General features: G+C 43.6%; 44 protein-coding genes and 6 pseudogenes. 5 read left to right on the top strand and 45 right to left on the bottom strand.

Features of this window, described 5'->3' with window-relative positions; genetic code table 11:
- The 16 genes and pseudogenes from AB5642_RS03945 to AB5642_RS03870 form a co-directional block, all read right to left on the bottom strand.
- On the bottom strand, positions 1-3,501 hold a 3,501-nt coding region (locus AB5642_RS03945; RefSeq protein WP_368371472.1), incomplete at its 3' end, for an FtsX-like permease family protein.
- Between the two features lie 7 nt (positions 3,502-3,508).
- Entirely contained in the window at positions 3,509-4,225 is a 717-nt protein-coding gene (locus AB5642_RS03940) for an ABC transporter ATP-binding protein (RefSeq protein ID WP_118583251.1), read from the bottom strand.
- A gap of 253 nt (positions 4,226-4,478) precedes the next feature.
- Positions 4,479-5,450, bottom strand: a complete 972-nt coding sequence (locus AB5642_RS03935; RefSeq protein WP_226815465.1) for a hypothetical protein — start codon at positions 5,448-5,450, stop codon at positions 4,479-4,481.
- 141 nt (positions 5,451-5,591) lie between these two features.
- The gene (locus tag AB5642_RS03930; RefSeq protein ID WP_308768394.1) at positions 5,592-5,813 is read right to left on the bottom strand and encodes a CotH kinase family protein; all 222 of its coding nucleotides are present in this window, start codon (positions 5,811-5,813) and stop codon (positions 5,592-5,594) included.
- Positions 5,814-6,026: 213 nt separating this feature from the next.
- Positions 6,027-7,709, bottom strand: coding sequence for a GGDEF and EAL domain-containing protein (locus AB5642_RS03925; protein WP_195391900.1), 1,683 nt, complete (start codon positions 7,707-7,709; stop codon positions 6,027-6,029).
- Positions 7,710-7,775: 66 nt separating this feature from the next.
- Positions 7,776-7,934 (bottom strand): annotated as a pseudogene (locus AB5642_RS03920) (DUF6783 domain-containing protein); the annotation flags it as partial.
- A gap of 95 nt (positions 7,935-8,029) precedes the next feature.
- On the bottom strand, positions 8,030-9,334 hold the full coding sequence (locus tag AB5642_RS03915; protein WP_118583257.1) for an O-acetylhomoserine aminocarboxypropyltransferase/cysteine synthase family protein: 1,305 nt from the start codon (positions 9,332-9,334) through the stop codon (positions 8,030-8,032).
- A gap of 173 nt (positions 9,335-9,507) precedes the next feature.
- Positions 9,508-10,107, bottom strand: a complete 600-nt coding sequence (gene pdxT, locus AB5642_RS03910; RefSeq protein WP_148461249.1) for a pyridoxal 5'-phosphate synthase glutaminase subunit PdxT — start codon at positions 10,105-10,107, stop codon at positions 9,508-9,510.
- Position 10,108: 1 nt separating this feature from the next.
- A complete protein-coding gene (gene pdxS, locus AB5642_RS03905) occupies positions 10,109-10,984 on the bottom strand; it encodes a pyridoxal 5'-phosphate synthase lyase subunit PdxS (protein WP_148461248.1) in 876 nt (291 codons plus the stop codon).
- A 381-nt stretch (positions 10,985-11,365) separates the two neighbouring features.
- Positions 11,366-11,554, bottom strand: a complete 189-nt coding sequence (locus tag AB5642_RS03900) for a small, acid-soluble spore protein, alpha/beta type (RefSeq protein WP_118583262.1) — start codon at positions 11,552-11,554, stop codon at positions 11,366-11,368.
- A gap of 207 nt (positions 11,555-11,761) precedes the next feature.
- Entirely contained in the window at positions 11,762-11,947 is a 186-nt protein-coding gene (locus AB5642_RS03895; RefSeq protein ID WP_021924744.1) for a PspC domain-containing protein, read from the bottom strand.
- A 93-nt stretch (positions 11,948-12,040) separates the two neighbouring features.
- Positions 12,041-12,907, bottom strand: a complete 867-nt coding sequence (locus AB5642_RS03890; protein WP_148461247.1) for a DUF4097 family beta strand repeat-containing protein — start codon at positions 12,905-12,907, stop codon at positions 12,041-12,043.
- Positions 12,904-13,629 carry a DUF1700 domain-containing protein gene (locus AB5642_RS03885; protein WP_148461246.1) on the bottom strand — a complete coding sequence of 242 codons (726 nt, stop codon included), beginning with the start codon at positions 13,627-13,629 and terminating at the stop codon, positions 12,904-12,906. Before AB5642_RS03885 ends, AB5642_RS03890 begins: the two co-directional genes overlap by 4 nt.
- A 5-nt stretch (positions 13,630-13,634) precedes the next feature.
- The gene (locus AB5642_RS03880; RefSeq protein WP_148461245.1) at positions 13,635-13,988 is read right to left on the bottom strand and encodes a PadR family transcriptional regulator; all 354 of its coding nucleotides are present in this window, start codon (positions 13,986-13,988) and stop codon (positions 13,635-13,637) included.
- Positions 13,989-14,325: 337 nt separating this feature from the next.
- The gene (locus tag AB5642_RS03875; RefSeq protein ID WP_148461244.1) at positions 14,326-14,838 is read right to left on the bottom strand and encodes an HD domain-containing protein; all 513 of its coding nucleotides are present in this window, start codon (positions 14,836-14,838) and stop codon (positions 14,326-14,328) included.
- Positions 14,835-15,137, bottom strand: a pseudogene (locus AB5642_RS03870) (DUF6783 domain-containing protein); the annotation flags it as partial. The pseudogene AB5642_RS03870 and the gene AB5642_RS03875, both read right to left, overlap by 4 nt.
- Between AB5642_RS03870 and AB5642_RS03865 the strand changes: the two are divergent.
- Positions 15,075-15,251: pseudogene (locus AB5642_RS03865) on the top strand (DUF6783 domain-containing protein). The pseudogenes AB5642_RS03870 and AB5642_RS03865 sit on opposite strands and share 63 nt — an antisense overlap.
- A 9-nt stretch (positions 15,252-15,260) precedes the next feature.
- On the opposite strand, the pseudogene AB5642_RS03860 reads toward AB5642_RS03865, so the two are convergent.
- The 4 genes and pseudogenes from AB5642_RS03860 to AB5642_RS03845 all read right to left on the bottom strand — a co-directional run.
- Positions 15,261-16,070 (bottom strand): annotated as a pseudogene (locus AB5642_RS03860) (pseudouridine synthase); the annotation flags it as partial.
- 201 nt (positions 16,071-16,271) lie between these two features.
- Positions 16,272-16,334, bottom strand: a complete 63-nt coding sequence (locus AB5642_RS03855) for a hypothetical protein (RefSeq protein ID WP_368072586.1) — start codon at positions 16,332-16,334, stop codon at positions 16,272-16,274.
- Between the two features lie 68 nt (positions 16,335-16,402).
- Positions 16,403-17,896, bottom strand: a complete 1,494-nt coding sequence (locus tag AB5642_RS03850; RefSeq protein ID WP_148461243.1) for a hypothetical protein — start codon at positions 17,894-17,896, stop codon at positions 16,403-16,405.
- 75 nt (positions 17,897-17,971) lie between these two features.
- Positions 17,972-20,473 (bottom strand): LuxR C-terminal-related transcriptional regulator, encoded by a 2,502-nt coding sequence (locus tag AB5642_RS03845; RefSeq protein WP_173718778.1) that lies wholly within the window; start codon positions 20,471-20,473, stop codon positions 17,972-17,974.
- 306 nt (positions 20,474-20,779) lie between these two features.
- On the opposite strand from AB5642_RS03845, the gene AB5642_RS03840 reads away from it, so the two are divergent.
- Complete coding sequence (locus AB5642_RS03840) at positions 20,780-22,189, top strand: RsmF rRNA methyltransferase first C-terminal domain-containing protein (protein WP_173718777.1); 1,410 nt, start codon at positions 20,780-20,782, stop codon at positions 22,187-22,189.
- Positions 22,190-22,461: 272 nt separating this feature from the next.
- Here the strand turns inward: AB5642_RS03840 and addA are convergent, their stop codons facing one another.
- On the bottom strand, positions 22,462-26,217 hold the full coding sequence (addA, locus tag AB5642_RS03835) for a helicase-exonuclease AddAB subunit AddA (RefSeq protein WP_173718776.1): 3,756 nt from the start codon (positions 26,215-26,217) through the stop codon (positions 22,462-22,464).
- A complete protein-coding gene (addB, locus tag AB5642_RS03830; RefSeq protein WP_173718775.1) occupies positions 26,217-29,549 on the bottom strand; it encodes a helicase-exonuclease AddAB subunit AddB in 3,333 nt (1,110 codons plus the stop codon). Before addB ends, addA begins: the two co-directional genes overlap by 1 nt.
- Before the next feature lie 184 nt (positions 29,550-29,733).
- Between addB and AB5642_RS03825 the strand changes: the two genes are divergently transcribed.
- Positions 29,734-30,189, top strand: coding sequence for a hypothetical protein (locus AB5642_RS03825; protein WP_148461238.1), 456 nt, complete (start codon positions 29,734-29,736; stop codon positions 30,187-30,189).
- A 93-nt stretch (positions 30,190-30,282) separates the two neighbouring features.
- Here AB5642_RS03825 and AB5642_RS03820 read toward each other — a convergent pair whose 3' ends face one another.
- The gene (locus AB5642_RS03820; RefSeq protein WP_173718774.1) at positions 30,283-32,199 is read right to left on the bottom strand and encodes an NAD(+) synthase; all 1,917 of its coding nucleotides are present in this window, start codon (positions 32,197-32,199) and stop codon (positions 30,283-30,285) included.
- A complete protein-coding gene (locus AB5642_RS03815; RefSeq protein ID WP_334285850.1) occupies positions 32,180-32,302 on the bottom strand; it encodes a DUF6783 domain-containing protein in 123 nt (40 codons plus the stop codon). Before AB5642_RS03815 ends, AB5642_RS03820 begins: the two co-directional genes overlap by 20 nt.
- Between AB5642_RS03815 and AB5642_RS03810 the strand changes: the two genes are divergently transcribed.
- Positions 32,267-32,398 (top strand): DUF6783 domain-containing protein, encoded by a 132-nt coding sequence (locus AB5642_RS03810; RefSeq protein WP_334285848.1) that lies wholly within the window; start codon positions 32,267-32,269, stop codon positions 32,396-32,398. The genes AB5642_RS03815 and AB5642_RS03810 overlap by 36 nt on opposite strands.
- A gap of 20 nt (positions 32,399-32,418) precedes the next feature.
- On the opposite strand, the gene hslO is transcribed toward AB5642_RS03810, so the two are convergent.
- The 8 genes and pseudogenes from hslO to AB5642_RS03770 form a co-directional block, all read right to left on the bottom strand.
- Positions 32,419-33,297 (bottom strand): Hsp33 family molecular chaperone HslO, encoded by an 879-nt coding sequence (gene hslO, locus AB5642_RS03805; RefSeq protein WP_173717446.1) that lies wholly within the window; start codon positions 33,295-33,297, stop codon positions 32,419-32,421.
- A gap of 71 nt (positions 33,298-33,368) precedes the next feature.
- Positions 33,369-34,130 carry a class I SAM-dependent methyltransferase gene (locus AB5642_RS03800; RefSeq protein ID WP_173718773.1) on the bottom strand — a complete coding sequence of 254 codons (762 nt, stop codon included), beginning with the start codon at positions 34,128-34,130 and terminating at the stop codon, positions 33,369-33,371.
- A 77-nt stretch (positions 34,131-34,207) separates the two neighbouring features.
- Positions 34,208-35,221 carry a hypothetical protein gene (locus AB5642_RS03795; RefSeq protein WP_173717445.1) on the bottom strand — a complete coding sequence of 338 codons (1,014 nt, stop codon included), beginning with the start codon at positions 35,219-35,221 and terminating at the stop codon, positions 34,208-34,210.
- Positions 35,222-35,690: 469 nt separating this feature from the next.
- Positions 35,691-37,766, bottom strand: a complete 2,076-nt coding sequence (locus AB5642_RS03790) for a UvrD-helicase domain-containing protein (protein ID WP_173718772.1) — start codon at positions 37,764-37,766, stop codon at positions 35,691-35,693.
- Between the two features lie 277 nt (positions 37,767-38,043).
- Positions 38,044-39,891: an ABC transporter ATP-binding protein gene (locus tag AB5642_RS03785; RefSeq protein ID WP_173718771.1), complete on the bottom strand. Its 1,848-nt coding sequence runs from the start codon at positions 39,889-39,891 to the stop codon at positions 38,044-38,046.
- Positions 39,888-42,050: an ABC transporter ATP-binding protein gene (locus tag AB5642_RS03780; RefSeq protein ID WP_173718770.1), complete on the bottom strand. Its 2,163-nt coding sequence runs from the start codon at positions 42,048-42,050 to the stop codon at positions 39,888-39,890. The genes AB5642_RS03785 and AB5642_RS03780 overlap by 4 nt, the downstream gene beginning before the upstream one ends.
- Positions 42,051-42,126: 76 nt before the next feature.
- Complete coding sequence (locus AB5642_RS03775) at positions 42,127-42,618, bottom strand: MarR family winged helix-turn-helix transcriptional regulator (protein WP_237925857.1); 492 nt, start codon at positions 42,616-42,618, stop codon at positions 42,127-42,129.
- Between the two features lie 4 nt (positions 42,619-42,622).
- Positions 42,623-42,739: pseudogene (locus AB5642_RS03770) on the bottom strand (DUF6783 domain-containing protein); the annotation flags it as partial.
- Between AB5642_RS03770 and AB5642_RS03765 the strand changes: the two are divergent.
- Positions 42,689-42,874 carry a DUF6783 domain-containing protein gene (locus AB5642_RS03765; protein ID WP_334285849.1) on the top strand — a complete coding sequence of 62 codons (186 nt, stop codon included), beginning with the start codon at positions 42,689-42,691 and terminating at the stop codon, positions 42,872-42,874. The pseudogene AB5642_RS03770 and the gene AB5642_RS03765 sit on opposite strands and share 51 nt — an antisense overlap.
- Before the next feature lie 294 nt (positions 42,875-43,168).
- On the opposite strand, the gene AB5642_RS03760 is transcribed toward AB5642_RS03765, so the two are convergent.
- The 13 genes and pseudogenes from AB5642_RS03760 to AB5642_RS03700 all read right to left on the bottom strand — a co-directional run.
- A complete protein-coding gene (locus AB5642_RS03760) occupies positions 43,169-43,342 on the bottom strand; it encodes a DUF4250 domain-containing protein (protein WP_118582984.1) in 174 nt (57 codons plus the stop codon).
- 26 nt (positions 43,343-43,368) lie between these two features.
- A complete protein-coding gene (gene clpB / locus AB5642_RS03755; RefSeq protein ID WP_173718769.1) occupies positions 43,369-45,951 on the bottom strand; it encodes an ATP-dependent chaperone ClpB in 2,583 nt (860 codons plus the stop codon).
- Between the two features lie 305 nt (positions 45,952-46,256).
- Positions 46,257-47,477 carry a tyrosine-type recombinase/integrase gene (locus AB5642_RS03750; protein WP_055168668.1) on the bottom strand — a complete coding sequence of 407 codons (1,221 nt, stop codon included), beginning with the start codon at positions 47,475-47,477 and terminating at the stop codon, positions 46,257-46,259.
- A 104-nt stretch (positions 47,478-47,581) separates the two neighbouring features.
- Positions 47,582-47,776 (bottom strand): hypothetical protein, encoded by a 195-nt coding sequence (locus tag AB5642_RS03745; protein ID WP_055168632.1) that lies wholly within the window; start codon positions 47,774-47,776, stop codon positions 47,582-47,584.
- 434 nt (positions 47,777-48,210) lie between these two features.
- Positions 48,211-48,459: a helix-turn-helix domain-containing protein gene (locus tag AB5642_RS03740; protein WP_004613734.1), complete on the bottom strand. Its 249-nt coding sequence runs from the start codon at positions 48,457-48,459 to the stop codon at positions 48,211-48,213.
- A 1-nt stretch (position 48,460) separates the two neighbouring features.
- Positions 48,461-48,676, bottom strand: a pseudogene (locus AB5642_RS03735) (sigma-70 family RNA polymerase sigma factor); the annotation flags it as partial.
- The gene (locus AB5642_RS03730; protein WP_368371473.1) at positions 48,663-49,277 is read right to left on the bottom strand and encodes an FtsX-like permease family protein; all 615 of its coding nucleotides are present in this window, start codon (positions 49,275-49,277) and stop codon (positions 48,663-48,665) included. The pseudogene AB5642_RS03735 and the gene AB5642_RS03730, both read right to left, overlap by 14 nt.
- 136 nt (positions 49,278-49,413) lie before the next feature.
- Positions 49,414-50,184 (bottom strand): ABC transporter ATP-binding protein, encoded by a 771-nt coding sequence (locus AB5642_RS03725; RefSeq protein ID WP_003061398.1) that lies wholly within the window; start codon positions 50,182-50,184, stop codon positions 49,414-49,416.
- A 166-nt stretch (positions 50,185-50,350) separates the two neighbouring features.
- Positions 50,351-50,581, bottom strand: coding sequence for a hypothetical protein (locus AB5642_RS03720; protein WP_003060191.1), 231 nt, complete (start codon positions 50,579-50,581; stop codon positions 50,351-50,353).
- A gap of 15 nt (positions 50,582-50,596) precedes the next feature.
- On the bottom strand, positions 50,597-50,926 hold the full coding sequence (locus tag AB5642_RS03715; protein ID WP_009243023.1) for a DUF3784 domain-containing protein: 330 nt from the start codon (positions 50,924-50,926) through the stop codon (positions 50,597-50,599).
- 14 nt (positions 50,927-50,940) lie between these two features.
- A complete protein-coding gene (locus AB5642_RS03710) occupies positions 50,941-51,150 on the bottom strand; it encodes a helix-turn-helix transcriptional regulator (protein ID WP_005342572.1) in 210 nt (69 codons plus the stop codon).
- Position 51,151: 1 nt separating this feature from the next.
- Positions 51,152-51,466 (bottom strand): DUF6442 family protein, encoded by a 315-nt coding sequence (locus tag AB5642_RS03705; RefSeq protein WP_009243022.1) that lies wholly within the window; start codon positions 51,464-51,466, stop codon positions 51,152-51,154.
- 144 nt (positions 51,467-51,610) lie between these two features.
- A partial coding sequence (locus tag AB5642_RS03700; protein ID WP_368371471.1) for a conjugal transfer protein occupies positions 51,611-52,161 on the bottom strand: 551 nt, incomplete at its 5' end.

The raw sequence follows: 52,161 nt of genomic DNA, 5'->3' as shown, positions 1-52,161 counted from the left end.
CTCATAAACCCTGGGCGTCATATAAAGGTAATGGCTCATATAATTCTCTGTGATCACAGCCACCCTCACCTTATATTCCTTATCTCCCTTTTTTAGGGGAATCATATCTCCCACCTTTAATCCCAGCAGGGATGCTGTTTTCTCGGAAATAGCAGCACCTTCGTCGGTAAGCTCATATGTTTCCCCGGTAATACGGTTCTTTAAGGTTACATCCTTTGCAAACTCACTCAGGCTCTCTGGCACAAACAGATAAATACTGATGTTGGAGCTGCCTTTCGGAGCACTGATCTTCGTCATCTGTACCCGATTGCAATGGGCGATTTGCTCATTTTCCTTCATGTATTCAAACAGCTCTGCATGTTCTTCCTCTGTAGCATCGCTGTCCTCAATCACCATTCCGTCATAATGCTGAAGCTCCCGGTACTGAATAGCGGCAATATCACTGATGGAATCCTGAATCCCAAAGCCAACCAGCATCAGTCCCATGCTTCCTGCAATTCCAAAGACCGTCATGATCAGGCGCTTCTTGTAACGGAAAAGATTTCGAATTGTGGACTTCCAGGAAAAGCTTAAATGCTTCCATATAAATGTGAGCCGCTCCAGCAATACCCGCTTGCCCTCTTTCGGAGCCGGTGGGCGCATAAGAGAGGCCGGTGTCTCCTGCAGCTCCTTTCCACTTGCAAAAAGAGTCGCTCCAACTGTACATACAACAGAGGCTGCGGAAGCGATCAGTGCGAAGCCAGGCTGATAATCAATGGAAATGGTATTTGCCACGTTATGATACATAATTCCATAAGCAGTTATAATAATGTATGGAATGATTTTCTCTCCGATCAGCATTCCCAGCACACTGCCAAGAAGAGTTGCAAAAAATGCATAACAGATATATTTTGCTGCAATAGCAGACTTCTTATATCCCAATGCCTTCAAGGTACCGATCTGGGTTCGCTGCTCCTCCACCATACGAGTCATAGTGGTAAGACTGATCAATGCCGCTACCAGGAAAAAGATGACCGGGAAAACCTGACCGATGTTTCGAAGACGGTCTGCATTATCACCGTAATCCGTATATTCCGGAAGATCCTCCCTATCTGTGACCATCCACTCCGGCATTTCCAGATCTTCCAGTTCCTTTTTCGCATCATTCAGCTTTTGCTGATTCTCGGCAATCTCATCCTCCGCATCTTTTTTGGCGTCTTCGTACTCTTTCTTTCCATCTGCAAGGTCTTTCTCACCTTTTTTCAAGTCTTTAGCCGCATCCTGAAGCTTTTTCTCATTGTCTGTAATCTCTTTTTCACCGTCTGCAAGCTTCTTCTCATTGTCTGCAATTTCTTTCTCACCATCGGCAAGTTTTGCCTCATTTTCTGCAATCTCCTGTTCACCGGAAGTAAGCTTTGCCTCATTTTCCGCAATTTGCCGGGCACCGGAATTATACTGTTCCAGGCCGGAAGCATACTGCGCTTCGCTGTCATTCAGCTTTGCCACATTGGCATCCAGTTCCGCCTGTCCTGCTGCCAGAGTCTCTGCATTGGAATCAATTTCTTTCTGGGCTTTATTCAGTTTTTTCTTTGCTGCCTTTAACTGCTTCTGACCTTTTTCCAGTTCCTGTTCCCCTGCCTCTATCTCAGCTTTCGAAGCAGCAAGAGTATTCTCCTGTTCCTGAATCTGAATCCATCCGGCGTCAATCTCTGCCTGACCTGCTGTTATCTGTTCCCGTCCAGCATTCAGCTCGCTTTCTTTCTGAGAAAGCTGGGAAAGTCCATTCTCGACTGCTGCAAGCCCGCTTTCCAACTCACTTCTGGTCGCTGCAAGCTGCTGCCGCTGACTCTCAATCTGCGCTTCACTTGCCTGAATCTGCTGGCTTACCGCCGCCTCCTGTTCTTCCAGTGCAGACACCTGAGCTGCCAGAATATCTATTTCCTCCTGGGAAGCATCCGGATTTTCCAGTGCTGCGTTGTAACTTGCGCGTACTATCTCAAGCTGACTCTGCAGCTCCGTCAGCTGAGCTTTTGCACTTTCCAAAGCACTTATTCCATCCTGAAGCTGTGCTTCTCCTGCTGATACCTGGGAAAGTCCATCTGTAATCTGCTGCTTCTGGGCATTTAACTGGGTTCTGGTACTTTCGATCTGCTGCTGTCCGGCAATGATCTCCGCTTTTGACTGATCCAGTTCACTTTGCTTTGTTGTCAAAGTCTGCTTTGCGGCTTCTAACTGCTGCTCGCCTGCCTCAATCTGGGCTTTTCCATCTGCAAGTTTCGCTTTATTTTCATCTAAAGTCTTCTGATTTTCCTCTAATTCTGCCAGACCACTGGTTACCTGCTTCTGCGCGGAATCAAGCTGAGCCTGTCCGTCAGCAAGCTGGGCTTTTGCTGCATTTACCTGACTCCATCCATCATCCAGCTGGCTTCTGGCAGTGTCAAGCTGGCTTTTGCTGGAGGAAAGCTGACTCCTGGCAGATTCCAGCTGACTTTTTCCATCAGCAAGCTGCGCTTTTGCATCTTCTAACTGGTTTTTCCCATCAGTAAGCTCTGTCTTCGCATCTTCCAGCTGTTTTTTTCCATCGGCAAGCTCTGTTTTTGCGTCTTCTAACTGGGATTTTCCATCTTCATACTCTTTCCTGCCGTCTTCTAAATCCTTTTCACCTTTATCCAGCTCTTCTTTTGCGTCAGCAAGCTTTTCATCTGCCTCTTTTTTCCCATCGTCCAACTTCTTCTGGGCATCATTGATTTCCTCCTGTGCATCCGCCTTCACAGCTGCAAGGCGGATCTGACAGCGATCATCTGCTATGTTTTCAACACGGTCTTTGATCTTGGCGATCAGATTCTCATAACCGTCTGTATAACTTGTAAGACCCTTTGCCCCATGAACGGTCACATAAATCTGCGTATAAATTTCCTGGTCAAAATCTTCTGGGAGCACATATCCAAATCCATTGACTTCACCAGTTCCAAGGGTGGTATTTCCTCTATTAAAGGAAATATAAAGAGGACTTCTTCCAGTTCCCACTACCGTATATTCTGTGGTCACAAGAACGGGGGAATCTCCTTCTTCACGCAAAGCCACCTTATCTCCTACCTTATATTCATTGGAAGAAGCAAATGTGCTATCCAGAAAAATCTCTCCACTTTTTTCCGGAAGGCGTCCCTCCTGCACATCCAGTTTATTCACTGTGTCATTTATGGATTCAATGTGAAGAACCTTCTGCTTCTGGCCTTCCCCGCACATCACATCGGTAGACCAGGCACCTTCTGCGGACTCGATGCTATCTATACTTTCTATGGAAGAAACATCATCAGATGTCAGGCCCATTGTGCCCACAACCTTGATATCCATCAGGCTGCTTTCGTCATAATAGGCATCTCCGGAATAGCGCATATCCGGCGAGGAAGCCTGAATACCGGAAAAGAAGGCCACTCCAAGAGCCACGATCAGAAGAATGGAGATAAACCTGGATTTGCTTTTTCGGATCTCCATCCAGAATTCTTTTCTTAATGCTTTCATCTCTCACCTACCACTCAATTTCTTCTACCGGGGTTGGGTGGGCATTCAAAGTCATCTGTGCCACCTTGCCGTTTTTTATTTTAATCACGCGATCTGCCATAGGCGTCAATGCAGAGTTATGAGTGATAACCACTACTGTCATCCCCTTCTGGCGGCACATATCCTGTAAAAGCTTGAGAATCGCCTTACCAGTCTGGTAATCCAGAGCGCCTGTTGGCTCATCGCAAAGGAGCATCTTCGGATTCTTGGCAAGAGCTCTTGCAATGGAAACTCTCTGCTGTTCACCGCCTGATAACTGGGCAGGAAAATTTCCAAGTCTGTCTTTCAGCCCCACCTCTTCCAAAACAGTTTTCGGATCCATGGGGTTCTTACAGATCTGTCCTGCCAGTTCTACGTTTTCCAAGGCTGTCAGATTGGGAACCAGATTATAAAACTGAAAAACAAATCCAATATCATCCCTGCGGTAGCTGGTGAGCTGGCGGTTATTGTATTTCGCTATATTCCTTCCATCTACCCAGATCTGACCGCTGGTGGCAGTATCCATTCCGCCCAGAATATTCAGAACCGTAGTCTTGCCAGCACCACTGGGCCCTACGATCACGGCAAACTCGCCTTTAGCTATGTTAAAGCTGATCTCATCTACTGCGATTATTTTTACTTCTTTCGTTCCATAAATCTTAGAAACCTTTTCAAGGTGAATATAGTTTTCTGTGGTACCCTGCAATTTATCACACTCCTGTTTTTCAAATATATTTTAATTTTAGTATAGCATTGCAGGTTTTTTTGTTCAATCAGAGAAAGTATGAAATTTCTATAAAGATAACTATACGTTACTGGTCACGGAGTAAACAGTAACAACTATACCAATCGCGTAGGATATGAATTCAAGTGTGCAGTTATAAAAATTATAGTTATTTCAAAAACAGCCTCTGACTTTCCCAGTAAAAAAGTCAGAGGCTGTTTTTCTTTCCTGCTCATCAATTGCAGAATATATAATTACAATCTGCATATCCGTATTTCATAAGGCGTGGAGAATATACATACCAGTATTTATCTGAACTGGAATCAATTACTACCACAGTATCACCGGTATTCAGTTCACCAATCTCATTTGCCGCATCATATCCCATAGCGGATCGAAGAGCCAGATATCCGGTAGGCACTTTTACATACAAGGTAGCATATGCATTTCCACCCACCAGATAATCTTTGTTTACAAATCCATTGGTATCATATTTCGGGGAATACACATACCAGTACTGGGAATCACTTGTGTCCAGAAGCTGTACGGTATCGCCGGAATATAATTCCCCGATTTCATTGGAAGCATCATATGCCTTCATATTGCGAAGTGCCAGATAGCCCTTGGCTACACTGACCGTTCTTACTTCGCCAAAATAGCTGGAATCTGTATCCAGTCCCTCTTCTCTGTACAGGTACTCCTGGTTCACATATCCATAGCCGTCCAGTTTCGGGGAATACACATACCAGTACTGAGAATTGCTACTGTCGGAAACCCAGACGGTATCTCCCGAATAGAGCTCACCGATTTCATTAGATGCATCATATTCCGGTGCATTGCGAAGAGCCAGATATCCGGTGGAAACGCTTACGGTCCACATTGTATTATAGGAAGATACGGAAGATGTCACAGAATCCAGATAATCATTATTCACATATCCGAAATCGTCATACTTAGGAGAGTATACATACCAGTAACCAGTGGCGCCAGTATAATCCAGTACCTCCACCAGATCACCACTGTAAAGTTCTCCGATCTCATTACCGCTATTATAGGATGTATCTGTCCGCAGAGCCAGATATCCAGTAACAACATTCACACGGTAAGTATTACAGGAAGCCTCTGCCTCCTGCGTAGTTCCGGGAACTGAAAATGCAAGGGCTGCAGCTGCAAGAACAGGTATGCAAATCTTCTTCATTTTCGTCATAGAAAAATCCCCCTTCATATAGTCGTTGCTGTCCACCCCATGACCAGCAACATACAATTTTCTGAAAAAACACTTTTTTCATGTATTTATATATGAAAATTATAACGGATTAACCATGGCTTTTCAACTCCGTTTTTCTTATTATACACCACCTGACTCTGTTTTTTGTAATGCTTCATTTCCATCTTCTGTGCCATAATTGCGCAGCATAAAACTGTCCTCTACAGCTTCTTTCATATTGGTAGCGTCTGCATAATTATTATTCAGGATTAGCTTATCTAAACCATAGCAGGTCTGCCCTTTAATGTAATGATCAAATTCCAGTTTAAAGCTATACCGATCTGTATCGGGGTCACTTGCAATAGACGAAAGACTAGTACATCGCTTCGTAAATAACTATACCAATCACGTAGGATGTGGATTCGAGTGTGCAGGTATAAAAACGTAGGCGTAGCGGGCTACGCCGAGGCTTTTATACCTGTGCAATCGGATTCACAGACAAGTGAGTGGTATAGTTATTTCGAAAACGATGTACTAGTATTTCCCTTAGAGCGTATAAAAAAGCACTTATCAGAATTATTTTTTCAGACAACCGTAGCTGCCTGTCTTATGTTTCCCATTGAAATATTTCTTTGAAAATTCCTCCGCCGAACAGGGTCTGGAATAATAGTATCCCTGAAGCAATTCCGGCTTATAAGTCTGGACAACGGAAAGGATTTCCTCATTCTCCACACCTTCCACACAAACCTTTATTCTGGTCTGCTTACTCAGATTCATAATATATTCCAGAATCGCCTGATCCATCTCATCATCCTGAATGGAACTGACAAAAGTATGATCAATCTTGATCCACTGCGGTTTCAGCTTGCGAAGCAATGCAATGGAAGAGTACTCCGTGCCGAAATCATCCAGTGCCATATTGATCCCCATATTTTTAAAATATTCAAAATCATCCCGAAGACCGTTGGGATCCGATACCTTACAGCTCTCTGTAAGCTCCAGGATCAGCTGCTTCTCCGGTGTGCCGGATTTTTCCACGATCCGTGTCACCATTTCTCTGAAGCCTTCCTGAAGTATCTGGATATAAGAAACATTCACGGAAATTACAAAATCAGGATTCTCCATGCGCCACAGTGCCGCCTGGGCAAGTGCCTTATTCAAAAGCCACTCTCCCACCTGTCGGATGGTTCCGTCTTCCTCCAGGATCGGAATAAATTCCATTGGGGAAACCAGGGTTCCATCCGGCAGATAAAAACGCATCAGAGTCTCAGCACCATAAACATCCTGAGTCTCTCCGTTCACCAGAGGCTGATATACCAGTGCAAACCCTCTGCAATTATTGGCAACAGACTCACGGAGCACTTCCTGCAGTCGGAATTTCTCCACCGTTTTTCTGTGCATTTGTCCGGAAAACTGCGCAATGCTGCCACGTCCCACTTTCTTTGCCTGCTCAAGGGCGTATTCCACATTTGCATGCAAAGTCTCGAAATCCTCTGCATCCTGTGGAAAAAAGGCCACTCCGCAGGAAATTGTCAACTGGATCTCCAGATTCATCTCCCTGGGGACTTCCACTGAAAACTTCTGCATTTCCTTGTAGATCCGGTCAAGTGCATTCTCGGATTTCTCAGTGGTAATACAATAGAATTTACCTCCTGGTCCTCGATAAGAAATAACGCCCTCCAGGCTCTGACATTTCTGTCCCAGACGTTGCAGAACCTCATCTCCTACCAGATACCCAAGAATATCATTGATTCTCTGAAGTCTGTCCACATCAAAAAGAAGAACAGCACCTTCCATTCCATGACTGATAAATGCCGGAAGCTGCTTCTTCAGCTCATGAAACGTATATAAACCAGTGGGCTGGTCAAACTTGGCATTCACACCAAGATTCATCATCGTGCCAACAAAAAGGCCAAGGCTTCCATCCGCATTCCGCTCCACAATTCCCTGGCACCTTACCCATACATATTTCCCATATTTATTTAAAGCCCGGTATTCACAATTATGCCGGTTGCTTTTCCCCTCAAAAATACGGCCGATATCCTCCAGAAAAATATGCTGGTCTGCAGGATGAATATGCTGTACCCATTCCTTCGACGTATTCTCTATAAATTCTCCTGGCAGATTGAAGTAATCCACACTTGGCTTAGACCATCTGGAAAAATCGCGTTCCAGGTCTGCTATATAAATGTACATATTATCTGAAGTCTGAGACAGAGCATCAAATATATGGCTGTCAAGATTAGAGATATCTATCACACAAAATCACTGCCTTCCCTTTTCCCCTAATACGTCAATATTTTACCATATTTTGCACAATTCTGTCTACAGATTTTGACAATTCTGCACATAAAATGTTAATAAAGTATAAAAAGAAGAATAAATAATACAAACATTTTTATGATAATCTGTAATCATTCCGCAGGCGCCAGAGCCTGTCTGAAAAATCATTCCCGCAATCTGCACGCCCCACTTTGCAATATATTTTGCCGAATTCGACTGTTGTAGCCTAAAAAAGGTACCATATCTCCCATTTCAGGAAATACAGTACCTTTTACAGAAATGAATTTATTTTTTAATTACTTTACTGCCTCGAATGCTGCGTCCAGAGCCGCGATCAGGTCTTCCACTTTCTCAATACCGATGGAAAGACGGATTGTGTTTGGTTTGATTCCCTGGTCAAGAAGCTCTTCCTCTGTGCACTGGCTGTGTGTGGTTGTTGCAGGATGGATCACAAGGGATTTTACATCTGCAACATTTGCAAGCAGTGAGAAGATTGCAAGGTTATCAATAAATTTCTGAGCGGTCTGTGCATCCCCCTTGATTTCAAATGTAAAGATGGAACCGCCGCCGTTTGGAAGGTATTTCTTATAAAGATAATGGCTTGGCTCACTCTCCAGTGACGGATGATGAACAGCTTCTACCTGTGGATGTTTAGACAGGTAATCTACGATTTTCAGGGCGTTGCTTACGTGACGCTCCACTCTTAAGGAAAGAGTTTCCAGTCCCTGTAAGAACAAAAATGCATGGAATGGAGAAAGGGTAGCTCCTGTATCACGAAGGATAATTGCACGAATGTAAGTTACAAATGCTGCCGGAGCGGTTGCCTCTGCAAAGGAAATTCCATGATAGCTTGGGTTCGGCTCAGAAATCCATGGAAATTTGCCAGATGCCTTCCAGTCAAAGTTACCGCTGTCTACGATTACTCCACCGATTGCAGTTCCATGGCCTCCGATGAATTTGGTTGCGGAATGAACGACGATATCTGCACCATACTCAATCGGGCGAACCAGGTAAGGAGTTGCAAATGTAGAATCAACTACAAGAGGAATGTTATGTTTGTGCGCAATTTTTGCAACTTCTTCAATATCAATCAGGTTGGAGTTCGGATTTCCAAGGGTCTCAATAAAGATTGCTTTTGTGTTTTCCTGGATTGCAGCTTCGAAAGAGCCTTCTGCATCCGGATCTACAAATGTTGCGGTGATGCCGCTGGTCTGCGGAAGAGTATGTGCCAGAAGGTTGTATGTTCCGCCGTAGATGGTCTTGGAAGCTACAATGTGCTCACCTGTTTTTGCAAGTGCCTGGAATGTATAATTGATAGCTGCTGCACCGGAAGCAACTGCAAGCGCTGCAACTCCGCCTTCAAGAGCAGCAATTCTCTGCTCGAAAACATCCTCTGTAGGGTTGGTAAGTCTTCCATAAATATTTCCGGCATCGCGAAGTCCGAAACGGTCAGCTGCATGCTGTGAGTTATGGAATACATAAGATGTAGAAGCGTAGATTGGAACAGCTCTTGCATCTGTTACTGGATCTGCTTTCTCCTGTCCAATGTGTAACTGTTTTGTTTCAAATCCCCAGTTTTTAGAATCTCTGATATCTGCCATTTTTCTTTCCTCCGTATGTTTACTATTTTTCATCATTTTTTGTTAATGTTAGTTTTGTTATTGTTTTTGATGTTTTTCTTTGCTGTTGCTTTGTTTTTGTTGATGAATGCATAGTAACATACTGGGGATTATCTGTCTAATATGTAAAAATAATATCTGGTTATAGGTTCATTCTATAGCCAGGTATTTGGGGAATTTTTCTTTGCATATTTCTTTACACTATTCAGAAACGCCTCATGTATCCTGTCATCCTCATCCAGTTCCGGATGAAATGCCAGTCCATACTGCTCTTTATACTTTACAGCTACAATATTTCCATCCACCTCAGCCAGTACTTCTGCGCCTTCTCCGCATTTCTCAATATAAGGGGCACGAATGAATGTCATGGGAACCTGACCGATTCCTTTCATTTCCCTGATGGTGTGAAAACTGCCAAGCTGTCTGCCGTAGGCATTTCTTTTTACTGTCACAGGCATGGTTCCGAAATACACATGCCCGTCATTAGAGAGGTGGTCAGCCAGAAGGATCACCCCCGCACAAGTGGCAAGCACTGGCATTCCAGCCTGGATTTTCTCTTTCAAAGGCTCAAACATTTCCAGCTCCCGAAGGAGTTTTCCCTGTACCGTACTCTCACCGCCTGGCAAAACCAGTCCGTCAAAACCTCCATCCAGGTCTTCTTTTTTCCGCAACTCCACGCACCGAGCACCCAGTTTTTCCAGTTTGCTCTTATGTTCTGCAAAAGCTCCCTGCACAGCAAGGATTCCGATTTTCATCTTATTTGCCCCTCTCTGCCATCAGAAGCTGGATTTCCTGCTCATTGATTCCGACCATAGCTTCACCAAGGTCTTCGGAAAGCTCTGCAAGCGTTTTGGAATCCTGATAGTTGGTGACCGCTTTTACAATAGCTGCTGCACGCTTCTTCGGATCACCGGATTTGAAAATACCAGAGCCCACAAACACACCTTCTGCGCCAAGCTGCATCATAAGGGCCGCATCTGCAGGAGTCGCAACACCGCCTGCTGCAAAGTTTACCACTGGAAGTCTTCCGTTTTTGTGTACATACTCAACCAGCTCATATGGCACACGCAGGTTCTTTGCTTCTTCAAAAAGCTCATCCTCACGCATGGAAACCACTTTCCCGATTTCGCTGTTCATCATGCGCATGTGGCGCACCGCCTGTACCACATCGCCGGTTCCTGGTTCGCCTTTTGTACGAATCATGGAAGCACCTTCTGCGATTCGCCTTAAAGCTTCCCCTAAATCTTTGGCTCCGCATACAAATGGCACTTTAAACTGACGCTTGTCAATATGGTAAACATCATCTGCCGGGGAAAGCACCTCGCTCTCATCAATATAATCAATCTCAATTGCTTCCAGAATCTGCGCTTCTACAAAATGTCCGATACGACATTTCGCCATAACCGGAATGGAGACTGCCTCCTGGATTCCTTTGATCATTTTTGGGTCGCTCATCCTGGAAACACCACCTGCTGCACGAATATCTGCCGGAATCCTCTCCAGCGCCATAACCGCACAGGCACCTGCCTCCTCTGCGATTTTTGCCTGTTCCGGAGTGGTAACGTCCATGATCACTCCACCTTTTAACATCTGTGCAAGCTGTTTATTTAATGCATATCTTTCCTGGCTCATTTTGATTTCCTCCTGTATGTATTGTGCAGAAAAATTGTGTGGCACTGTTTTAACAGATCTCCATTTCTTCAACTGCCTTTTATTTGTCTGAAAGCATACAGGAATACTGTACCGTTATAAATATCCAATTTTTATATATTTTAAAATGACAGTTTGAATATTTTCTCTTAAACTGTCCTGCAGGACTTGTTTTTTTCCAGCAAAACCTTCAGTGCCCGGGCAATTTCTACCTCGTCTTCTGCTATCAGGATACGCATAATTTTCCTCCATTTTTTTCTGAAAAGGAGACGCTTACGCGTCCCCCTTTTTCCCGCCCCTCCTAGAGCCTTTTTCAAACACGCTCTAGCCTGATGGCAAGTTGCAGGGGCAAATAATATACTATTATTTTTTCGGTTTCTTTCGCGCCATTATGCCACCGATCCGGCCCGTTTCTTTGGCGGAGAGGCTTTTCCAGCCCCCTTCTAAGACTTTATCCAGAATGCCAAGTTCCTGAGCAATTTCATATTTTGTCTGTTCTTCAGGGGTAAGATTTCCGGATTTGTAAGCTTCTACTTCTTTGTCTTTGTTCATATGTCTATGCTCCTTTTTACAGTGTTTGGATGTATATAGGGAGTATGGACAAAATATAATACATTTATTCAAAGTGGATGCAATTTGACATGGCATATTCCACGCGAACCGTCGCAATATTCTGCCAAGCTGACTGTCAACTACAACTAAGCAGCTCGGCCCCCCGCAGCTAAGTTTTCGCAGGCAGTGGATCTTGTGCAATTCTTCTTATGCTTTCGGAATAATAATCGCTGCAATAATATATGCCCAGATTCCTGCGCCGCCGAAGCAGGTCAGGATTACCCAGGCCAGGCGGACCAGGGTTGGGTCAATATCGAAATACTCGGCAATTCCTCCGCACACACCGCACAGCATACAATTTACGGTTGATTTGTATAAACGCTTATTGCTCATAATTAATTCCTCCGATCTGACATTTCTGTCTTATTTTTTATCCATTACATAACTTTACACCAGAGCGTGTCTGAAAAGAGCTTTCTGCAAGATTTAGCTTTCCCCAGTAAACTCCACATCAATCTCGCCCATTCCGCATTCCAGCACCATATCTTTTCTGGCACCTTCATTGGAAATGTTTTTCTCAATGCCAATTCCACTGTACTCAGAATCCTCCAAATTAATCTCACCCATACCACAGGAAAGATCGTAATTATAGTCCTTCTCTTTTCCAGTTACTACCATGTCAATTTCACCAGCACCGCAGTCCGCATTCAGTTTCTGAATATCAAGCTGATCAATGTCGATGGTTCCGGCGCCAACCTGAAGATCACAATACGCTGCTGTGATATTTCCATAACCGCTAAATTCTCCAGCGCCAACTTCCACCGAAAGCTCCTGTACTTTTAAATCGCACTCCAGATCAATAGTACCCATGTCAACACCCAGGCTTACCGTATCAAAGTCTTTCCCGGAAGGAACAATGACTTTTATCTGTTTCTTCTTTTTTACATTTCCACTGCGGGTATCTGTAATCGTGATTTTCCCGGAAGTTTCCTTAACCACTACATCGTTCTTCGCATCATTTGCCACATTTACCCGAATCTTGTCACCATCGTATTCCTGGATAAGGAGCTCATCATACTTCAAACTGATTTCCAGATCACTGGCAAAATCCATATCCACAGTATTTCCATCTAAAGCATCCCAATCTATGTCAGAAGAATGATATTGGGCGTTTCCCAAATGGATCAGACCAGCCAGCGGATAATCATTATCCTGAAGCAGCTGTCCAGCCTGATCAAACACATTTCCGCCTGTTTCCACTGCTGCTACAGAAATTCCACCGATACAGAAACCAATTCCTGCCACTGCGAAAGCACCTGCTGCAATCAGCATTCCCTTTGTTCCTTTTTTCATGCCTGCTCCTCCTTCTTATTCCGATACACGATTTTCTGGAAAAAGTCTGTCACCTTGCGAAGGATCCATGGGAAAATTGTGGAGCCCAGCCATCCTGTTAAAATGCAGAACAGAATTCCTGATGCAAACAAAAGACAGCCGATTCCCATTACCAGAAGTCCCACAGCTGTATTGGTAACCAAAATTCCAACACCCACACTAATGCAGGCGCAAGCTGCTACGATAAATGCGAACGCCACAACTCCGGATACAAAAATCGCCAAAAACGGAAACAAGATCACCACCAGTAAAATACTGAATACGCCACTAGCTGCTGTAATGATAAATGGGGAAAGAAATACCAGGGCAATTAGGATCAGGATAAACCTGCTGTTGCTTCCCTTCTCTTTCGGGCGATATCCCCTGTGGATACGATCTGTTTTTCCTGCATGTTTCCCATCTCTTTGGCGAATCTCCGGCATATAAGAAGCCTTGTTTTCCCTCAAGTCCTCATATCCATTCTCTGTATACTGTGCATATTCTTCATTGCTTTCGTCAAGGTCTGCCTTTATTATGGCAGCCACTTTTCCGGGGCTTCCAAGCTCTCTGATCACGGAAGCCTCATTCTCAGGACCGGCTTCATCAAAATAACTGTTGTAGTAAGCCAGCGCCTCCTGCTTTTCTGCTTCCGAAATATCAGACAGCAGCCTCTCTAGCTGTTTCATAAACTGCGCTCTGTCCATACCTGTTAATTCTCCTCCCTCATGTGGCCGCTGTCCGCATTTCTGCCAACGTCCTCAAACATACTGCCTATCTTGGTGGAATAATTCTTCCACTCGATCTTGTACAAATTCAGCTGTGCCTGCCCTTTCTCCGTCAGTTTATAATATCTGCGATTTCGTCCGGCATATGCCTGATCGTAAACTTCCAGGCAGTCATCCTTCTGCAGGCGGCGCAGCACTGGATAAAGTGTGGATTCTGAAATATCCAGAACTCCGCGTACATCCTGGGTGATCTTGTATCCGTAAGTACCTTCCGGCTCCTTGGACACAACCGCCAGGACAATAGCGTCCAGAAGTGCAGCTCCTGTGTTAAATACCATCTGATCACTCCAATCATATTATATAATTCATCAATATTATTTAATTAACAATACTATATGATATATAATATAATTTTGTCAATACCATTTTTGAAAACAAATTTATATATTTCTATCATTTACACAAAAAAGGCGCAGCCAATGCCACGCCAATATTTCAACATATTTTCTTTCACTTCAAATAACTGATCAATTTCTCCGTCACAGGTGAAAGCCTTTTTTATCCTTCACTACAAGCCCAATTTTCCGGAAACAGGCGGTTCCATAGATTGAATTTCCAGGTTTAATATTGCAGAAATTAACCACTCTTTTTTCTTTTTCAACGCCTTCTATTGCTTTACCTGGCAGGCAATTTATAGATACTTGTGAGTAATTTTTTACCTGTATTGGTCTCAAATACGCGCTCTCTGGCTGTTTCAACAGCATTCTCAGACATTTCACTTTCATCTGCATTTACAAGAAAATCAGCTTCCAGAAGAATGCGGTAATCCATTCCGTCTACGTTTGTATAGGTGTGGTGATGGCTGACCAGATAGTTGATTCTCTCTTTCATTTCATCATCAATTTCCACATCCTTGAGGAAATTTTCTACCAGCTCAGGACTTTCTTTTTCCTGGTTGGAGCCATTTGTATTACCATATTTTACGCGGCATACAGGGCAGGCAATGTCGTGGATCACGGCTGCGATTTCCAGAATTTCCTGCTTTCTTTCGGTTAAATTTTCCATCTCGCCAATCATTCTGGCATATGTATATACCTTCAGAAAATGGGCAATATCATGCTTGTTTCCATCGGAATATGCGATCATTTTTGCGATAACATTATTTATGGTTTGCTGTGTTTCTGTCATGTTTTTTCCTCCTCGTTTGCATTCAAAAAGCGGCAGAAATCATCTGGAAGGGGAGCTTCCAGAGTGATTATTTCATCTGTAAATGGGTGACAAAAAATCAGCTTCCAGGCATGGAGCGCAGCTCTTTTGAAGCAGTCATTCCTATTATTAATTCTGCCTTCCGTATTCTTTTTTTCTTTGCTGTTACTCATTTTCAAACACGCTCCAGAGCGTGTTTGAAAAAGGCTTTCTGCAAGATGTGCGTCACAATTTGTGGGAGATTTTGCCCGGATGAGGGCGCCGTAGCGGGCTACGGCAACTGAATTCGGGCAAAATATACCGCAAAGTGGGGCGTGCAGATTGTGGGAATGATTTTTCAAACACACTCTAGGATTGTACATCGTATCTCCCAGAAGAGGGTGACCTATCCCTGACATGTGAACCCGGATCTGATGGGTTCGTCCGGTTTCCAGCTGAAGCTCAACAAGAGTCACATTGCCGAAACTTTTTATGTTCTTATAATACGTAACTGCATTCCTGCTTCCTGGCAACAGTCCATCTGGAGAAATTGTCATTTTCATGGGATTTTCCGGATCCGGGGCAAGTGGTATAGCAATTTCTTTCCAGAATACAGAATCATTTGCTTCTGATAAATCTCCTTCTGCAAGCGCCAGATATTTCTTCTGCAGCTTTCCTTCTTCCCTCTGCTTCTGCAATCTGGCTGCCGCCACCTGGTTTCTGGCAAAAAGTAAAATCCCGGAGGTCTCTTTATCCAGACGTCCAATGGACCGAATGCGTGTTGTCTCATTTTTTTCACGAAAATAGGCTGCAAGCAGGTTAGAAATGCTGTCCTGATAATGGCTTCCGGATGGGTGCGTCACCATACCAGCCGGCTTGTTTACTACAAGTAAATCCTGGTCTTCATAAAGGATCTGAAGTTTCTGGGGTTTTAATCCTTCTTCCAGCTCTTGTCTTTCGAAATCCAATAATTGTTTTTTTCCTCGTTCTATGAAACTACTTGTATCTGGACACACCAGTTGCTTTGAATCAATCCCTTTCGCTTCCAGACATACCTGAAGCCGATCACCAGGCACTGCTATTTCCGTTACACGGCACTGTTTTCCATTTTTAAGGATACCTCCCGGCCTGAACTTTGCCTGACTGATCTGCCTCTTTGTAAGCCCTGCCTCAGCCCGCAAAACCTCTCCTACTTTTCCAGACTCTGTGATCCTTATCTCAAGATATCTTTCCATATCTGCATCCTTGATAGCTCCTGCCCATATCTTTGTCAAAATGAAATCTCCGCTGCTCAAAACACGAAGCTTGTTTAGCTTTATCACATAGTTTATCACAAAATGAAAGCTTATGAAATCCCCTATGATCTTAAAACAGTAAATAATAAGCAAGCCGAAATACACATAGGTATTCGGCTTGCAAAATTTGTCATATATTTTTCAGGAAATTCTTTTTGTCCACGTCCCAGAGCGTGTTTGAAAAAGGCTTTCTGCAATCTGCACACTCGAATCCCCATCCTACGCGATTGGTATAGTTATTTACGAAACGATGTACTAGTTTTACCTGCTTATCAGTATTCCATCAGCCTTCCTGCCTCATCAATATAGAACACGTCATCCGGTCCTATATAATAGCTGTCGGAACCATCAAAGTACATTACATTTCCTTCCCCATCATACCAGTAATAAGTATCTCCCGGATCACTTTCCTCTACATAATCTTCATCAGGAATGTAGTCTCCGTATCCTTCACCATCGTCAGCTGTCTGGGCTTCGTAGGCGATAGAATCGGACTCTCGTAAAAAAGCTGCACCTGCATAAATATTTCCATATCCGGAAATCACAGGACTGAGCATCAGATCGCCATCTCCATCCAAAGTAACATCTGCCACATAGATTCCGCTGTCATTGACCAATTTCAGGGCAGTTGTGCCAAGTGTGGTAAAAGTACCGCTGTCAAAAAAATATCCCCCTGTTTTATCACTATTCAGGCTGTTGTAGATTTCCCAGGTTCCTTCTCCATAAAGCCGGATATTCATGGCATTTAAATCTCCATACTGGTACCAGCTGTCAAAATAAGAGATAAACATTTCCAGGCTCTCTCCTTCGGCACTTGGATCATAATCTTCCCCTTGAGTGAAAGTGGTTTCTGTATTTTCAACGCCCTCAATCTCCGTCAGCTCCAGAGAAGAAATGGCATCCCGGTATTCCGCCTCCATCTCCTCAGCAAAATCCGCTGAAACTCTGTAAGCATAAGCAAAGGTATTGGTATCCGTCTGGAAATACAGCATTTTCCATTTGCAGGTATCTTCATTTGCTCCGGTGGTAAATTCCAGTTCATATGCCGGATAAGTGAATTTCTCTGTATATTCCTGGTTCTGTACTGCTGTGAAATCCTTTATTTCCGATTCACTTACAAAGCCTGCAAACTGTTCCATATATTCCTCCGGGGTACCGGTGAATTCATTGTCATTTAAAGCACTGCAGTTGACGATCACCGTCATACAGTCCTCTGTCATATCGGAATAGAAATACCCTCCTTCCCAACTGGAATTGTTATAAAGAGGGCGCAGTCCTGTATAGCGTTTATTTGACATGAGGACATAGCTTTTCTTTTCCACGCTGTCTTCGTTTTCAGTCTGACCTTCCGAATTCTCTTCTGCCTGATCTTCCTCTGCTCTGGTAAAAACCGCAGCTCCGTCATTTCCCATATGAAGAGTATCCGCGGAGTCCAGATAAAATCCCTCCAGCCACATGCCCATGCGATTGTACATGTCATATCTGCCATTTCCGTCGTTGTATTCATCCACATATTCCAGATATCCCTGAACATCATCGCCTTCTCCGGTGTGATATACAAACAATCCGTCTGCACTTAAGGTAAGAGTTTCATCAGCCTGTGCATCTTCATTTTTCCATACACCGGAAAGTGCTGCATAGTCAGCTCCGTCCTCTACCTGAAGCGTATCCTCGTTTTCTGCCATTACGCTGTAAATACCAGCTGTGGGAACAACTGCTGCACATAAAATAAACGCGATGACCGCTGTAACTATTTTTCTCTTCATACCATTTTCCTCCTGTCGAAATATGTTGTACCTTTACTATACGTTTTCTCTGACAAAAATAGTATTAACTTCCAGTTAGCTTTTCCCTTCCATCATCTCCAAAAGATACTTGCGCTTCACCCGGACATCCCCGGGAATCTGTAATTTGGAATAAATCTGATTGATGTACTGCTTCACAGTTCCCTCGGATAAAAACAGACTCTGGGCGATTTCTTTGTTGCTCATATGCTTCGCCATAAGCTCCGTAATCTCCAGCTCACGATCTGACAGTACTTTAAAGACCGGCGGATACGCCTCCTCTTTTTTTAACTGATCGCACCGCATTTCCCATTCTTTCCCCATTCTGGTGATCCTGAAAAGAAAATTTTCATTGATTCCGAAAAAGCTTCCCTTCAAAAGCTCCTCTATGTATGGATAATTCTCCACAAATGGCATAAGGATTCCATCTGGAAAAGCCTGGGAAAGTGATCCTCTCAAAAGTTCAAGCGCCTGTTCTGTTTTTCCCAGCTTCCAGTTGGCCGCAAGAAGCTGGATCTGCACATGAAGCGCCACCAGATCGTAGTGAAGAGCCTGACACATGGCAAGAATGGATTCGCTTCTTCCGATCACCTTCGAATATTCTCCCTGGGCAAGATAAACCTGATTCTCGATCATTTCCATCATCGGTCTCCCAGGTGCCAGAAAATTCACCGTAGAAAGCATATGCGCTCCAAAGAGAGCCGGAATCCGCTCCGTTTGTCCGGTGACTGCATAGTAATAGGCGCAGGTGCTGTCAAAAATATTGACCCAGGTGGTATTATGCCCCTGCAGCAGTTCTTTTCGACGTTCTTCAAATGTATTTCTCATTTTTATGTCCATGCAGATAGACAGCCTTTGTGCCAGAAAATCGCAGCAAAGTGCAATGCTCTCCTGCCCGTTTCCCTGAATCTGGGTATAAGCCTTTTCCAATGCTATGTGGGCATCAACAAAATTTCCGCGCATAAAGTGAGCCTCTGCGCTCATAATCGTTTCTGCACCCTGTCCGTGTCCGTTTGTGATCTTGTAATAATGAGGCATACACTGGTTCATCTCTTCCAGCTCTTTGTCAAGATCTCCGCTTTTCCTGTGAAACATCATAAGTACAGATGGGGAGCCAAACGTCCAGCCTCCGTCACTTCGGATACTGATGGCAGGTCTTGTCATCTTCTCGCTGGCACTGCGGTGAAACTGACTCATTCTCGAAATATCATTGTACATAAGAAAGCTCTGGATCAGGTCGCATTCGCCCAGAAGATTTCCTCTCTCTTCCTCAGACAGCTTTGGATGTTCTCTGATGGATGCCAGAAGAAGTTCTTTCAGTTCCAGCATTTTGGGAATATTTTTCCAGTTAAACATGCATCTCATAAGAACCAGAATTGCAAGCGGATATTCTTTTAAAACGGAAACCGGACATCTGTTCAAAACTTCCAGAACCTCTTCCGGTTTTAGAGAAGCAAGTAAGATTCCGGCATCTTTTTGCACCACCCGGAGAATAGCTGCAAAATTCTGATTTCGCCGGTATGCTGACAAGGCATGGATATAGGCACCATATTTTTCATACCATGCACCATATCTTTCATAATAGAAAGCCTGTCTGGAATCATCCAGTGTTCTGAACGCACGAAACGCGCACTCTTTCATCATATGGTGAAAGCGGTAAGTCTGCCCGTCATTCAGGCAGGTGACAAAAGCATTCTGCCTGGTGAGCGTTTTCAGGATCTGGTGTACGTCTTCTCTTTTTGTAATAAATTCTGCCATCTCTTCCGTGAATTCATCTGCAAGCCCCATGGCACTTAAAAATTCTTTTCTGTCTTCTGGCAAAGGATTCAGCATGGAAGCGGAAAACATCTGGTAAATATCAGATGTTTTTCCTGGCAATTCTCCTGATTTTGAAAAAGAACACAAATTCAGGTAAACAGCTGCGAACCATCCTTCGCTGGATTTCAGAAGCTGCTCAAGCTGGCTGTCTGTCAGGCTAGTTCCGCAGCGGCGAATATAGGCTGACAGCTCCCCAGCGTTTAGACGCAGATCGTCTATTTCTATTCTGTGAAGTCTTCCTCCAAGTCTTACAATCCAGTCATCACTGATAAAATGATTTCGGCTTGCTACGATCAGATGCACATTTTCCGGAATCCTCCCTGCCATTCTGCACAGGAAAGTGGCCGCCCGGTCATCTTTTAACAGATGAAAGTCATCTATAAAAATATAACAATTTTCACATTTTTCCAGTTGATAGCATAGAATTTCCGTCAAAAATCCAGCGGAGGCTTCATCTTCCGGGCAGTCGTAGTTTTCCAGAAAGTTAAGACCTGCGAAGGAAAATGCATTTTGCACACTTTTCCAGAAGATGGAAAGGTTTTGGGAGTAGATGCTGATCCGGATCAGCAAAGCCTGAGTGTCTTTCGCCAGTCTGGACAGATACCAGTTTACGGCGGTTGTTTTGCCATATCCCATAGGGGCTGTTATGGCTGTCAGCGCGCTGTTGGAAACAGGCTGCAGGGATTTTTGTAAACGTTCTGATATGTAAATAGAATTCAGGCTGATTTTTTCTTTTGGCATTTCATACCCTCACTCTCTTGTTTTATAAGTATATTGCTGTTTACACCGTTTCCGGAGTATGATTTGTAGGAATAATTTTTCAAACACGCTCTAATGATCATTCTATTTTTAATTATAGTGGAAAAGACAGGAAATTCCAATGGATTCTTTTGCTTTTGCTTATGTTTGACTTGTTCTTTTTCTTCCGCTATACTAAAATGTGTTTAAAAAATGCTTTCTGCAAGATGTGTTTCACTGTTTTCGTGAAATTTACGCAGTAAATCTGACACTCATATCATTCTATTTCAGTACTAAGGAGATTTTTCTATGGATTCAGATAGATTATCAGCTCTGCCTCAGGCTTTTCTTCATCGGATGAAGGATATGCTTGGGGATGATTTTGAACCTTTTCTGGCAGCTTATGAACAGCCGCGTACTTATGGGCTCCGGGTAAACACGGCAAAGATTTCCTGTGAGGAGTTTGAACAGATTGTGCCCTTTGAAGTGAAAAAAATCCCATGGGTTTCGAATGGTTATTTTTACAATGAGGATGTAAGGCCATCCCGGTGTGCTCTTTATCAGGCTGGACTTTATTATCTTCAGGAACCAAGTGCCATGACCCCCGCTTCCCGTATTCCGGTGGAGCCAGGGGAATATGTGCTGGATATGTGTGCAGCTCCTGGAGGAAAAGCAACTGCAGTTGGTTCCGCCCTAAAGGGTGAAGGACTTCTGGTTGCAAATGATATCAGCACTACCAGGGCAAGAGCACTGCTTCGAAACCTGGAACTGTTTGGGATTCCCAATCTTTTTGTTTCCAATGAAAAGCCTGAAAAAATGGTAAAGAATTTTCCGGAATTTTTCCATAAGATCATTCTGGATGCACCTTGTTCCGGAGAGGGGATGTTCCGTAAGGAGGAAGCTCTTGCCAAAGACTGGACTCCTGAGAAGTCTGAGGAGCTTTCCAGAATTCAGAAACAGCTTTGTCTGAATGCGGCAGACATGCTGCAGCCGGGAGGACAGATGCTTTATTCTACTTGTACCTTTGCACCTTGTGAGGATGAGCAGATCATTTCCTGGCTTCTCAGGGAACGGCCGGAACTGTCTCTGATTTCCATGGAGGATTATGAGGGCTTTTCCACCGGAAATCCTGAATGGGGAGATGGGAATCCACAGCTGAAAAAATGTGTGCGCATTTTCCCCCATAAGATGCAGGGGGAGGGGCATTTTCTGGCCCTCTTGCAAAAGGAGGGAACGGCTGGACCTTCCGCTGGTACTTCTAAGACCAGTCGTCTGGCTGCAGATATCCGGAAGTATATGGAAGAGTTTTTCAAGGAAATCGGGTTGAAAACTTTAGATGGTCAGGAGTTTGACTGGAACCGGGTGGAGGTTCGGGCGGATAAGGTTTATTATCTGCCGTCTGTTTCCTGTAATTTCAGAGGACTTACGTTTATTCGAAACGGACTTTATCTGGGAGATCTGAAGAAAAACCGGTTTGAACCAGCTCAGCCGCTTGCACTGGCTTTCCGGAAAAATGAAGCTGAAGCTGTGATTTCCCTTTCTGTGGATGATCCAAGACTGGAGCGGTATCTGAAAGGAGAAACTCTTACAATCGAGCCTGAAGAGGCTGCTCATTCTAAAGGATGGCATTTGCTTTGTGTGGAAGGGTATCCCCTTGGGTTTGGAAAACTTGTGAATGGGACATTGAAGAATAAGTATCCGGCGGGGTGGAGAGTGTAAGTTTGTCAAATTTTTGCTTTTCCTTCCGCCTGCGACGTGCGTGGATGTGGCGTGCCTGGTCTGAGGGCTTTGCGGAGGTTCCGAGAAAATCTTAGAGGACAGGATTTTGCGTTGAAGACATGAGAGGACACTGTCTGAGCTCCGAAGGAGCGAGTTTGGCCTCTCATGTCTTCGCTTTTAGCAAAATCCTGTCCTCTTAGATTTTCCGGGTTCTTCGCACAGTTCTCAGATCAGGCACGCCACATCCACGCACCCTCTGCGAACACAAGCAATCATCCTAACAATATCTCTTTTTTCAACGTAAAGGAATAAATATACTTCTCTTTCACCCTGCGCCCAGTCATTCTCTGAAGTGCCTGAGCATAATCCTCCAGCTGGGTGTGATACAGATCAACCAGCTTCTGCTCTTCCCCTCTGCGCACACGATCCGTCTTGTAATCAACCAGCACGATCTCGTCCCCTTCCAGAAAATAAGCGTCTATGATTCCCTGCACAAGCACACGTTCCTGGGAATCCCATGCCTCATCTATTTCAGCAGCACTTCTGGAAATGACAAAAGGCTGTTCCCTGAAAAGAAGCCCCGATAACGCGGCGGCTTTCATTCTCTGCCCCAGTGTCCCATTCACAAAAGACTGAATATCTGAAATTCTGATACATTCTGCTTCTGCCTCAGACATTTTTTTGCTCTGAACCAGTGCGTCGATCTGCTCTTTCAGCAGCTGTGCACTGTCCGTTTTATTGTACTCAAGACATTCCATCACACGATGGTAGGCAGTACCTCTTGCCGAACCTGTGAACGCCTCTTCCGTTTCCTTCTTTTCCTCAATAAATCTTGGAACCAGCGGAACAATGTCCGGTTCGAAATATACAGCTTCTTCAATATCCGTATCTTCATGGTAACTCTTCTTTTTCAGATCCGATACGCTGACCTTCACCGGAATATCCTTACGATATTCATAAGGATATACAAATCCAAAACGCTTTTCCAGTTCCGCTCTGATTTCAGGATCCACGATTTTCTCACAATCCCAGTTATCCAGAATATCGTCTTCCATCTGCCCGGCAGCCTGTTCCACCACTTCAGCCTCCGTTAAAGTCCGCGCTGTGATCCTTTTCACCTGAAACTCTGCCGGATCATCATAAAGCAGATTATCATGGGATGGCAGTAATCCAAACTCCTCAAAAAGTTCATCCATGCAGCGGTGCCTTGCAAGCGCAGGAAGCACATAATCCCAGTAAGTTTTTCCATTCAACCGCGTTTCTGCCGGAAGAAGTTCCTGTTCATTTTCGCGGAATCTGTATAAAGAAAGCAGCCTTTTTTCCAGATTTCCTATTGTTCCGGTCATGATCAGTTTCTCCTTGGCACGCGTCAGGGCAACGTAAAGTACTCGGATTTCCTCCCCCAGAGTCTCTTCCAGAAGCTTACGGCGGATCACCTGCTTATACAGTGTTGACACGATCAGCCGACGGTCTGGCAAAATGGCGTCAGCGCCAAGACCGTAATCCGGATGAATCAGAAGTCTGGCGTTCAGATCCTGCATGTTGAACTGTTTTCCCATACCGGCAAGGATTACAATCGGAAACTCGAGTCCCTTACTCTTGTGGATCGTCATGATTTCCACGGAACCTTCTCCTGCACCAGAAAGATTTACTTCGCCATAATCAACTTCATATTTTTGCAAATGTTCAATATATCGGACAAAATTAAATAAGCCTCTGTAACTGGTCTTCTCATAATCCATTGCCTTTTCCACCAGCATAGCGAGGTTGGCGCTCCGCTGTGCACCATTTGGCAGAGCTTTTGCATAATTACCATAGCCGGTTCTGCGGAGAATCTCAAGAATCAGCTCATGGACAGGAGTGTACACCGCAAGATCACGCATTTCATTTAGAAGGACTATAAACCCATGTAATTTGTGGTAAAGAGTTCTTTCCTGCCCCTCATATTCTTTCAGGAAATTCAACACGCTGTCATACAACATCCCCTTCGGATGTTTTTCCCGCAAAACGGCAAGCTCCTGGGTAGTACATCCCACCAGCGGCGACCTCAGCACACCCGTCAAAGGAATATCCTGAAGAGGATTATCGCAGACCTGCAGATAATTCAGAATCGTAACCACCTCAAGTGCTGAAAAATATCCCGTTTTTGAAGCGGCATACACAGGAATTCCGTGGGCAGAAAGTACCTCTGTAAAGGTTTCTGACCAGCCGGAAGCGGTGCGGAGAAGGATTACAATATCTCCGTATTTCGCAGGACGATATTCTTTGGTTTCCTTATCAAGTACCAGCTCTTTTCCCACAATTTCCTTAATTCTGTGGGAAATAGCAAGAGCCTCCAGTTCCCGGGCATCCTTTCCTTCCATCAGATCCTCCAGTTCTTCGGAATCCTTTTCTACCAGAAGAACTTCTGCAGGAAGAAAGCTTTCCTTGTTTCCTTCCGGAAACACAGCGCCAGGATAAAGAGCTGCGGCTTTATCGTAAGCAATTCCACCAAGATCTGTTCCCATAATCTGACGGAAAATAAAGTTTGCACTATCCAATACCTGAGACCGGCTTCGGAAGTTTTTATGAAGATCGATTCGCTGTTCTGTACTGTCCGTTAAACTGTACTGTTCATACTTTTCCATAAAAAGCTCCGGTCTGGCAAGGCGGAACCGGTAAATGCTCTGCTTCACATCACCTACCATAAATATATTTTTTCTTCCATCTGCCCAGCCGGAAACACAGTTGGTAATCATTTCCTGTACCAGGTTACTGTCCTGGTACTCATCCACCATGACCTCGTCATATTTCATGGAAAGTTCACGCGCTGCCGGACTCATGTGATAAATATACTTTTTCTCTCCCGTCCAATCACCGTCGTTTTCGCCATTTTCTTCCGCTGCATGAACCTTTTGAATCAGGATTTCCAGAGCAAAATGCTCCATGTCCGTAAAGTCCAGAATATTTTTTTCCCGCTTCTTCTCTCCATACATACGGATAAATTCCCTGGTAAGCTCCACCAGCATTTCTACAGGCTCCCGGCAGGTTTCCAGAAGCACTGGAAGTTCCTCCTCCTTTACGGAAAAATACCGCGTTCCAATATCCTTTAAAATATCCTTTGCATTTTCCCGAAGAGATTTTACCTGCTCCTTCAGCGTATCATCTACAGGATCTTTTGGTTTCTTTCTGGAAAGAGCGGCAAAAGCCGGTTTACCAAGAAGCTCCCCTGCTCCGTCAAAATCACCGGCGGCGGCTTTCTCTTCTGCTGCACGAATGAGGATGAGATCACTTTGCAGCGCTTCATCATACAGGTATGGTCCTCCTGGCGCATTGCAAAAGCTTCTTGCCTGGGTAATCAGTTCCTTTGCCTGGCAAAGATCCTCCGTAATGTTTTTCCATAACAAATTCATCCATTCTGATGATTTTACAGACTCTAAATCCATATTTCTATAACTATCTATGCATTCTTCCAGCCAGGTATCCGGATATGGATTGCTCATGGCAGCATTATACAGAGAATAAATCAGTTCTTTGATTCCATCATCTGTTTTGCCTGATGCGTAGCATTCGATAAAATACTTAAACTTTTTGTCATCTTTTATGTAATAGTTCTCCAGAAGCTCCTTCATCACGTCCTCTTTCAGAAGCTTCAATTCTCCCTCTTCTCCTGTCCGATAACCAGGATCCAGACCAATAAGATGGAAATAATTGCGGATCACATAAGCACAGAAGCCATCTATCGTGGTGATCTGCGCCGTATGGATCAAGGTAGTCTGGCGCTGCAGATGCTCATTGTCTGGATTCTCACAGAGAGCATCTTCCAGGGCATTTGCAATTCGTTCCCGCATTTCCCCTGCTGCTGCTCTTGTGAACGTCATGATCAGCAGCCTGTCAATGTCAACAGGATGCTCCGGATCCATCACCTTTTTTAGAATTCGCTGCACAAGCACCGCAGTCTTTCCGGAACCAGCTGCTGCACTTACCAGAATATTCCGGTTTCTTAAATTAATAACCTGCTCCTGCTCTTTCGTCCAGTTCACTGCCATTATTCATCCACCTCCTTCACAAAAGCATCCCACAGCTCTTCATCTGTAAAGTTTTTCAGCCTGCGGAATTCATAGCCTGGAATGTCCATGTCAAAACCGCATACGCCACTGTAAGGACAGTAGGTACAGGCATTTTTCTTTCCCAGCATATATGGAGAAACCTGGGCATCTCCGGTCATAATGGACTGTCTGATATGAGAAATCTTTGTTTTTACATAACGGTTTAAAATATCAAACTGCTCTTTTGAGGCTACAGAAGAATTTTTCCGGAAACTTCCGTCCTTGTTAAAAGATACGGGAATTGACACAAGGGAACTGTCCATTTTTTGTACCAGTTCTTTGTCTTTCAGAACCAGTCCATTCATCTTTAGTTCCTTCAGCACTTTCTCCTGGACAGTCTCTATATCTGCATCTATTTTTTCCTGAATCATAGGATCCTTAATATTGTAATAAAATACCCCTGCAGGAATCACCTCTTTATCCTTATGCTTGTTTTGCTCTACGGTAAGGGCACCGTCCATGTAGATCATCAGCTGCAGCTGCAGACCATGATACAAAGAAACCAGATCAAAAGAAGTATTCCCGGTCTTATAATCAATAACCCTGACATACAACTTCCCATCATCTGTCTCCATAGTATCCACGCGATCGATCCGACCGCCCTGAAAAACAACTTCCACACCTTCCGGCTCAAATTCCCCGGATTTCAGCTGTTTCTGAATTGCCCACACAGTTCTTCGTACCATTCGCTTGGTGCGCTGGATCATATATTCATTGCGTGCACTGCTTTTTAGAATGGTATTGCCATAATCTGCACTTATTGTATCTACCAGACGGTCTGCCAGCGCATCCCTCTCTTCCTCAGAAAGCTCTGCCAGAGAAAGCTTTTCTTTGTTCACTTCCTTTATCAGAGACTCCAGCACCTTGTGCATAATATTTCCCATATCCATGGCGCGGAATTCATACTCTGCACGCTCCGTAAGTTTGAGACCATACTGGAGGAAATGGGCAAAAGCACAGGCAGAATAACGCTCCAGCCTGGTGGCACTGTAGGGCGACACCTCTCCATAGAGAACCTTTGCCACACTTTCGCTGATAATATCGGCAGGCTTTCTGGTTCTGGAAGCCTCCACCAGCTTCCTGGCTAAAGTCCTATATTTAGGACTTCTAAGATACCAGCTGTAAAGCTCGCTGTACAAAGGACTTCCCTGTCCCACAGCGCCCTCTCCAAGACCTTTCAGGAAGCATTCCAGACTGGTTCCCGGAAGCTCCATGGCGTTCAGGCTGAATTCCTCATCACCTGCATTTTTCACTTCCAGTCCGGGATATAGAGCCTGTATACTGTGGATCAGATATGCCGGGCTTATAGGTTCTCCTTTTCCATTTGACAAGCTGTAGGAAAGGCACAAATGCTCACTTGGCTTTGTCAGATTCAGATACAGGTAAAAGCGCTGGGTGTTCATCAGCTCTTTCGGACCTGGTGCAAGCTCCATTCCCTCATCTGCAAAGAATTCTCTGTCCATCTGGGTTAGAATTCCGCCTGAGTCTGTATTTTTCGGAATATTTCCCTCGTTTACACCTACAAAAAACAGTGCCTTTATTTCTTTCAGACGGGTTCTTTCCATATCTCCAATAAGGACCTGATCCATACTGGGCGGGATCAGCGCAACCTTTGACTTGGCAAAACCAGTTTCCAGAAGCTGGACAAATTCCGTTCTTGTAATTTCTTCCTCTCCAAGGATCTCTACCATACGGTCAAGAAGCTCCATAACAATTCCGTATATCTGGGCGTATTCTTTTTCCAGAGCTTTTTCCCCTTTTTCTTTAAAGAAAAGCTCCTGTTTCTTCAGTTTTTTCTGTATTTCACAGCTTGCGATAAACTGATATAAACTATAACAATATTCACATACTTTTCTCTTTCCACTGGAAAATCCCTGAGCCAGGATCTCAGCCTCCCTCACAAATATTTCCCGGTATTCATTCAATACTTGAATATCCTCCGGGTCCATGGTCCGGTAAACTCTCACCCACTTCTCGGACCACTTTTTGTAACCGTGGATTCCAAGGGCAAGCACATAATTCTCCAGCATATCCACCTGGTCCCTTCCAAGGCCGGACATATCACAGCGCAGATACCGGAAAACACTTTCGTAGGAAAAACCCTTTGTAACCATTTCAAGAGCAGCACGAATATATTCTATAAATGGGTTCATCAGAATGGTGTGCTTCTCATCCAGGAAATAAGGGATCCGGGATTCCTCGAATACCTGAGATGCAATACTTTTGTACGCCTCCAGATTTCCGGTAATCACAGCGATTTCTCCGTATTTCAGATTTTTTTCACGGACCAGACGGCGTATTCTCCTGGCTGTCTCTTCCAGTTCTTTTACAGGGGATTCTGCTGCAAATATGCAGATTTCTTCCTGTTTCTTCTCATAGACAGATCTTCTGTAGCGGAAAAGATGCTTCTCCAGAAAGTCAAGGGAGGTGGAATTTCCAAAGCGGCCCTTTCTCTCATCCTTCAGAAGAACGGGATCATCCAGATTGCTGGTCAGACCGGACAATGTGTGGATCATTTTCCTGCTCATATAGAATAACTGATGTGGTTTTCCCATCTGTAAAGGATTTTCTCTGGCATCCATGGTGACAGTTACCAGAACCTTATCGCAGACATTTAAAAGTTCCCGGATCACGTTCATCTGCACCGGAGTAAAACCGGTGAAGCCATCCAGAAGGAGTACGGATTTTTTCAGTTTATCAGAAAAAGGAATAGCTTTTTTCAAAGCGTCCATCACGCCTTCGCCGGTCATATAATGACCTTCCAAATACTGAAGAAAGGCCTGATAGAGGACACCCACATCCTGCATTTTCATATGAAGAAGAGAGTCCTCCCCTGTTTTTCCCAGCATGTCCTGCAGTTCTTCTTCCCGGATATCATACTGCATAAATTCTGAAATCAGAGATTTCACTTCGTCCAGATAGCCCGGTTTGTTCATCTGGCTGCCAAGATAGGGCAGATTTTTTCGATGCTGCTGCACCAGCTTCTGAAGAACCATACTTTTTCCAGTGTCATCCAGAAGCACTTCCATGGCACCGCCTGTCTCCTCGAAAATACGATAGGCAAGGCGCTGAAAGCTGAGCACGTCGATATTCAGGATTCCCTTTCCGGGGTGCATTTCGACTACGTTTTTCTGTGTCTGCATGGTGAACTGTTCCGGGACGATAATATAGTACAGGTGCTGTGGATTTTCCATAGATTCCCGGATGATCTGTTCACATGCATAATGCGTCTTGCCAATACCGGAGCTGCCGATGATGAATTGTAGGGACACGTTTTTTCCTCCTTCTGCCAATTGTATGGAATAAAAAAAGCCTGTATCTGATAAAAAATCATTCTGTTTTATATTCTATCATATTTTCCATGCTTTGATAATAGGATAGAATAAGAAGGTTAGAGCCTGGTTTTGCGGCCAGGATTATTTTTTCATTATCAGTGCGATACAGGAGGCGCAGTCCATGAGTTCGAAAACCAGGATCATCGTGTTACATATGAAGGAAGTGGTATATACCATTGCCTTTCTGATTCTTGCTGTTCTTCTGGGAATCCTGATCTACTTTATGTTCGGGCCTGGAAAAAGCCAGACCACTTCTGCTGCTGGAGAGGGGATTTATACACCTGGCGTTTACCGCAGTTCCCTTACTTTGAATAAAAATACTTTTGACGTGGAGGTTACAGTAGATCAAAACAATATCCAGTCTATTGAGCTGGTAAATTTAAGTGAAAGCACCACTGCCATGTTTCCGCTGGTAAAGCCTTCCCTGGAATCACTGGCCAGCCAGATTGTTGACAGCCAGTCCCTGGACGACCTGAAATATTCCACGGACAGAAAATATACGTCACAGCTGCTTATTTCTGCCATTGAAGATGCATTAAAAAAGGCGGAGAACCATGTAAGTTCTCCGCCGGCATAGCAATAAACAAGCCTAATTATTTCCTACCTTTACAGCTGTATGCTACGCGAAATACAGCTGCAAAATGCATGGAAAGCATACCGCACAATCGTTTTATACTTCAAGCTTCTCCAGAGCTTCCATCCATACCGCTGCGCTTGCATCACTTGGCATACGCAGGTCACCTCTTGGAGACAGCGCCACACTACCTACCTTCGGGCCGTCAGGAAGACAGGAGCGTTTGAACTGCTGGGCAAAAAATCTGCGGTAGAAGATTTTCAGCCATTTCAGAATCGTAGCCTTGTCATAGGTACCCTCAAAGGTACGGCAGGCAATGCGATAGATCTTATCCGGTTCAAAGCCTGCACGAAGCATATAATACAGATAAAAATCATGAAGTTCATAAGGACCAACCAAATCTTCTGTTTTCTGCGCGATCTTGCCGTCCTTAGGCGGCAGAAGCTCCGGACTTACCGGAGTATCCAGAATATCCAGAAGAACTTCTTCCAGCTCTTTCTCTCCGCAGGTATCTGCATAATAGCGGACAAGATGTCTTACAAGCGTTTTGGGAACAGAGGCATTTACACCATACATGGACATATGGTCTCCATTATAGGTTGCCCATCCAAGAGCAAGCTCGGAAAGGTCACCGGTTCCCACAAGAAGTGCTCCCTCCTGGTTTGCCATATCCATAAGAATCTGCGTACGCTCTCTGGCCTGACAGTTCTCATAGGTTACATCATGAACGGAATCATCGTGACCGATATCACGGAAATGGATATTTACCGCCTCTTTAATATTGACCTCCGTCAGAGCAGCACCAAGGCACTGGCTTAATTTGCAGGCATTCTGGTAAGTTCTGTCTGTGGTACCAAAGCATGGCATGGTAATGCAGCGGATATTCTCAGATGGCAGTCCCATCAGCTGGAAAGTACGTGCAATTACAAGCAATGCCAGTGTAGAATCAAGTCCCCCGGAAAGTCCGACCATTGCCTTTTGGCAGTGGATGTGGCTCATTCGCTTCTTAAGTCCCATAGCCTGAATGTTCAGAATCTCCTCACAGCGCATATCACGCTCTTCTTTTACAGAAGGTACGAAAGGATAGGGGGCAAACTTCCTGGTAAGAGAGGTCTCTTCCACTTCCACATCAAAAGGTACGATCTGGCAGTCAGCATCATCAGATGCCGGGTAGGTGGAAAGTCTTCTTCTCTCATCTGCCAGTCTCTGCACATCAATTTCTCCGTAGATCACAGTGTTCTGGAAGCGCTTCGCCTCAGCCAGCATGGTGCCATTCTCTGCGATCAGGTTCTGTCCGCCAAATACCAGATCCTGGGAGGATTCACCCTCTCCTGCTGTGGCGTAAATATAGCCGCACACCAGTCTGGCAGACTGACCCTTCACCAGATCACGGCGGTAAGAATCCTTACCAACCATCTCATCACTGGCTGAAAGATTGACGATAATATGGGCACCGCCCTGTGCCAGATTTACACTAGGCGGAAGTGGAACCCACAGATCCTCGCAGATCTCCGCGCCAACTGTCAGCTCCGGCAGTCCTTCACATGAGAAAATCAGATTGCTGGCAAAAGGTACGCTTTCCTCCCCAACTGTCACATCTGTCCACACATCTGCCCCGGAAGCAAAGTGTCTCTGCTCATAGAATTCATTATAGTTTGGAATATGAGTCTTAGGTACAAATCCAAGAATATTTCCGTGGTTCAATACTGCTGCCACATTGTAGAGCTTGCCGTTCATCCGCATAGGAAGTCCCACAAAGATCAGCGCATCCACATCCGCAGTCTCCTCTGCAATAGTCAGAAGGCTCTCCCATGCACTGTCCAGCAGTCTTCTCTGAAGGAAAAGATCCTGGCAGGTATAGCCTGTGATGCAAAGCTCCGGCAGTACCATCAGCTTTGCATGCTGTGTCTCCATTTCACGGATTACTTCCAGAATTGCCCTGGTATTGGCCTTACAATCAGCAACTGTAACCTGCGGCGTTCCTGCCGCTACTTTAATAAATCCCTGATTCATATCCTAGTCCTCTCTTATCCAACCATTTCCACGCCTTAGAGTGTGTTTGAAAAAGGCTTTCTGCAAGATGTGCGTCACAATTTGTGGGAGATTTCGCCCGGATGAGGTTGCCGTAGCGGGCTACGGCAACCGAATTTGGGTGAAATATACCGCAATCTGCACACCAGTCACCAGTGCAAACTCTATGGCGGAAAAATAGTGATTCTGTCTCAATTCAGCTTATTTGCATCTTCTTAGAATTTCTTTCAGCTCTTCTACTGTGAAATTGTAGTTGGTATTACAGAAATGGCAGTTCATCTCGATTGGCTTGCCTTCCTGGATCATTTCGTTTAATTCTTTTCTGCCGATGCTGATCAACGCTTTCGCTACTCGCTCCTTGGAGCAGTTGCAGCGGAAACGGGTGTCCATTTTCTCATTGATCTGCACGTCAAAGCCTTCCAGCACTTTCTCCAGCAGACTCTCCGGGGTATGTCCCTCCTCTAACAGGTTGGTGACAGAATTGATCTTCTGTACGTTCTGTTCTAACCTGGAAATCACTTCTTCCTCTGCAAATGGCATCAGCTGTACAATAAACCCACCTGCCTGGCGTACTGTATTATTCTTATTCATCAGAACTCCAAGTCCAACTGCGGACGGTACCTGCTCACTTGTTGCAAAATAATAGGTCAGGTCTTCTGCGATCTCACAGGTCTGAAGCATAACCTGTCCGCTGTATGGCTCTTTTAGCCCCATATCCTTAATCACAGTCAAGAATCCAGGACCAACTGCTCCTGCAACGTCCAGCTTACCTTTGGAATTTGCCGGAATGCAGACATCTGGATTTCCTACATAGCCCTTTACATTTCCCTGGGAATCAGCAGTTACCGTAATTCCCTGAAGGGGACCGCCGGCCTTGATCTGAAGGGTCAGAACATCTTTTTCCCCCTTCATCATGGAGCCCATCATGGCTCCTGCAGTCAGAAGTCTTCCAAGCGCTGCCGTAGCCACCGGACTTGTATTATGGTGCTCTCTTGCAGTCTCCACCATCTCAGTGGTCACTGCCGCAAATGCACGGATCTGGTCGTTAGCTGCAGTCGCGCGGATGATATAATCATTCATGTGTATTCTCCAATCTATACTGTTATAATGTTAATCGTAATCCTATAGCTATTTATCTTATTATTATATTATCATTTACCATGTTCCCTTACTACAAAGGTAAGCCTGCCGCTATCTTTCTTCGGTGGCTCCAGTGTATAAGCATCATACACTGCCAGAAGCTCCATTCCCGCTTTTCCAATAAGTTCCTTGATCTTCTCCAAAGAATAGGCTCTCTGATAGTGAACCTCCTCATCCTTCTCATAAAGTCCGTCCTCTCTTGGAATAAACAGAGCCAGCTCATACGTATTAATCCCGGTCTCCTCATCATAACTGTTCTCCCAGATAAAGCTTCCCTCATCCCGGTTCTCAGCAATCGTAGTATTCCCGATCATAGTCTGATACTTATAAACCGTATTCATATCAAACAGAAAAATCCCCTGAGGATCCAGATAATTATTTACCAGGGCAAACACATGCTCCAGCTCCTCTTCCTCTGTTATGTAATTCAGACTGTCACACACGCTTACCACAGCCCGTACGGTTCCATAAAGTTCAAACTCCTGCATATCCTGAAGAAGATACAGAATGTCATGCCCGGACTCTACCCGCTTCTCCATGGCCTCTGCCAGCATTTCCCCGGAATTATCCACTCCGATCATGTCATAGCCAGCCTCTGCCAGTATCTCAGTCATGGTTCCCGTGCCGCAGCCAAGATCCAGCACAAGTCCGTCTGTGATTCCCTGCGCTGCAAGCTGCTGCTTCAGCCATTTGCCCCAGGTCTGGTAGTCCACATTGTCCTGGAACATATCATATACTCTGGCAAATTCGCCATAAGCCTGAAAATTATCCATATTCCCTCCAACTGTCACGGACACAGCCATCCATCCCGGGTAGCTGTGTCCGTGTAAGTCAACATTCTGCTTTTTCTTTACTCTACAGGCATGTAATATACGTCTGCACCTTCTCCATGCCAGTAATAATCCACATCATTCTGATCGTAAACGTCCTCATTATTTACAAAACGATAGGTATTTCCATCAAAGTCAACCCAGTTTCCATTTCCATCCGGAGTAATTACAAGGGGATGGCCATCGGAGTTACGGTAAATAGTTCTGGTCTGGTTGGTGTCTGTAAGCTGCTCCTGGGTAAATCCGCCGGAGTTTGTGATTGTTCCATCACTACTTCCATCACCTGAGGACGCAGAATCAGTACCTGCACTCTGTGTTCCGTCAGTGGAACCATCTGTACTTCCCTCAGTGCTTCCGTCTGCACTGTCAGAAGACTGTACCGGTGCAGCAGCTTTCAAAGAAGACTCTCCTGCAATTCCGAAGGAATCAACTGCAGCCTTAACTCCTGCATAAGAAGCCTCATCTACAACAGATCCGCAGATATTGTAATACTCATCAGAGCTCTTATAAATTTTATGGATCGCATAAACATATCCGCCGCTCTTGGAAGCATCTGTGTACTTCACAGTGTAAGAATAAACGCCTACTCCCTCCACATCACTGGCGGTATAATCCTGGATCTCAAAGTCAGTACCTTCTGCAAGGTCAGAAGCCTGCTCTAATGCCACAGCCAGATCCTGCGTATCCGGAAGCATAGCAGAAGACATGTCCTCTTCTCCCTGTCCATGAAGGATCAGGATCTTACCCTGCTCCGGGGATTCGAAGCTGAGCATATCTGCCTCATCCGCCTTATTGGACCAGGTAGCATCTGGAAGCTTAATGGAGACAGCCCCATTGCTTGATGTATAGGTGCTGTCCTGTACGTCTGGCGCGATGGTTGGCTCCGGAGTAGGTGTAGCGGTTGCTTCCGGAGCAGGTGTCTCAGTTACCACTACCTGTTCTTCTGGCTCGTCTCCGCCAAAACTGCAGCCTGTAGCAGCTGCAGAAACAATTGCTGATATCGTTAAGATAGCTAAAATCTTTTTGTTCTTCATAGTATCCTCCTTATTTCTTTTCATAAGTAAATTTTGTAAATCTACATGATTCTATTTCATTAACAAAACGAAAATATTTCTCGTTTATAAAAATCTCCCGAGCTGTATTTTACAATTTTATTACAAGCCTGTCAATGGATTTCCCACTGTAGAATCTAAATTGTTACTGTTCACTCCGTTCACAGTAACACGCTTCGCGATGCACAGAAATCATGCTTTGCATGATTTCGCGCCGCAACTCTCGGGTTTTCTGTGAACTTTGTTCACAAAAAACACCTCGCGGAATATTACCAGTGAACAGTAACTCTAAATTGAAAATATTATAAACTTTCGTGACGAACTTTATACATTTTTTCAGAGGGTGTTTGTAAAATCCTATCAGCAAAATGTACATTGCATTTGGCAGCATGTTTCGACAACCTGAATTTCTTTTTTATTTTACGCTCTGTTTGTCATACTTTTGTAATATTTATTTTCCGTATTCGTACATATGCAATTTATGAAGCGCTCTGGTAGCAGCAATATAACGTCCCTGTTTTGCAATCGGGCTCTGATCTGCTGCAGGGAACAGGGAAAATACCTGGTCAAATTCCAGACCTTTTGCAAGATAAAACGTAGTAACTGTAAGGCCTTTGCAGAAGCTGGTACTGTCACGATGCAGGTATGAGAAACGGTTTTCCATATCAAACCCTGTATTTTCCAGTTTTTCTTTCAAAATGCGGGCGGCTTCTTTCGCCTCAGATTCCGTGCGAAGGATCAACGCAGCTGTCTCAAACTGTTCCGCTCCCAGCTGAAGCTTGTTCACAAGCTCATCCAGAGCCGCTTCCATTGCCTGCTGTTTTTTCCCTTTAAAAAATAATTCTTCAACTGGCTGGCCATGACGATCAAACAGATCCATATCTGTAATCCCTGCAAGCTGATTCGCATAAGAAGCAATCTCCACAGTGTTTCGGTAGCTTTTGTTCATGACGATCCTGCGGATCTCTTTTCCGAAAATTTTCGGTAAAAATCCCAGGACATCCTGAGCCTCATCTTCCATAGTCTGGGCTTTGTCCCCCAGAATGGTCATGCGGCAGGGAAACATCATTTTAAGGATCAGATACTGAAGCCTTGAATAATCCTGCATTTCGTCTACTACCAGGTGCTTGATACCATTGTGGCTAGTCTGGCGAAGAAGGCGGTACTTCATGTAAAGTACCGGATAGACGTCCTCATACCGGAGCTTTCGCTCCTGAAGCTGTACATGGGGAAGTCCCGGATAGCCGCAGCTTTCCAGAAAACGGCTGTAGATCACATAGAGATCCTGTGTCTCATACATATTCATGAATTTCTCCATTACAATGGCACGTTCTTCCTCATCCATATCATTGTCCCGAAGCGTCTCTACCTCATCAATGAAATTCTCTGCAACTGCCTCCATACGTGATAACAGAGGGATATCCTGAAATTTAAAATAAAAAAGATCAATGATCTCCTCTTCTTTTTTCGTAAAGCTCTTATATTCCACATCATGAAAATCCATCAGCTCATCTTCTAAGGAGGTGAGATACCCCTCCATCCGATTCAAAAATTCCCTGGACTGTTTTTCCTTATATAAGGAAGGCATATCCGGGAAATTCAGGCTGCGCTCAATCTGATCATAGCGGTCTTCGCAGTCAGATACCGTATCCTTCAGCTGTCTGTAGGCAAAAAGATCAAAGCTCATTTCTTTAATATTTTCCTCTCCCAATTCCGGAAGTATATGGGAAATATAATCAGAAAAGATGCTGTTGGGAGACAGGATCAGGATATTGGAGGATTTTAGGTTCTTGCGGTCGTGATACAAAAGATAGGCAATTCTGTGCAAGGCAATGGAGGTCTTGCCGCTTCCGGCTGCGCCCTGGATTACCATGATCTTATCCCTGGTGTTTCGGATGATGGCATTCTGCTCCTTCTGGATGGTGCGGACAATATTTTTCAGCGCAGTGCTGCCTCCGCTGCCAAGCTCTGCCATAAGAATCTCGTCATCAATCTTCACATCACTTTCAAACTGGTAAATCATACGGCCATTTCGAATCTTGTACTGCCACTTGGAGGCAATTTCACCGCAGATGGTTCCCAGCGGTGCCTGGTAAGACGCCGGACCTTTATCATAGTCGTAGAAAAGCCCGCTGACAGGAGCACGCCAGTCATAGATCAGCGGCGTATGCCCTGCCTCTTCTGCGAAATTTCCGATTCCAATATAAAAAATCTCCGGCTCCTCATCCCCTTCAAATACGAAATCCACCCTTCCAAAGAAAGGGGAATCCAGCATTTTACGAAATCTTTTTCGCAGATGGATCTGCTGCTCGTTGGCGTTGATCTGGTGAAGAAGTGCCTGCTGGTTATCGAAATTTTCGTAACCATACTGGTCCATCTCCGTATAGTTCTCCCAGTAATACTCATGCATTCCTTCGATATCCTTCTGTCCTTCCAGAATGGACTGGCTGATATGGGCGATCCTGGTTTCTAATTTATCTGTAACGTATGCAAGAAAAGCTGCTCCGTCTTTATTATCAATTGTCATTGGGGGTATACTCCTTTAACATTCGCGCTGCAGCCCTTTCTACAAGTCTTTGTAAAAAAACACCCAGGGCTGCTGCAATAAATGAGTTTTTTCGTTGTCATGACTTTGTCCCTGCCTTCCTTTCCGGCAGAAACTTTGCTCCATTATACATTATCTGCGGGTAAAAGTACAGACAGCAAATCCCTGGATTTTTTCTCTCTGAAGACAAAAAAAACAGCAGTTTTTCCGTATATTTTCCGAAAAAGCTGCTGTATTTTTTTATCTGTTTCACTTACTTTTATGCAGTCTGCGTCTTATCAAACTGGCTGTTGTAAAGATCTGCGTAGAAGCCTTTCTTTGCAAGCAGCTCTTCATGGCTGCCCTGCTCGATAATGTCACCATCCTTCATAACCAGGATCAGATCTGCGTCCCTGATGGTGGAAAGTCTGTGAGCGATGACAAAGCTGGTTCTGCCTTTCATCAGGTTATCCATAGCTTTCTGGATCTGTACCTCGGTTCTGGTATCAACGGAGGAGGTAGCCTCATCCAGGATCAGGATCTTATTGTCTGCAAGAATGGCTCTTGCAATTGTCAGGAGCTGCTTCTGGCCCTGGGAAACATTGCTGGTCTCCTCATCCAGAACCATGTTATAGCCTCCCGGCTGCTGCATGATAAAGTTGTGGATATGAGCAGCCTTTGCTGCTGCGATCACTTCCTCATCGGTAGCATCCAGCCGTCCATAGCGGATGTTTTCCATAATGGTTCCGGAAAACAGCCAGGTATCCTGAAGCACCATTCCAAACATTTCATGAAGCTCGCTTCTGTTGAAATCTTTTACATCATGGCCATCTACTTTAATAGAACCACTGTTTACATCATAGAAGCGCATAAGCAACTTAACCATTGTGGTTTTTCCTGCACCAGTAGGACCTACAATCGCAATTTTCTGACCATCTCTGACCTTTGCCGAAAAATCGTGGACAATGATCTTTTCCGGATTGTAGCCGAAGCTTACATGATCAAATTCTACATTTCCGCTGAGCCCGTCAATAGAAACGGCATTCTCTTTGGTAGTCTCCTCTTCCTCCTCATCCAGGAACTCAAACACACGCTCGGAAGCAGCAGCTGAGGACTGAAGCAGGTTGGTTACCTGTGCGATCTGCTGGATGGGCTGGGTAAAGTTACGGATGTACTGGAAGAAGGACTGGATATCACCTACTTCAATAGAGCCTTTGATCGTGAACCATCCTCCAAGAAGGGCTACCATAACATATCCAAGATTTCCAACAAACTGCATGACCGGCATCATAATTCCGGAGAAAAACTGAGATTTCCATGCTGATTCGTAAAGCTTCTGGTTGTCTTTTTCAAATTCTGCAACTACGTCTTCTTCTTTATTAAATACCTTCACTACATTGTGTCCGCCGTAGTTCTCTTCAATCTGGCCATTTACCTCCCCCAGATACTTCTGCTGTGCCTGGAAATATTTCTGGGAGTGCTTCATAACGAAATTGATGATAAGCATAGACATCGGAAGGATCAGAAGGGCAGCCAGGGTCATCCACACATTGATGGACAGCATCATCACAAACACACCGATCAGGGTGGTAACTGATGTGATCAGCTGGGTAATACTCTGGTTCAGGCTCATCTGAAGGGTATCCACATCGTTCGTTACGCGGGAAAGGATTTCGCCGTTTGTCCGGCTCTCATAATAGTTCATTGGGAGGCGGCTGAATTTCTTTGAAATATCTTTACGTAAATTGTAGGTAACGTCGTTGGAAATTCCGGTCATCACATAACCCTGGATAAAGGAGAAGCAGGCACTTGCCAGATACAGTCCTAATGTCCATAACAAAATATAGCCAATTTTTTCAAAATCAATGCTTCCGGTGCCGTTTACCTTGGCTACCAGGCCGTTAAAAAGCTCTGTTGTTGCCTTTCCAAGGATCTTTGGTCCTACAATGTTAAAAATGGTTCCTGCAATTGCAAACAGAAACATGAGAACGAAACGGATTTTGTAGCGTTCCATGTATTTCAAAAGTCGTTTCATTGCTCCTTTAAAGTCTTTTGCCTTTTCCCCGGAGTTCATTGCACGGCTCCGATGACCACCCATCATAGGGCCTCTGGCTTTATTTTCACTCATGCTAATTCCTCCTCTGAAAGCTGTGACATGGCGATCTGGCGGTAAACCTCGCAATTCTTCATCAGTTCCTTGTGGGTGCCGATGCCTGTCATATTTCCGTCATCCAGCACGATGATCTGATCTGCATTCAGGATAGTGCTGATTCGCTGTGCTACGATAATCGTGGTAATATCCTTTGTCTTTTCCTTCAGGGCCTTGCGAAGCTTGCTGTCAGTCTTGAAATCAAGTGCGGAAAAGCTGTCGTCAAAGATCAGGATTTCCGGCTTTTTGGCAATCGCTCTTGCAATGGAAAGACGCTGCTTCTGGCCACCGGATACATTATTTCCTCCCTGGGAAATAGGTGCTTTGTAGCCTTCCGGTTTCGCTTCAATAAAGTCATCGGACTGGGCGATCTGAGCTGCCAGTTTTACATCTTCCTCTGGCATATCCGGCTTACCGTAACGAATGTTGGAATCGATGGTTCCAGAGAACAGGACTCCCTTCTGAGGTACATAGCCCAGACGGTCACGAAGCTCATGCTGTGTCATATTTCGTACATCCACACCATCTACTTTGACACAGCCCTTCGTTGCATCATAAAATCTGGGGATCAGGTTGACCAGTGTACTCTTGCCGCTTCCGGTACTTCCGATGATAGCAACAGTCTGGCCTTTTTCTGCCTTAAAGGTAATATCGTTGATGACATTTTCCCCTGCTTCCGGATAAGCGAAGCTTACATGGTCAAATTCGACCGTTCCTTTTTCCTGCTTATCTGGCATTACCGGTTCCTCCGGATCATTTACAGATGGCTCCATTTCCAGAACCTCACAGATTCGGCCGGCTGCCACGTTTGCCCTTGGGAGCATAATGGAGATTGCTGTGATCATCAGGAAGGACATAATAATCTGCATTGCGTACTGGATAAATGCCATCATATTTCCTACCTGCATAGTTCCATTGTCAACGCCATGTGCACCGAAATAGATAATCGCTACAGATACACCGTTCATGATCAGCATCATGATCGGCATCATAAATGTCATACAGCGGTTTACAAACAGGTTTGTTTTTGTCAGATCCATATTTGCTTTTTCAAAACGCTCTTCCTCATGCTTCTCACGGCTGAACGCGCGGATAACCGGGATTCCGGTAAGGATTTCCCTGGTTACCAGGTTCAGACGGTCAATGAGAGTCTGCAGCCTGGTGAATTTCGGCATTGCAATCTGGAACAGTACAAAAATAACAATCAGAATGATAGCTACTGCGGCTCCAAGGATCCAGGTCATGGAGGAATCGGTCTGGAGAACCTTGAGCACGCCTCCGATGCCAAGGATGGGCGCATACAGAACGATTCTGAACATCATGGTCATAACCTGCTGCACCTGCTGCACATCGTTGGTACTTCGCGTGATCAGGGATGCAGTGGAAAATTTATGATATTCGTTGCTGGAGAAATGAATGACCTTGCGGTATACATTATCTCGCAGATCATGTCCAAGGGCTGCTGCCACTCTTGCTGAAAGGAAAGTAACACTTACAGCGGCCAGCATGATCACCAGCGCCATCAGGACCATCTGGATTCCGGATGTCCGGATGTAATTCATCTGAATTGCATCCAGATCCTCGCCCATAGCTTCGTATTCTGCTTTCACACCACTGACAGCGGCCTGTGTAAGAATAGATTCCGGCATGTCAGAAAGCTTCTCATCTGCAGCCTCCAGCATCTGTTTTTTTGCATCCTCCGGCATTGCTGACAAAACCTGCATTGGGTCCGTTCCTTCCGATACCTGCATCTGGGAAAGCATTTTCTGGCTCTCTTCACTGCCAGAGGTAAAAGAGGTGTACATCATCAGAGGTTTGCACAGAAGATCGTTTAATTCCTCACGTTTATCCCCTGTAATGCCATCTTTCAGTTCATATGTGTCTCCATCCAGGACATAAGAGTCCTGAACTTCTTTCTGTGTGTCTTCGTCCATAAAAATCTGCAGATTTTCCATTGTGCTCTGACGCATTTTTTCCGGAACACCATCTGGTATTCCCCCCTGCTGGATCCCTACGTTAATTACCTTGGAGGTATAATCCGGCAAGGACAGATCACAGTATGCCTGCAAAAACAGCAGTCCAATGATCAGGACGATATAGCCTGCTGATTTTTTCAGATACTTCATTAATTTAATCATGCTTGGGTTGTCCTTTCTACATTTTTCAAAACATCCAGGCTTTTCTGCCTTTTGCTTTGTTTTTCAGTTTCCTGTGCTACTTTTTATTATGGCAAAAATGTCCCATGCACATTTCTTCCGGTGAAAACTCTGGTGCTGGCATTGCCGCAATATTTTCCTTAATCTGTATGCAGAATCGTTTCATCAGACATAACTCACTTTCGGAAAATCCGTTCAGAACCTGTTTTTCTCCTTCCTTTGCCATGCGCATACCTTCATTAATTATTGCTTTTCCTTCTTCTGTAAGATAAATCCGGCTTATGCGTTGATCTTTTTCATCCTGTTTTCGAACTATAATACCGATTTTTTCCAGGCGTTGGATACTTACGGTAACAGTAGGCGGCTTCACGCCTAACTGGCTGGCCAGTTCTTTCTGGCTGCATCCGTCTTCTTTCCACAGAACAGCCAGAATCGGCATTTGTCTTGGATGGATTCCCAGACTTTTAAGTTTACCAAAGCATTTTTCCATATACATGCGGCTGATTTCCATAATCAGACGTTGAATGCTTTTCTCATTGTCGTTTTCCAAATTCTCACCTCACTTGCTGTCTGAAACCAGAGCGTGTTTGAAAAAGGCTTTCTGCAAGATGTGCGTCACAATTTGTGGGAGATTTTGTCCGGAGGAGGGCGCCGTAGCGGGCTACGGCAACCGAATTCGGGCAAAATATACCGCAAAGTGGGGCGTGCAGATTGCAGGAATGATTTTTCAAACAGGCTCTAGGATACAGGCTTCAGAATATGTACCACAGTTTCAGGTTCCTGTTCAGCTTTCTCGTATTAGTTAGCCGACTAATTTTATAGTTTACACTTTTACACAAAAAACGCAAGTGTTTTTTGTGCAGTTTATATTTTTTTTAGATTTATAGCTTAATTTTATTGAATTAAAAATATGTATTTATTTTGTCGGCTAATTATTATGTATAAGACCACAGTATCTGTTGTCCGGAGTTTTCATGATAAAAAGAATCCTGCCCGGCAGGCTTTTTATGTAATGCGTAACAGGAATTTCCTGTTACAAAAAAATACCGCCTGCCAAGCGGTTTTCACAGCTTTGACAAGCGGTATTGAATATTGTGATTTCAAATAAACTGGTTGGTCTCTTCGTCGTAGTGGTAGTCGATGGAATCCATCTTATCCAACAGGGATTCCCTGTTCAGTCCGCGGCAGGTGCACAGTGCTTCCAGAGAATCGTAATAATCCCGAAGCTGGGTATTTACATAACTAAGCAGAATCATAGGATCTTTTGGTATCATAAGACTTGGACTCCTTTTCTTTTCCTTTACTTCACTTTAACCACATACTCTCCATTCTCCACATCCAGTACCAGTGTATCGCCGGTATGGACTTCGCCTGAAAGGATTTTTCTGGCAGTCAGTGTCTCTACATATTTCTGAAGATAACGCTTCAGAGGTCTTGCACCGTAGACAGGATCGTAACCATTGTCAATGACATCCTTCTTGGCTGCATCTGTCAGCTCCAGGGAAAGCTCCTGGTCGGCAAGACGGTCATTCAGCTCTTTTACCATCAGATCAACGATACTACCAATATTATCTTTTGTCAACGGCTTAAACAGAATGATCTCATCAAGACGGTTCAGGAATTCCGGACGGAAATGTCCGCGCAGATCATCCATAACCTCTTTCTGGGCTTCTTCCTTGATTTCTCCATTTTCATCAATACCATCCAGCAGATAAGGAGATCCGATATTGGAGGTCATGATCAGAATTGTATTCTTGAAGTCTACAGTACGTCCCTGGGAATCGGTAATACGACCATCATCCAGTACCTGCAGAAGTACATTGAATACATCTGGATGTGCCTTCTCAATCTCATCGAAAAGTACAACGCTGTACGGTTTCCGACGAACAGCCTCTGTAAGCTGTCCGCCTTCCTCGTATCCAACATATCCTGGAGGAGCTCCGATCAGTCTGGATACAGAGTATTTCTCCATGTACTCGCTCATGTCGATACGAACCATATTCTGCTCATCATCGAAAAGAGTCTGTGCAAGGGTTTTGGCAAGCTCTGTTTTACCAACACCGGTAGGTCCAAGGAACAGGAAAGAACCGATTGGTTTGGTCGGATCTTTGATTCCTGCTTTGGAACGAAGGATGGCATCGGTTACACGGCGTACACCCTCGTCCTGACCGATAACACGTTTGTGGAGCTCATCTTCCAGATGAAGCAGTTTGGCACGCTCTCCCTCTGTCAGCCTTGCTACCGGAATGCCGGTCCAACGGGAAATGATCCTTGCGATCTCATCGTCTGTTACTACTTCGTGGACAAGGCTTCTGTCGCTCTCTTTTGTATTGCGCTCTTCGATTTCCAGCTGCTGCTGTAATTTCGGCAACTCGCCATACTGCAGTTCGGAAGCTTTCTCCAGATCATAGTTCTGTCTTGCGATCTGGATCTGTTTGTTCATATCCTCAATCTGTTCACGAAGCTTCTGAAGCTTCTCTACAGAATGTTTCTCGTTCTCCCACTGAGCCTTCTGGGTATTGAAGGAATCCTGCATTTCCGCAAGTTCCTTCTGAAGTTCTTCCAGACGCTCTTTGCTTAAATTATCGGTTTCCTTCTTCAGAGACAACTCTTCCATTTTCATCTGATCGATCTTACGGCGCTGCTCATCCAGCTCAGTTGGCATGGAATCCAGCTCTGTTTTGATCAGGGCACAGGCCTCATCTACCAGGTCAATTGCCTTATCCGGAAGAAAACGGTCTGTAATATAACGATGTGAAAGTGTTGCAGCTGCAACAAGTGCGCTGTCTGTGATTTTAACACCATGGAATACTTCGTAACGTTCTCTCAGACCTCGAAGGATAGAAATGGTATCTTCCACAGTTGGCTCATCCACCATAACCGGCTGGAAACGACGTTCCAGGGCAGCGTCTTTCTCAATATACTGACGATACTCATCCAGTGTGGTAGCACCGATGCAGTGAAGCTCACCACGGGCAAGCATTGGTTTCAGCATATTGCTGGCATCCATTGCGCCATCCGTCTTACCTGCACCTACGATCAGATGAAGCTCATCAATAAACAGGATGATCTGACCTTCGCTCTTTTTTACCTCTTCAAGAACTGCTTTCAGACGTTCCTCAAATTCACCACGGTATTTGGCACCTGCTACCAGTGCACCCATATCCAGGGCAAAAATTTTCTTATCCTTCAGTGCTTCCGGAACATCTCCTGCTACAATTCGCTGTGCAAGACCTTCCACAGCGGCTGTTTTACCAACACCAGGTTCACCGATGAGAACCGGGTTGTTCTTGGTCTTACGGGAAAGAATACGGATCACATTCCGGATCTCACTGTCACGTCCGATGACCGGATCCAGCTTCTGACTTCTTGCTTTCTCCACAAGATCCTCGCCATATTTATTTAAAGTATCATAGGTGGCTTCCGGATTGTCGCTTACCACACGCTGGTTTCCACGTACTGTGGAAAGTGCCTGCAGGAAGCGCTCTTTGGTAATGCCAAATTCGCTCCAGATTTTCTTCATGCTGGGGCTTGGATATTTCAGCAGGGCCAGGAAAAGATGCTCTACGGATACGTATTCATCTCCCATTGCCTTAGCTTCATCTTCTGCATTTACCAAAGCCTTATTCAGATACTGTCCGAATCTGAGTTCTCCGCCGGATACCTTTACCTTGGCATCCAGAGCTTTCTTTACAGTATCAATAAAATAATCTTTATTTATTTCCATTTTCTCAATAAGCTTGAGAATCAGGCTGTCTTCCTGTGTCAGGAGGGTATATAACAGATGTTCCTGTTCGATTTCCTGATTGCCGTATTCGTAAGCAACCTTCTCCAGATCCTGAACAGCCTGTACGGATTTCTGCGTAAATTTGCTGATGTTCATAGGCTCTCCTCCTTCAGCTTGGGTGAATGAAAATAATTTCACCCACCTATTTTTATATATAAAACGCAGCTGCCGCGGCTCTTTAAAAAAGTAACTCGCAGGGGCTGCGTTTTGTATAGGTAGTTTCTTATTACGGTTTTTAATATAGCATGGATTGTTAGCACTGTCAATAGGTGAGTGCTAATTTTTTGAGATTTTTTTTGCAAACCCTTTAAAATCAATGGTTTGCAGTATCTTATTTCTTTTGAAATTGTGATTTTTTCTGTTTTGACACCAATTTGACACCAATTTCTCTTTTTGTGGTGTCAAGCATTTAACACCATACTATCTAGTCTTGCAATCTCATTTTCAATCCTTGTCAGCTCTCCAATATGGTTATACACTTCCATTGTTACATCTATATGAGCGTGTCCCATAATATATTGAAGAACTTTTACGTCCATACGGCACTCTGCCATTCTGGTACAAGCTGTGTGACGCATTACATGAGCTGAAAACTTTGGTAACAGCTCTGCTTTCCTATGCTCTTTTTTTGCTCTCTCTACTTCGGTTTTGTTATATGCGTCTACAATGTTGTATAAAACACTATTTACGCCATTCGGCATAAGCGGTCTGCCCGATTTTGCTGTAAAGACAAACCCCGAACACCCGTCCACCTCAATGCTCTTATCCTTTGCAAGCATAAAATTGATTTTTCTTTGTTCCTCAAAGGCTTTTGCAACTTCTTGTGTCATAGGTATAATACGAATACCCGACGACGTTTTTGGTGTTGAGATATGGAACTTGCAACCGTCGCCTAAATTCTTATAAATGAGCTGGTGGTCTACATTAACCGTTTTTGCCTTGATGTTTATATCTTTCCATGTAAGACCAATAAGCTCCCCACATCTTAACCCCGTACCAATCATTATGGTAAACATAGGATAATATGTGTTATAGACATTGCTCTGTTTTACAAACTCCATAAACTTTTCTTGTTGAGAAACTGTTAAGGCTTCTTTTTCCTCTGCTGGTTTTCCATAATCACTAATGGAACTTTTTGCAGGGTTCTTTCGGATAATATCATCATCAACAGCCATTTCTAATGCAGGATAAAGCAGGTTGTGAATATACTTGATTGTAGAATAAGCATATCCAGCTTTGGAAAGTTTCGCATAATACGCTTTAATATGTGAGGGTAAAAGCTGAACAACTTTAATATTTCCAATCTCGTCTTTTACTCTGTTTTCCCAAGCACGAACATAACTAACTCTTGTAGTATCAGCCAGCTCACGAGTTGCCATATAACGCTCAAACAACGTGTTAAGCGTCATTTTTTTGATTGCTCCGTCTGTCAATATATTATCTTCCATATCTTTTGCAATCTGCTTCTCTTTTTCTCGAAGCTCTGGTAAATCTTGTGCATAGACTGTCAATCTCTTGCCTGTTCTTACATCTGTATAACGATAACTGTATCTTCCATCATTACGCCAGTTTTCGCCCTCTCTTAATTTTCTTCCTTTTGGGTCTTTTCTACTAATTGCCATGAGAACCATTCCTTTCTGAAAAAGCCTCTTTTCTTGTTCTCACAGCGTGCTTTGTCCTTTCTTATTATACTACACACGCCAGAGAACATAAATAGAAAATCGCTCTATTCTTCCAAATATAACAAGTATTTCTTGACTTTTTCTATGGAATAAAGAACCCTGCGACCTATCACAATTTTTGCTCCTGCCTGCTCGCCAATCTTTCTTGCAGTAGCACGACCACAAGATAACCTAGCAGACAGTCCCTCTATATCAACAGCAATCGGCTGTTCCGTTGCTCTTATCTTCGTTTTATTCATATTCCAACACCTTACCTCGCTGGAACATCACATCATTTAACACATCAGTATTTAACATAATGTAACACCCCCTTTACTGTGTGTCTATTTATAAGTTACATAAGCAGACAGACGGCTTTGGAAAGCTCCATTAGTATCTCAACTATTCCCATTCTTGTGGGCAGAACCGCACCATGCGGACGTATCATTATTCTGTGAGGATAGGTCATGGCAAAACGACTTTTCCAACAGTCGCTCTCGGATCACTGCGTGAGTCGCTCGCTTTCTTTTGGAAAGGTCGTGGCGTACAGTCCCCGTGGCTCGCTATCTCACAAACGTATCTGTCTGCTTTATTCAGTTGTCAAAGAGCTGTGGCGAAAGCGTGTTGCTTTCATGTAAAAGCAGGGCAGAGCAGGAAAGAGGGGAACATTAAACCATGCTCTGCTAAAAACTGCTTATTCTTCTTCGATTTCTAAGGCAATATCAAACCCTAAAATCATTTTGATAAGTGCTTCTCGGATAAGTCCCTTTAACTCCATATCTACAACAATATAGACATTGCCGTATTCATCATAGAGTGGGCGCAAACAGCACTTTGATATGTACGGGTCATAAAATGCCAGTATTTTTTCAATCGCTTTTTCGTCCCCGTCCATTGCTTGCGAAAGCAAATAGTAGGACGGCTTCTTAAATGTTTGCTTCATTTTACTGCTTCTCCTTTAGTATTTTTTTCATAGTTTCCAAAGCATGATGTCGGTTTCTAAATACACCGCTTTGCGTAATCTTTTGTAAGTTGGCAATTTCACTTTCTGTCATTTCCAAGAAGTAATACATTAACAGAGTATTTCTCTTTCTTTCTGGAAGTTTTTTCAAGGCTTCTGCCAGCTCATCATCAAGGACACGAATATCAATGCCACATACCATAAATGCTGATAATCAACATGATTACGCTTACCATCAAACAGGTGAGTGTTTCTTGCTTATTAAAATTATCCATAGTACAACGTGAATTCCAGAGAAAAAGAGAAATCACACCAAGAATAATACTTAAAACAAAAATGACATTTCTTTTTTTACTGTCACGGAACATTTTCTTTTCATTTTGTTTATCAAAGTAAAGAAAATCACGTATCGTCATTTTACTTATTCTTCTTAATAGATTAAGTAAAACCAAAACATAAATAGTTAAAAAATAAATTATCAATAGTCCAATAGAAACAAAATTCAAAGAAATAAAGAGAGTTTTTGGAATACCCAGTAAGTTTACAATTACTAACGACACAAACTGGCTGAATAAAAAGCCAATAGGAATAGCTAATACAATTGCTAAAATTCCCAACAGTATGTTTTCAATTACAACTAAGTGGGCAATTTCTTTTTTCTTAATGCCAAGAAGCATATATGTTCCTAATTCTTTACTTCTTTTTTCAAACATAAATTTCGTTGTATAGTTGATCAAAAAGCATATCACAAAAATAATAAGAATATTTACAGCGAACAATGAATTCTTAAATGCATCCATACTGGAACATAACTTTACAATTTCATCAGAATTTGCCACCAAATTAAAAGCAAATATAAGAGAAAAGGATGCAGTAACGGTTATCAGATAAATCAAATAATCTTTAATATTTCTTTTTGTATTTCTATACGCTAACTTACCTAACATTTCCCACTTCACCTCCGAGCAAGGTTAATATATCCAGTATTTCATTGAAGAAATCTTTTCTGCTTTTTTCCCCTCTGAAAATTTCATTGAATATTTTACCGTCTTTCAAGAACAAAATACGTTCACAGAAAGACGCACTAAACGGGTCATGTGTTACCATTAAAATAGTAGCCTGCATTTTCTTGTTGATTTCAGACATTGTTTCCAGTAATAATCTGGAAGCTTTTGAGTCCAAAGCTCCCGTCGGTTCATCAGCTAAAATCAGTTTCGGTTCATTGATTAAGGCTCTAGCACAAGCACAACGCTGTTTTTGTCCGCCAGAAACTTCATAAGGAAATTTCGATAAAATATCACGAATACCCAATTTATCGGCGATAGCATGAACTCTTTTCTCAATATCAGTAGGATTCTGTTTGTTGATAACCAATGATAAAGAAATGTTTTCTCCAATCGTTAAAGTATCTAAAAGGTTGAAATCTTGAAAAATGAACCCTAAATTTTCACGTCTGAAATCAGCAAAATCTTTATCCTTGATTTTGGTAATATCTTGATTATTGACTGTAATGTGTCCGCTGGTTACAGTATCAATCGTAGAGATACAGTTTAATAGGGTAGTCTTTCCAGAACCACTAGCTCCCATGATTGCGACAAATTCGCCCTTATCTACATACATAGAAATACCGTCTACTGCCTTTGTGATATTTCCAGAGTTACCCCCGTAGTATTTTTTTACTTGCTCTAAATTTAAAATGTGTTCCATTAAAAATCGCTCCTTTCTTCCTGCCACATTTATTTGTTTTGGAATACAATTAAATTATAGCAAGGGCAGTATTCAATTACACTTACAGTTTTGAAAGTAAACAGAGAGTAAAAGAGCCGTGATAATGCAGATCACAATTTTGTGAAGCATTTCCACGACCCTTTTATTATAATTTTGCCTTTGTCTTTTTCGTAATGATATAAATATATTCTTCTGGTGTAGGGCGTTTATTCCCAAAATACTTTTTGAAATTTGCCTGCACCTCTGGGTCGGTGCTATTCATAGCTTCATCAATCGTAGCTTCAATATCCGCCCGAACATCAGCCAATGATACACCGCCAGCTTTTGCACCAGCTTTCAATGCCTTTTTTATATCTCTTTTGTTCAGTCCTATCATATTCATACCTCAATTCTACTTTTTAAAGCTAATAAGTTTTCCATTGTATTTTACAATGATGAATATGATATAAAACACTCCTACAACAATCAAAATAAGACCTATGTAATAGCCTAATTCAGAATGAGAGATTAAATTGATAATCGGCATAACAAGAATACCAATACTAACCAGTAAAGTGCCTATTCCTATTTTTTTTGTAAACACCTTTTTATCTTTAGGGTCAAGTTGTGTATAATGATAACCATGTAATAAAGTAATATTCTCTTTTATTCCTATTTGATAAGATATAAAAAGTAAAAACAATCCTATAACTATTTCAACAATCAATTCCTCTAATTCCATAATCGTTCTCTCCTTTAATCAAAATAAAATAATTCTTCAAATTTTTTATCTAAAGCTATACAAAGCACTAATGCCAATTTTGCTGTTGGATTGAATTGTCCAGTTTCAATAGAACTAATTGTATTCCGAGAAACCCCGACTAGTTCAGCTAATTCTGTTTGTGATAATTTTTTTTCTTTTCGTACAGTTTTTAATCTGTTTCGCAAAATTAAATGTTCGTCCATTCTATAAACCTATCATTAAAAATTTATAAAAGTAATACCCCATAAATAGAAGAAAGAATAAAGCAATAACAAATTTGGATTTATTTTTTGAAATATGTGCTTCATAACCCATAGAGCCAAATGCCACAGACCCAATAATTGTCATTATGTCATAGTAGGGTTCTTTACAAACTGCTTTAATGAGAAGAATTAAAATGCAGATAAATAAAACAAACATTAAGCCAAAAGATTTCCCTTGAAGTTTAATATGTTTTTCGTATTCATCAAGATATAGATTCTCTTTTTTGTTTTGTGATAGTATTTTTTCTTTATCCATTATATAACGCTCCTTTCAAATAATACCAAGTACACTTGTCATTTATATTATAGCATTCGGTCATTACAAGTCAATATTTTTGCACAGTTTTCTTGTCGTTTTGTAAAAGCGTGCAAATCTGATAAGAAATGCACGCTATATCATTTATCCTACAATCTTCCAGTTACTATCCTTATGTAGCACAAGCTCATACTGCGATACCTGCGTAGACTTTGTCTGATTATCAATGAATTTTACCGCAACCTTGACTTTCACATTGTCGCCGTCCTTTATAAAGATAGGGTTTACCAGTTCAGAATAAAGGTAGTCCCTGCCGATAGGTTCAATCACATTTCCCAATACATAGTAAGCAAGCTCTTTTTCCGTCGCTGTTGGGTACAGCTTAAAGAATGTTTCCAGAAAAGCGGTAGCGTCATTTACCGTATCAGCGTCCACGCTTGCGTCTGCTTCTGGTGTCTTAGGCTCATAGTCTGATTTTTCAACTGCTGGTGCAAGGGTAGGGTTTTGAACGATTACCATATCCCCGTCTGCGTCCACATAGACTTTTACAGTATAGGTTGCTTTCACATTGCTTGTCTGTTCTCCCTCTTTTATCTGCTGATCTACTTCGTAGGTAGCAGAAAAAGTGTCCGCTCCCAACTGTTCGATACTCCACACAATCACATCTGTAACCGTGGAGCTGGTCGGTATATCGG

Source organism: Ruminococcus sp. 1001136sp1_2201st1_G3_2201SCRN_220225 (assembly GCF_040924365.1).
GTDB classification, from domain to species: Bacteria; Bacillota; Clostridia; order Lachnospirales; family Lachnospiraceae; genus Blautia_A; species Blautia_A faecis.
The sequence above is the reverse complement of the archived record's forward strand: the minus strand, read 5'-3'. Positions and strand labels throughout refer to the sequence as shown.

Bases quoted from the DNA above. Each gene is read 5' to 3' on its own strand.
- AB5642_RS03875 (WP_148461244.1), bottom strand. From the start codon at position 14,838: ATGACAGAAACACAGCAAACCATAAATAATGTTATCGCAAAAATGATC.
- AB5642_RS03730 (WP_368371473.1), bottom strand. From the start codon at position 49,277: ATGGATGCATTTAAGAATTCATTGTTCGCTGTAAATATTCTTATTATT.
- clpB (WP_173718769.1), bottom strand. From the start codon at position 45,951: ATGAACATCAGCAAATTTACGCAGAAATCCGTACAGGCTGTTCAGGAT.
- pdxT (WP_148461249.1), bottom strand. From the start codon at position 10,107: ATGAAAATCGGAATCCTTGCTGTGCAGGGAGCTTTTGCAGAACATAAG.
- AB5642_RS03915 (WP_118583257.1), bottom strand. From the start codon at position 9,334: ATGGCAGATATCAGAGATTCTAAAAACTGGGGATTTGAAACAAAACAG.
- AB5642_RS03850 (WP_148461243.1), bottom strand. From the start codon at position 17,896: ATGAAGAGAAAAATAGTTACAGCGGTCATCGCGTTTATTTTATGTGCA.
- AB5642_RS03740 (WP_004613734.1), bottom strand. From the start codon at position 48,459: ATGAAGCAAACATTTAAGAAGCCGTCCTACTATTTGCTTTCGCAAGCA.
- AB5642_RS03825 (WP_148461238.1), top strand. From the start codon at position 29,734: ATGAGTTCGAAAACCAGGATCATCGTGTTACATATGAAGGAAGTGGTA.
- AB5642_RS03760 (WP_118582984.1), bottom strand. From the start codon at position 43,342: ATGATACCAAAAGATCCTATGATTCTGCTTAGTTATGTAAATACCCAG.
- AB5642_RS03890 (WP_148461247.1), bottom strand. From the start codon at position 12,907: ATGAAAAAAGGAACAAAGGGAATGCTGATTGCAGCAGGTGCTTTCGCA.
- AB5642_RS03780 (WP_173718770.1), bottom strand. From the start codon at position 42,050: ATGATTAAATTAATGAAGTATCTGAAAAAATCAGCAGGCTATATCGTC.
- addA (WP_173718776.1), bottom strand. From the start codon at position 26,217: ATGGCAGTGAACTGGACGAAAGAGCAGGAGCAGGTTATTAATTTAAGA.
- AB5642_RS03800 (WP_173718773.1), bottom strand. From the start codon at position 34,130: ATGGATAATTTTCAGGCTTATGGCGAATTTGCCAGAGTATATGATATG.
- AB5642_RS03895 (WP_021924744.1), bottom strand. From the start codon at position 11,947: ATGAGCAATAAGCGTTTATACAAATCAACCGTAAATTGTATGCTGTGC.
- AB5642_RS03790 (WP_173718772.1), bottom strand. From the start codon at position 37,766: ATGACAATTGATAATAAAGACGGAGCAGCTTTTCTTGCATACGTTACA.
- AB5642_RS03885 (WP_148461246.1), bottom strand. From the start codon at position 13,629: ATGGACAGAGCGCAGTTTATGAAACAGCTAGAGAGGCTGCTGTCTGAT.
- AB5642_RS03845 (WP_173718778.1), bottom strand. From the start codon at position 20,473: ATGCCAAAAGAAAAAATCAGCCTGAATTCTATTTACATATCAGAACGT.
- pdxS (WP_148461248.1), bottom strand. From the start codon at position 10,984: ATGAGCCAGGAAAGATATGCATTAAATAAACAGCTTGCACAGATGTTA.
- AB5642_RS03745 (WP_055168632.1), bottom strand. From the start codon at position 47,776: ATGAATAAAACGAAGATAAGAGCAACGGAACAGCCGATTGCTGTTGAT.
- AB5642_RS03810 (WP_334285848.1), top strand. From the start codon at position 32,267: ATGTGCGTCACAATTTGTGGGAGATTTCGCCCGGATGAGGTTGCCGTA.
- AB5642_RS03795 (WP_173717445.1), bottom strand. From the start codon at position 35,221: ATGAAGAACAAAAAGATTTTAGCTATCTTAACGATATCAGCAATTGTT.
- AB5642_RS03725 (WP_003061398.1), bottom strand. From the start codon at position 50,184: ATGGAACACATTTTAAATTTAGAGCAAGTAAAAAAATACTACGGGGGT.
- AB5642_RS03720 (WP_003060191.1), bottom strand. From the start codon at position 50,581: ATGATAGGACTGAACAAAAGAGATATAAAAAAGGCATTGAAAGCTGGT.
- AB5642_RS03880 (WP_148461245.1), bottom strand. From the start codon at position 13,988: ATGGTATTTAACACAGGAGCTGCACTTCTGGACGCTATTGTCCTGGCG.
- AB5642_RS03785 (WP_173718771.1), bottom strand. From the start codon at position 39,891: ATGAGTGAAAATAAAGCCAGAGGCCCTATGATGGGTGGTCATCGGAGC.
- AB5642_RS03710 (WP_005342572.1), bottom strand. From the start codon at position 51,150: ATGGACGAACATTTAATTTTGCGAAACAGATTAAAAACTGTACGAAAA.
- AB5642_RS03820 (WP_173718774.1), bottom strand. From the start codon at position 32,199: ATGAATCAGGGATTTATTAAAGTAGCGGCAGGAACGCCGCAGGTTACA.
- AB5642_RS03840 (WP_173718777.1), top strand. From the start codon at position 20,780: ATGGATTCAGATAGATTATCAGCTCTGCCTCAGGCTTTTCTTCATCGG.
- AB5642_RS03705 (WP_009243022.1), bottom strand. From the start codon at position 51,466: ATGGATAAAGAAAAAATACTATCACAAAACAAAAAAGAGAATCTATAT.
- AB5642_RS03715 (WP_009243023.1), bottom strand. From the start codon at position 50,926: ATGGAATTAGAGGAATTGATTGTTGAAATAGTTATAGGATTGTTTTTA.
- AB5642_RS03935 (WP_226815465.1), bottom strand. From the start codon at position 5,450: ATGACGAAAATGAAGAAGATTTGCATACCTGTTCTTGCAGCTGCAGCC.
- AB5642_RS03750 (WP_055168668.1), bottom strand. From the start codon at position 47,477: ATGGCAATTAGTAGAAAAGACCCAAAAGGAAGAAAATTAAGAGAGGGC.
- AB5642_RS03900 (WP_118583262.1), bottom strand. From the start codon at position 11,554: ATGAACAAAGACAAAGAAGTAGAAGCTTACAAATCCGGAAATCTTACC.
- hslO (WP_173717446.1), bottom strand. From the start codon at position 33,297: ATGAATGATTATATCATCCGCGCGACTGCAGCTAACGACCAGATCCGT.